The organism is Pseudoflavonifractor sp. MSJ-37, from assembly GCF_018917965.1.
GTDB lineage: Bacteria > Bacillota > Clostridia > Oscillospirales > Oscillospiraceae > Pseudoflavonifractor_A.
Map to the genome: position 1 here is coordinate 112,660 of NZ_JAHLPP010000001.1, position 57,671 is coordinate 170,330.

Sequence of the window (57,671 nt, forward strand, 5' to 3'; positions counted from 1 at the left end):
CGTTAAAAGATACGAGGGAAATAAAGGAGGATCCATATGAAAAAGTTTTTGGCTCTTGCTCTTGCAACTAGCATGTCTGTGAGCATGCTGGCCGGCTGCGGCAGCTCCGGCTCCAACGGCGGCACCCCTTCCGCCAGCGATGCCCCCGCCAACAGCGGCGCTCCTGCGGCCAGCAGCGGCATCCAGATCGCCAAAGAAGACTTGAAGGTCGGTCTGGTCCTGCCCGGCAGCATCAACGACCAGGGATGGTCTACCTCCGCTTATATGGGGCTGCAGGCCATCGAAGAGGACTATGGCTGTGAGACTAAGTACATGGAGAACGTGACTGTGGCCAGCTACGAGGAAGCGTTCCGCAGCTTGGCCTCCGCCGGTTATAATGTGATCTTCGGCCACGGCAGTGAGTTCTTCGATGCCGCCGAGATCGTGGGCGCCGAGTTCCCCGATGTGGCTTTCGTCGTCACCAGCACCGACCGCTATGCGGAGCCCAATGTGGCTTCTCTGAACACCCTGCCCACTGAGATGGGCTATGTGGGCGGCGTTGGTGCGGCGCTGGCGTCCAAGACCGGCACCGTGGGTGCGATCGGAGGCTCTTCTCTGGTCTCGATCGTGGGCGCCGTAAACGCTTTCTCTGCTGGCGCGATCGCCACGAATCCCGACATCAAGGTCCTGACGAACATGACCGGTGATGACTTTGACGCCGCCAAGTGTAAGGAAGTCGCGCAGGCTATGATCGACAAGGGCGCCGACGTCATCTTCTACGATGCGGATGCCGCCGGACTGGGTGCCCTGGAGGCTTGTAAGGAAAATGGCGTTCTGGCCATCCCCGCCATCGCCGATGCTTCTGAGCTGGCTCCCGACACCGTCCTGATGAGCGCCTGTAACGCCATCGGCAAGGCCATGGATGCCGTGGTCGGCTATGTGGTGGACGGATCCTTCAATGGTCAGTTCTACCCCATGGGCTGTGACACCGGATGCGTGTTCTACACCACCAATGAGAAGGTTTGGGATGCCAATATGACCGACGAGGCCAAGGCGCAGGTCGAGTCCGTGTACCAGCAGCTGGCCAACAAGGAGATCGACGTGGATGCCGCCATCGCTACGGTGCCTGACTCCATCAAGGTCAACTGACCGGAAGCGGCAGATCGGAAAATATGAATAAGTGAAAAGATCCCCGGCGGAGCAAAGGCTACGCCGGGGATCTTTTCATCCTTTTATCGTTGCAAGGATCAAATCTTTTTGGAGCAGCATATTGAGGTCATACTGCGTATTACCATCGGGATCGGTATAAGGCTGCAAATGATTCGTATATCTGATACCATCGATTTGCAGATAATAAGCATAGTTAGGTACTTCGGACTCATCAAAAGCGAGATATTCCTGAGTTTCACCGAAATAAAGTCCGAAATGCCCTTTCCCATCACGATACAGGATGCTCCAAACCTTGCCGTCATCTCCGACATAGGCGATGAACGATCCGCTCCCGTCTTGGAGACTTGGTACCTCGGACAGTTTGACGATCGTATCATATCGATCGGACAAAACATGATCAGAGCTGTTTTTTTGGGCAACAGCTTGCAAGCTCGATGCTCCGATAAGCTTCGGCCATGTATCGGTCCCGTACCATTCGACCATCTCCGTCTGTATCGCCTCATGCAGCATCCTCGTCTCAGCGATGACCTGCTTTTTCTTTGCCTTGTCGATGTACCCGGTCAGGGCGGGGATCAGCAGAGCGGCCAGGATCGCCAGGATCACCAGCACCACGATCAGCTCCACCAGCGTGAAGGCGCATCTTTCTTTCAGTTTTTTCAAATGGATAGCCCTCCTTGGCCTTTGGAATATAGGGGTCAAAAGGAGCGAGGCATCGTCCGCCCCGCTCCTCCTTCTGTTCCGACCGCCGGAGGGCTCAGCCCTCCGCCATCTGATAGATGGCCCGCATATCGTCGCGGTCGAGCTTCTTGAAGTTGCCGAGATCGGGATTCCGGGCCTGACACTTGTCGGCCAGTGTGTCCAGATCCTCGGCGGAGAGGCTCCGGCCGATCAGCTCACGGATAGAGGTGGGCATACCAATCTCCCGGTAGAAGCGCTCCATGGCCTCGATGCCCAGCAGAGCGGTCTTGGCGGGATCACGGAAGTCGTTGGGACAGCCCAGCACGTTCACGGCGAACTGGGCGAAGCGGGCGGGCTCTTCCTGATAGACGTACCGGGCCCAACTGCCCCACAGGGCGGTGAGGCCGGCGCCATGGGCTACGTCGAACAGGGCGCTCAGCTCGTGCTCCAGCCGATGGGTGGACCAGTCGCCCACCGTGCCGCACCCGGTGAGGCCGTTGTGGGACAGACTGCCCGCCCACATGATCTGGGCCCGGGCGTCGTAGTCATCGGGGACCTGGAGAGCCTTCCGACCGCTGGCGATCACCGTGCGCATGAGGCCCTCGGCCAACTCATCGGTGAGGGCCGTGCCGGGCTCCCGGGTGAAGTAGCGCTCCATGGTGTGCATCAGGATGTCCGCCACGCCGCAGGCGGTCTGGAAGGGGGGCAGGGTATAGGTGAGCTCCGGGTCCATCACCGCGAAGCGGCACCGGCAGATGTCGTTGTTCAGGCCCCACTTGAGACCGTGCTCCTCGTCGGAGATGACGGAGGAGTTGCTCATCTCACTGCCGGCGGCGGCCAGAGTCAGGACCGCGCCCACAGGGCAGACCACCTGAGGCTTGGCCTTGCCGGCATAGAAGTCCCACACGTCGCCGTCATAGGGGATACCGTAGCCGATGGCCTTGGAGGAGTCGATGACACTGCCGCCGCCCACGGCCAGGATGAAGTCTACGCCTTCCTTCCGGGCGAGATCGATGCCCTCCCGGACCTTGGACAGGCGGGGGTTGGGGACCACGCCGCCCAGAGAGACGAACGCGAGGCCGGCCTGCTCCACCGAGGCCTCCACCCGGTCCAGCAGACCGGAGCGGCGGGCGCTCTGTCCGCCGTAGTGGATGAGGACCTTGTGGGCGCCCTGCTCCCGGAGCAGCGCGCCGATCTGATCCACCGCGCCCTTGCCGAAGTGGACTCGGGTGGGGGTGTAATACTCGAAATCCTTCATGTCACGATTCCTCCTTATGTCTCAACGATCGGTCTAAAAAACAGATATGGACGCCGTATGGAGACACGGCGCCCATGGGATGGATCAGTTCATCTGCTTCCGGCGGGAGAGGTTGATGGTACCGTCCTGCATATCGCCGATGGTCTCCAGACTCTTGCCGGTGCCGTAGGCCACACAGGAGATGGCGTCATCTGCCACATGGGTCTCGATGCCAGTGTGGGATTCGATCAGCTTGTCGAAGCCCCACAGCAGGCTGCCGCCGCCGGTCATGACGATGCCGTTGGTGGCGATGTCAGCCACCAGCTCCGGCGGGGTGCGCTCCAGGACGCCGTGGATCGCCTCCAGGATGCGGGTGGCGGGCTCTTCGAACGCCTCGATCATCTCGCTGGAGGTGACGGAGAACACCCGGGGCAGGCCGGTCATCAGACAGCGGCCCTTGATCTCCACAGACTGCTCTTCGGGGCGGGGGAACACACAGCCGATCTGCATCTTCAGCTCCTCAGCGGTGCGCTCGCCGATCAGCACGTTATGCTTGCGGCGGATGTATTTCACGATAGCCTCGTCGAACTGGTCGCCGGCGATCTTGATGGAGGTGGACTCCACGATGCCGCTCAGGGAGATGACAGCGATGTCGGCGGTGCCGCCGCCGATGTCCACGATCATGTGACCGTCGGGACGGGTGATGTCGATCCCGGCGCCGATGGCGGCGGCCACGGGCTCTTCGATCAGATACACCTTCCGGGCGCCGGCCTGGATGCCGGCGTCGATCACGGCGCGCTCTTCCACCTCCGTGATGCCGGAGGGGACACAGATCACGATGCGGGGCTTGAAGAGCCGGAAGGAAGTCACCTTGCGGATGAACTCCTTGAGCATCCGCTCGGTCATGTCATAGTCGGAGATGACGCCCTCCCGCAGGGGACGGAGCGCCACGATATTGCCGGGGGTCTTGCCCAGCATCTGCTGAGCCTCAGTGCCCACCTTCAGGAGCTTGCCGGTGTCCTTGTGGAGGGCCACCACAGAGGGCTCCCGCAGGACGACGCCTTTCCCGGCCACATACACCAAGATGGACGCGGTGCCCAAGTCGATGCCGATATCTTTGCTGAACATACCTACACCTCGAAGTCTTTTCAACTTTTCTTTCAATTTTGCCCAAAAACTCATCGTCTGACTCACCTATCCACAGTGTTTCCAGTCCTATCGTGGGTGGACAAAACCGTCACAGGCGCACCGGGGACCGGTGCGCTCGAAATCTCTCCCCACATTATAAAGAGATCGGTCCTATATTTCAACAGGATATTTCATAACTTTTCATGAATTTACTGCCATCTGCCGCACCATTTCACCGGGCGCGGGCCAATGTGGCGCAGACCACGTCAGCGGCCCCGGCCTCCCGGAGGACCCGGGCGCACTCGGACAGGGTGGAGCCGGTGGTGATCACATCGTCCATGAGCAGGATCCGGCGGTCCCGGACCAGCTCCGGGGCGGCACAGCGGTAGACGCCGCTGACGTTCTTCCGCCGGTCCGCCGCTTCGGTGAGTCCGGACTGGGCGGGGTTGTGCTTCGCCTTGCACAGGACCTCCACGGGCGTCTGCTCCAGATGACGCCCGGCGGCAGAGGCCAGGAGCCACGCCTGATCATAGCCCCGCTGGCGCTTTCGTTTGGGGGAGAGGGGCACCCAGGTCAGCAGGTCCCAGCGGCCCTCCAGATGGGCTCGGATCCACTCCGCCGTCAGGAGCCCATAGGTCTCGGCGTACCACCTCCGGCCGTGGAATTTGTATCGGCGGATGGACTCCCGGACCTCGCCCTCATATCGCAGGGGGGAGACCGCCAGCGAGATGCCCTCACAGCTCTGCCGGGCGGCCTCGCCCCGGAGATAGGGCAGGGCACGGCGGCAGTGGGCACAGATGCCCTGTTCCCCATCCTCCAGCAGGGAGGAGCAGAACACACACCGGGGCGGGAAGAGCAGGTCCAGCAGGACCTCCAGCCCCCGGCTCACTCCAGGTCCTCGGGAGAGATGGGGCCGTGCTCCTTCTCGAAGTCCCGCACACAGCGGGCGATCAGGTAGAGGATCTGGCCGCTCATGGAGCGGCCCTCGTAAGAGGCCACTGACTGGAATTTGTCGTGCAGTTCCCGGTCCATGCGGATGCTCAGGTGGGTCTTGTCTTCCATGGCATGATACGCTCCGTTTCCATCGTCTTGATGGATAGAGCATATCTCGCTAGACTGGATATGAGTCCTAAGTTAGTGCAATGTTACGGCAACTTATTTGAGGAGAGAGCAGAGGGACCGCGGCCCACTCATCCCCCGGCGTTCTGTGCCAGACGCCAGCGGAGGCCGGAGTAGCGGCGCTGCTGGCGGTCGTTGGCGGTCATCTGGGCCACGGCCTCCTCGTCGCCCACCAGGATCAGCAGTTCCCGGGCCCGGGTGATCGCGGTGTAGAGCACCCCGCGGGTCAGGAGCATGGGGGCCCCTTTGCTCACCGCCAGGATCACGGCCCGGTACTCGCTGCCCTGGGCCTTGTGGACGGTGATGGCATAGGCGGGCTCCAGTTCGCTGAGCATATCGGAACTGTACTGGACGATGCGGCCCTCGAAGTCCACGGTGACGATCTCATTACGCTCGTCCACCGACTGGATGTGGCCGATGTCCCCGTTGAACACCCCCATGCCGGAGGTGAGGGACTCCCGGTCCTTCCACATCAGATCGTAGTTGTTGCGGATCTGCATGACCCGGTCGCCTTCCCGGAAGATGTATTCCCCGAAACGGCGCTCGCCCTTTCCGGCGGCGGGCGGGTTCAGAGCCTCCTGGACCGCACGATTCAGAGAGGCAGTGCCCGCCACGGTCTTGCGGGTGGGGGAGAGGACCTGGATCTGCTCCGGCGGGATGCCCATATTGTTGGGCAGACGTTTGGCGATCAGCTCCACGATGGTGTCGGCCAGCCGGGCCGGATCCTTCCGCCGGAGGAAGAAGAAGTCGGAGCTCTTGTTCCGCAGGTCGGGGAGACGGCCCTCGTCCACACTGTGGGCGTTCATGACGATGGCGCTCTGGGCAGCCTGCCGAAAGATCTCGGTGAGACGGACCATGGGGATGGCCCCACTCCGAATCAGGTCGGAGAACAGGTTGCCTGGCCCCACCGAGGGGAGCTGGTCCGGGTCGCCCACCAGGATCAGGCGGCAGTCGCTCCGCAGGGCGGAGAGGAGGGCCCGCATGAGGCTGATGTCCACCATGGAGGTCTCGTCCACGATCACGGCGTCGGCCTTGAGGGGGTCGCTCTCGTCGTGGGCAAAGACCAGGCGGCCGGTGCCCGGGTCGAACTGGGTCTCCAACAGACGGTGGATCGTGGCGGCCTCCATGCCGCACAGGTCCCCCAGCCGCTTGGCGGCCCGGCCGGTGGGGGCGGCTAGGGCGGTCTCCAGTCCCAGCGCGTCGAAGAGGGCCAGCACACCCCGGAGGGAGGTGGTCTTGCCCGTGCCCGGTCCGCCGGTGAGGAGCATGACCTGCCGCTCCGCCGCCAGGGCCACGGCCTCCCGCTGTTGGGGCGCGTAGGTGATGCCCTGCTCCCGCTGGATCCGGTCGATGATCTGGTCCAGGTCCTCCGGCGGGCGGAGCTCCTGCCAGGACATCTCGGTCATCCGGGCGGAGACGTACTCCTCCGCCTCCTGGAGGTCGGAGAGATAGCAGGCGGTCTCGCCGGCCACGGCCTCCTGGACCACGTCGCCCCGCTCCAGCAGGGCCTCCAGCCCGTCCTCCAGCGTCTCCGGGGCCAGATCGATGAGCTGGGCGGTGGCCTGGAGGAGCTTCCGCCGGGGGAGGAAGGTGTGGCCGTTCATCAGGTTGTGGGACAGCTCGAAGAGGAGGGCCGCCTCGATCCGCTGGGGGTCCTCTGTGTCCACGCCGATGTCCAGGGCCAGCTGATCGGCCACGCCGAAGTCCACGCCCAGTTCCTCATCCACCAGCAGATAGGGGTCGTTCTGGACCACCTCCAGCGCCCGGTCCCCGTACCGGCGGTAGAGGGGCATGGCCAGCTGGAGGGCCACCCCGTGGGCCCCCAGGAAATCCAGCATCCGCCGCATCCCCATCTGGAGACGGAAGGCCTCACCCATGGAGAGGGCCCGCTTCCGGGTGATGCCCTTGATCTCGGTGAGGCGCTCCGGCGTCTCCTCCAGTACGTTGAGGGCGTCCTCGCCGAAGAGGTCCACCATCCGGCGGGCCGTGGCGGCGCCGATGCCCCGGACCGCGCCGGAGGCCAGGTATTCATAGATGGCCTTGGTCCCGGCGGGCATCCGGCGCTGGATGATCTCGGCTTTGAACTGCTCGCCATAGGAGGCGTGGCGCATCCATTTCCCCTGGACCGAGATGCTCTCGCCGGGAGCGATGGCGGGCATACAGCCCACCACGGTGATGCCACCCTGCTCCCCGGCGTCCACCCGCAGGACGGTGTAGCCGTTTTCCTCATTTTGATAGACGACGGTCTCCACCGTGCCGTCGATCTGGTTCAATGCTTCTGTCTGTTCCAATGGGCTCACCTTTCGTCCGTCAGTCGAAACAGGGGGAAACTGACGATATATCGTATTATCGTGCATGAAATATACTATTCGTTGTCGATCTTGGCGGCTCCGGCCAGGTATGATCCCAGCCTGGACACCGGGCAGAGGACGATCCCGCCCCAGCGGCCCATGAGGGCCAGAGCCCGTCTGCGTCCGGCAGGGCTGAGTCCAGTGTCGGCGATGACGATGCCTGTGCGGAGGACGCCGCTGTCCCTCAGCCAGCACAGGGCCCGGAGATCCTGCTCCAGCCGTGCTCCCTCGCCGTGGGCGGGGAGCACCGTCCAGATGCCGCCGTCCGCCCCTGTCCGCGTGGGCAGAAGGAGCCGCCCGAAGCAGAGCCATGCCGCCGCCAGCAGGCCCGCCGCGGCCAGAAGCGCCAAGACTGCCTGAGATACCGTTCCCATCACGTTCACCTCCGGACCATCCTATGCGCCGGGGGAGGGGAGGGGAACGGCTCAGATGAGGGCGCTCTTCACCACATAGGTGAGGAAGGTCACCAGAAAACCGGCGGTGACCACGCCGCCGGTGAGGGCGGGGAGGGCCTTCCGCAGGGGCATCTCCAAAAAGGCGGCGGCCAGAGCGCCGGTCCATCCTCCAGTGCCGGGGAGAGGGAGGGCCACGAAGATCAGCAGGCCGAGATACTGATACCGGCTCATCTTCCGGCCCTTGAGGTGGGCCTTCCGCTCCAACTTGTCCACTGTGACGTTGAGGCGGGGCATATGGCGGCGCATCCACTGGAAGATCCGCCGGATGTAGACCACGATGAAGGGAAGGGGGAGCAGGTTCCCCAGCACACTGGCGAAGAAGGCGGACCAGTGTCCCAGCCCAAGGGCCACGCCGAAGGGGATGCCCCCCCGGAGCTCGATCACCGGCAGCATGGACACCAGCATGGTGAACACGAATTCGCCGCCCCGGGCTCCGGTGAGCCATTGTAAGATATCCAGATCCAAGATAGGGCCTCCTGTCCCGCGGATGCTCCGCGGATCGTATGATCGCCTCTATTGTACCATACTTTCACCGCCGCCGTGATAAAGTTTTCCGAAAGACAGGCTTTAAGGGCGGGACGAAACAAAAGTTTTCATTAAGAATGTCTAAATCGCTTTACGGAACTGGGAGCACAGGTGTATGATAAAAACAACATCGGAACGGCTGACGGCCTTGTATCCTGAGCCTGAGGCCACAGCCGGTCACGATCACATCAAGGAGGAACTGATGATGAAATTCAACAGATCTGCTATCCCTGCTCTCGGGACCGCGCTGGCCCTGACCGCCTCTTTGTCCGCCCCTGCTCTCGCCGCCGGTCCCAGCGCCGGCATCGCGGTCCAGCTGGACGGCAAGAACGTCCCCTTCACCGACGCCGCCCCTGAGGTCAGCGCCAACCGCACCTTCCTCCCCATGCGGGCCGTGCTGGAGGCCATGGGCGCCACCGTGGACTATGATGCCGCGCAGAAGCTGATCACCGCCACCCGGGGCGGCACCAAGCTGGAGATGGTCCTGGGCGCCAAGGAGGCCGCCATCACCGAGAACGGCAAGACCCGCACCATGAAGATGGATGTGGCCGCCTACGCCAAGAACAACCGTACCTATGTGCCCGTCCGCTTCACGGCGGAGGCCTTCGGCTGCAACGTGGGCTGGGATCAGGACGACAAGACCGTCATCATCGTGGACACCGACAAGCTGCTGGATGGCGCGGAGTTCACGCTGATGGACAACTATGCCGCCTATTCCGTCAAGAAGGTGGGCGACAAGAACCAGACGGTGAAAGGCACCCTGACCGGCGACATGACGGTGGATAAGGCCGCCTCCGGCGCTGACGCGGACGTGAAGGTGAGCTTCGGCGCCACCTTCGACGCTGTCTCCTCTCAGACCGCCGGCCAGATCAAGCTGAGCCTGGACCTCTCCGGCATCCTGGATGCCGCCGGGACGGATGCGGATTTGGATGCCGATACCGCCGCGCTCCTGAACGCCATGAAGGAGACCCTGAAGAACGTGGACATGGAGCTCCGCATGAACATGGAGACCGGCAAGTTCTACCTGTCCTGCCCCGCTCTGGCCAGCCTGATGGGCGAGGAGGACGACATCTGGTTCGAGGTGGACCTGGAGTCCGTGATGGCCTCCTCCGGCGTGGATATGAGCGGACTCATGGAGGTCGTCTCCAGCAGTACCGGCACCGATATGAAGGAGTCCCTCACCGGCGTGCTGTCCGCCATCACCCTGAGCGACAAGGACAGCGCCTATGAGGAGCTGTCCGACATGGCCGCCCTGTACACCGGTATGCTCAGCGACTCCGCCTTCACCAAGAAGGGCAGCGACTATGTCTCTACCGTCAGCGGCACGCAGGACGGTCTGGCGGTCAGCTACACCACCACGCTCAAGACCACCGGCAGCGACGTGACCGGCATGGCGCTGGACATGACCATGAAGGGCGAGACCGACGGCGAGAAGGTGGACACTGCGCTGAAGATGTCCGTGGACAGCAGCAAGATGACCATGACCATGAAGTTCGCCATGGCGGGCATGACCATGGACATCGACCTGAAGGCCGATCTGGGCACCACCACGACCGCCCCTGTCACCACTCTGCCCGCTGGCGCCAAGACCGTGGATCTGGGCAGCGCATTTGTGGAGGAGCTGGAGTGATCTCGCCCCGCGCCTGACCGCGGGACATGACAGATCGATAGACGAGGCCCCCGGATGCAACCGCATCCGGGGGCCTTCCTTATGTTCACAGCATCCGCTTGAGATAGGTCCCGGTATAGGAGGCCGGACAGGCGGCCACTTCCTCGGGGGTGCCGGCCACGACGATGCTCCCGCCGCCGTCGCCGCCCTCGGGGCCCAGATCGATGATGTGGTCGGCGGTCTTGATCACGTCCAGGTTATGCTCGATGACCACCACGGTGTTGCCCACCTCCACCAGCTTCTGGAGGACCTCCACCAGCTTGTGGACGTCGGCGGTGTGGAGGCCGGTGGTGGGCTCGTCTAGGATATAGATCGTGGAGCCGGTGGAGCGCTTGGCCAGCTCCGTGGCCAGCTTCACCCGCTGGGCCTCGCCGCCGGAGAGAGTGGTGGAGGGCTGGCCCAGCTTCACATAGCCGAGGCCCACCTCGTAGAGCGTCTGGACCTTGTTATAGAGCTTGGGCAGGTTCTCGAAAAAGCCGAGAGACTCCTCCACCGTCATCTCCAGCACCTCGTGGATGTTTTTGCCCTTGTAGCGGACCTCGAGAGTCTCCCGGTTGTAGCGCTTGCCCTTGCAGACCTCACAGGGGACATAGATGTCCGGCAGGAAGTGCATCTCGATCTTGAGCAGACCGTCGCCGGAGCAGGCCTCACACCGGCCGCCACGGACGTTGAAGGAGAACCGGCCGGGGCCATAGCCCCGGGCCTTGGCGTCCTGCGTGGAGGCAAAGAGCTCCCGGATGTCGTTGAAGAGCCCGGTGTAGGTGGCGGGATTGGAGCGGGGCGTCCGGCCGATGGGGGACTGGTCGATGGCGATCACCTTGTCCAGGAACTCCTCGCCCTCGATGCCCCGGTGCTTCCCGGCCCGGGTCTTGGCCCGGTTCAGGTCGGCGGCCAGCCGCTTGTAGAGGATCTCGTTGACCAGACTGGACTTGCCGGAGCCGGACACGCCGGTGACGCAGGTGAACGTGCCCAGCGGGATGGACACGTCCACGTCCCGCAGGTTGTTCTCCGCCGCCCCCCGGATGGTAAGGACGTGGCCGTTCCCCGGACGCCGACGCTCCGGGACGGGGATCTTCTTCCGGCCGGACAGGTAGTCGCCGGTGATGGAGCCGGGGGTGGCCATGATCTCCTCCGCCGTGCCGGCGGCCACTACCTGACCGCCGTGGATGCCCGCGCCGGGGCCGATGTCCACGATGTAGTCGGCGGCCCGCATGGTGTCCTCGTCATGCTCCACCACCAGGAGGGTGTTGCCCAGGTCCCGGAGGCGCTTCATGGTGTCCAGGAGCATATCGTTGTCCCGCTGATGGAGGCCGATGGAGGGCTCGTCCAGGATGTAGAGCACCCCCATGAGGGACGAACCGATCTGCGTGGCCAGACGGATCCGCTGGCTCTCGCCGCCGGAGAGGGTGGCGGCGGAGCGGGACAGGGTGAGATACTGGAGGCCCACGCTCTTCAGGAAGCCCAGCCGGGACCGGATCTCCTTCAAGATCCGGTCGGCGATCCGCATCTGCTGTTCCGTCAGGGTGAGCTGGTCCAGGAAGGCCAGAGCATCGGTGACGGACTTCCGGCAGAAGGCGTCGATGTCGATGCCGCCCACGGTGACGGCCAGAGCCTCCTTTCGGAGCCGGCGGCCGCCGCAGTCGGGACAGGGACGGTCGCTCATGCACTCCTCCAGCTCCCGGCGGGAGGAGTCGGACTGGGTCTCCCGATAGCGGCGCTCCAGGTTATTGCACACGCCCTCGAAGGCCTGCATGAGGGTGCCCCTGCCGTTTTCCCGCTCGTAGGTCAGCTTGAGCTTCTCGCCCCTGGTGCCGTAGAGGATCACGTCCAGCACCTCGGGAGGCAGGTCCTTCACCGGGGTGGTGAGCTTGAACTTGTACTGCTTGGCCAGCGCATCGAAGTACATCCGGGAGATGCCGTCCCCCTTGATGTTGTTCCAGCCGGTGGCGGTGATGGCCCCGTCCAGGATGGAGAGGTCTTGATCGGGGATGATCAGGTCCGGGTCGGCCTTGAGCTGAGAGCCCAGACCGGTGCAGGTGGGGCAGGCGCCGTAGGGATTGTTGAAGGAGAACATCCGGGGAGAAAGCTCCTCGATGGAGATGCCGCAGTCCTCGCAGGCGTAGTTCTGGGAGAAGAGGATGTCACGGTCCTCCTTCACCAGATCGATCACCACCAGGCCGCCGGCCAGACTGGAGGCGGCCTCTACGGAGTCGGTGAGGCGGCGGCTGATGTCCGCCTTGATGACCAGACGGTCCACCACGATCTCGATGGAGTGCTTCTTGTTCTTGTCCAGCTCGATCTCCTCGGTCAGGTCGTAGAGAGAGCCGTCCACCCGGCAGCGGACATAGCCGGACCTCCGGGCGTCCTCCAGCAGCTTCTGATGGGTGCCCTTCTTGCCGCGGACCACCGGGGCCATGACCTGGATCCGGGTGCCCTCGGGCAGGGCCATGACCTGGTCGATGATCTGGTCGATGGTCTGCTGGCGGATCTCTTTGCCGCACTTGGGGCAGTGGGGGGTGCCCACCCGGGCCCAGAGGAGGCGGAGATAGTCGTAGATCTCCGTGACGGTGCCCACGGTGGAGCGGGGGTTCTTGGAGGTGGTCTTTTGGTCGATGGAGATGGCGGGGGAGAGGCCGTCGATGTAGTCCACATCGGGCTTTTCCATCTGGCCCAGGAACATCCGGGCATAGGAGCTCAGGGACTCCACATACCGGCGCTGGCCCTCGGCATAGATGGTGTCGAAGGCCAGAGAGGACTTGCCGGAGCCGGACAGGCCCGTGAGGACCACCAGCTTGTCCCGGGGGATGTCCACATCGATGTTCTTCAGATTGTTCTCCCGGGCGCCTTTGACGAAGATATGGTCGAGCATAGGTCTTGCTTACTCCTTTTCTGATACAGCGGCCAGCTCCCGCTGGACGTATTTGGGCAGTTTTTCCACCACCAGCCGGTAGGACAGGGCGCACAGGTCTGCCAAGACCTCCTCCGGGACATCGCCGTCCAGCAGGACGGCGATCCAGTGCCGCTTATCGCAGTAGAAGCCGGGGAGGATATGGGGATACTGCTCCCGGAAGCCCTCAGCCAGCCGGGGATCGCATTTCAAGTTCACCAGCGTATGTCCGCCCACGGCCCTGTGTTCCGGACCGGGAGAGCAGACGGCGGCGAAGAGTCTGCCCCGGACCTGATACCGGACCCAGCCCCATTCTGCCTTATAGTCGTGCTCCGCGCCGGGGAAGGACCGGAGGAGCCGGTCCAGTGTCTCCGGAGCGGTCATGCGTCCCGGCCTCTGGTCCGGCGGGCGCGGCGGCGGTTCCGGCGGGCGTTGGCCCAGAGCCGGAGCGCGATGCCGACGGCCAACAGGGCGGCCCCGGCCGCCGCGTCCACCTCGCCGGCCCAGAGCCAGCCCTGCGCGGCGGCCGAGCCGTCCTCGCCGGCCAGCACCGCCGCGCACAGGATGCCGAGCGCCAGCAGGAGGGCGCCGGAGCAGATCGCGGTGGAATAGATGAGACGGATCCGTCGTTTGATCGTAGTCATAAGGATGCCCCTTTCTCAGCTCGATATGGGAACGATGGGATAGGCGGGCCGGGGATCATTTCTCCCCGCGGAGCTCGATGATGCGGTCGCGGAGGACGGCGGCGTATTCGAATTCCAGACGCTTGGAGGCGTCCTTCATCTCCTTCTCCAGCTTTTGGATGGCGGCCTCCCGCTCGGCGCGGGTCATCTTGCCGGCGTGCTTGGCCTCCCGGTCGGACTTCTCCTCCTCGGAGAGGCGGACCAGCTCCCGCACTGACTTGACGACGGTCTTGGGGACGATGCCGTGGGCCTGATTGAAGGCGTCCTGTTTGGCCCGGCGGCGCTCGGTCTCCTCGATGGCCTTCGCCATGGAGGGGGTGATCTTGTCCGCGTACATGAGGACGATGCCGTCCGCGTTCCGGGCGGCCCGGCCGATGGTCTGGATGAGGGAGGTCTCGGACCGGAGGAAGCCCTCCTTGTCCGCGTCCAGGATCGCGACCAGGCTCACCTCCGGCAGGTCCAGGCCCTCCCGGAGGAGGTTGATGCCCACCAGCACGTCGAAGGTGCCCAGGCGCAGGTCCCGGATGATCTCCATTCGCTCGATGGTGTCGATGTCGTGGTGCATATAGCGGACCTTGATCCCCACGTTGGTCAGATAGGCGGTCAGGTCCTCCGCCATCTTCTTGGTGAGGGTGGTGATCAGCACCCGCTCCTTCTTCTCGGTGCGCTGGCTGATCTCGCCGATCAGGTCGTCGATCTGGCCCTCCACCGGGCGGACCTCGATCCGGGGATCCAGCAGGCCGGTGGGCCGGATGACCTGTTCCACGATCTGGCCCGAGCGGGTGCGCTCATACTCGCCGGGCGTGGCGGAGACGTAGATCACCTGATTTACTCTCTGTTCAAATTCCTCGAATCTCAACGGACGGTTATCATAGGCGCAGGGGAGACGGAAGCCGTAGTCCACCAGCGTGGTCTTGCGGGCGTGGTCGCCGTTGTACATGGCCCGGACCTGGGGGAGGGTCACATGGCTCTCGTCGATGAAGAGGACGAAGTCCTTGGGGAAGTAATCCAGCAGGGTATGGGGGGGAGAGCCCATCGGCCGGCCCTCGATGACCCGGGAGTAGTTTTCGATGCCGGAGCAGTAGCCCAGCTCCTGCATCATCTCGATGTCATAGAGCACCCGCTGCTTCAGACGCTGGGCCTCCACCAGCTGATCGTTGTCGTTGAAGAACTGGAGCCGTTCCTCCAGTTCCTTCTGGATCTCGCCGATGGCGGCGTCCATCTTGTCTTTGGGGGTCACATAGTGGGTGGCGGGCCAGATGGGGATCTGCTTGAGGGTGCGGATCGGGGCGCCGGTCACCACGTTGATCTCACTGATCCGGTCGATCTCGTCTCCGAAGAACTCCACCCGGATGGCGGTATCCTTCCAATAGGCGGGCCAGATCTCCACCGTGTCCCCCCGGACCCGGAACATATTGCGCTCGAAGGCGATGTCGTTGCGCTCGTAGCGGATCTCCACCAGACGCTTGAGAAGCTCGTCCCGCTCCAGTGTGTTCCCCACCCGGAGGGAGACCATCATCTTGGCGAAATCCTCCGGTTCGCCCAGACCGTAGATACAGGACACGGAGGCCACCACGATCACGTCCCGCCGCTCCAGCAGGGCGCAGGTGGCGGAGAGCCGGAGCCGGTCGATCTCGTCATTGGTGGCGGAGTCCTTCTCGATATAGGTGTCGGTGTGGGGGATGTAGGCCTCGGGCTGGTAGTAGTCGTAGTAGCTGACGAAGTACTCCACCGCGTTGTTGGGGAAGAACTCCCGGAACTCGGCGCAGAGCTGGGCGGCCAGCGTCTTGTTGTGGGCCAACACCAGCGTGGGCCGCTGGATACGCTCGATGGTCTTGGCCATGGTGAAGGTCTTGCCGGAGCCGGTGACGCCCAGCAGGGTCTGTTCCTGGAGGCCCATCTCCACGCCGCGGGCCAGGGCCTCGATGGCCTCGGGCTGGTCTCCGGCGGGCTGATATTCCGATACGACCTTGAATTCCGGCATGGGACAGACCTCCTCATGGGGCATATTGAGAAAAAGAGACGCGGGACAGCGCGGCCACGCTGTCCCGCGTCTGCCGCGGTTCCATTGTATCAGAACGGACGTTCTAATACAAGCTCAAATGGTGGAAAAGAAGCCGCTGTCCCGCAGGGAGACGGCGTCGTCATCGGTGAAGATGATGTGGTCGGTCAGCTCCACGCCCAGCCGGAGCATGAGCTCCCGGAGCTGGCGGGTGGTGACCTTGTCCTCCGCAGAGGGGAAGGCCAGCCCGCTGACGTGGTTGTGGGCCAGGATCAGCCCGGTGGCGTTCAGGGACAGGGCAGCCTCGGCGATGAGGCGGCTGGCGACTTCCACCGCGTTCACGTTCCCCTCGCACACTTGACGCACGCCCAGGAGCTTCTGCTTGCCGTCCATGCAGAGGACGCAGACCCGCTCGTTCCGGGCCCCGAAAAAATAGGGACGCAGGATGGCGCAGGCGGCCCGCGTGTCCCGGACGATGTCATCCATGCTGGCCCGGGCGGTGAGGTAACGGCCGCCAGCCTCCTTCACGCATTTCAAGAGGACGACGGCGTGTTCTCCCATGCCCTTGACCTTCATGAGTTCCTCGGGAGAGGCGTCCAGCACCCCGGCCAGGGAGCCGAAGCGGTCCATGAGGGCGTGGGCGATGGGGTTGGTATCGCCTCGGGGATTGGCGTAGAAGAGCAGGATCTCCAGGATCCGGTGGTCGGGGAACGCCTCCGGCCGGGAGAGGAACTCCGCCTTCAGCCGCTGACGGTGGCCGTCATGGATGCCCATCTCAGGCGCGGGGGCCGTACTCCGCCAGATAGGCCTCCATCCGGGCCTTCATGGCGTCGTCGATATAGACCTTGCCGTCGATCTCGCGGCCGTGGAGGAAGGAGATGATCTCCCGTACGGTGACGATGGGGCAGACCTGGATGCCGTAGTCCTGCCGCAGTTCGTCCAGAGTAGAGCAGTCCTTGGTGCCCCGCTCCATCCGGTCTACGGAGACCACCAGGGCCTTCATATGCACATCGGCCACATGCTTGAAGAGCTCGATGCTCTCCCGCACGGCGGTGCCGGCGGTGACCACGTCCTCCACGATGACCACATGGTCGCCGTCCTGGGGCTTGTAGCCCACCATGGAGCCGCCCTCACCGTGGTCCTTGACCTCCTTGCGGTTGAAGCAGTAGGGCAGATCCCGGTCATAGTTCCGGTACAGGGAGGAGGCGGCGGCCACAGCCAGAGGGATGCCCTTGTAGGCGGGCCCGAACAGGCAGGTCACGCCGTCCGGCAGGTGCTCCTGGATGCAGGCGGCGTAGTAGTCGCCCAGCTTGGAGGCCTGAGCGCCGGTCTTGTAGTTGCCGGTGTTGATGAAGTAGGGGGTCTTGCGGCCGGACTTGGTGGTGAAGTCGCCAAAGGTCAGCACGCCGGAGCGCACCATGAAGGTGATGAATTCCTCTTTGTAAGTCATGAGATACCCTCTCCCTTTTCGTATTTTGTCCCTCTTATCATACCACAGGGGAGCGGAGGTGACAAGCGAGTCACCACACGAGTGTGGCGAAGTAGTCCTCAGGGGTCTCGGCCCGGCGGATCATCTCCACGGAGCCGTCCTCCCGCAGCAGGAGCTCCCCGGAGCGGAGCCGCCCATTATAATTATAGCCCATGGCTCGGCCGTGGGCGCCGGTATCGTGGATCACCAGCAGGTCCCCCATCTGGATCGGAGGGAGGGGGCGGTCCACGGCGAATTTGTCGTTGTTCTCGCACAGGGCGCCCACCACATCGTAGGTGTGGTCGCAGGGCTGGTCCTCCCGCCCCATGACGGTGATGTGGTGATAGGCCCCATACATGGCGGGGCGCATCAGATCGGCGGCGCAGGCGTCTACGCCGATATACTCTTTATAGGTGTGCTTCTCATGGATGGCTCTCGTCACGAGACAGCCGTAGGGGGCCAGCATGAAGCGGCCCAGCTCAGTGCAGAGGGACACGTCGCCCATGCCGGCGGGGACCAGGATCTGCTCATAGGCCCGGCGCACGCCTGCGCCGATCGCCATGATGTCGTTGGCGGGCTGGTCCGGACGGTAGGGGACGCCCACGCCGCCGGAGAGGTCGATGAAGGAGACGGCACAGCCGGTCTCGTCCCGAAGCTCCACGGCCAGCCGGAAGAGGATCCCGGCCAGAGTGGGATAGTACTCGTTGGACAGGGTATTGGAGGCCAGGAAGGCATGGAGGCCGAAGCGCTTGGCCCCCAGCTCCTTCAGACGCCGGAAGCCCGCGAAGAGCTGGTCCCGGGTGAAGCCGTACTTGGACTCGCCAGGGGTGTCCATGACCTGGAACCCCTCCTTGGAGGCCCCGATGGAGAACACGCCGCCGGGGTTGTAGCGGCAGCAGATCGTCTCCGGCACATGGCCCAGGGTGTCCAGCAGGCAGTCGATGTGGGTGATGTCGTCCAGGTTGATGATGGCACCCAGCCGCTCGGCCAGGGCGAACTCCTCCGGGGGCGTGTCATTGGAGGAGAAGAAGATGTCCTCTCCGTGGAAGCCGCACCGGTCGGCCATCATCAGCTCGGTGAGGGAGGAGCAGTCCACGCCGCAGCCCTCCTCCTTCAGCAGCTTGAGGATGCCGGGGGTGGGGGTGGCCTTCACGGCAAAGTATTCCCGGAAGCCGGGGTTCCAGGCGAAGGCGGCCCTGAGCCGGCGGGCGTTCTCCCGGATGCCGCGCTCATCATAGAGGTGGAAGGGCGTAGGCCAGCGGCGGACGATCTCCTGGAGCTGTCCCAGGGTGACGAAGGGCGTTTTCATAGCGGGATCACCGTTCTCTCTCATGGATGTAGTGTGATAGCGGAGGATAGATGTCACCATTCTACCCGTCCGGAGGGGAAACGTCAATATCTGTCTCGATGCTGTGATGAAGTGGATGGGAGCGGGAGGGAAAAGCCTGTCTTGCGCCGGTGGGGAGATGGGGGTATAATGGGACCACATTTTTTCGACGTCTGGAGGGACGATCATGTCTTCGACTGCTCACGCCCGTCTCACCACCCAGCGGGTGGTGCTGGTGGGCCTCATGTCCGCGCTGGTGCTGATCTTTTCCGGGTTCCGCATCATGGTGCCCATCCCGGTGGACAACGCCGCGATCCATCTGGGCAACATCATGTGTGTGCTCTCCGGTCTCCTGCTGGGACCGCTCGGCGGTCTGGCCGCCGGTATCGGTTCCGCGCTCTACGATCTGACGAACCCGGTCTACGCCCCGGAGGCGTGGATCACCTTCCTGACCAAGTCTGTCATCGGTCTGCTGACGGGACTGCTCTCCCACTGGCACGGCCGGAAGAGCCTGTCTCTGTGGTGGAACCTGGCGGGCGCGGCGCTGGGCTCCCTGGCCTATGTGGCGCTCTACTTCCTGAAGAGCTGGCTCATGGGCAAATTCGTGTTCAGCCTGGCCGCCGGGTCCCCGATGGTGATCTTCCTGACCACCAAATGTGTCACCTCGGCCATCAACGCGGTCATCGCCGTGGCTGTCTCCGTCCCCCTGTGGGAGCTGATCCGCAAGCCGCTCCAGAGAGCGGGCGTCATGCGGGAGTGACCGAGCTCCCAGACCGAACGAAACGCTGGCCCTGTCCCGAGACATCGGGACAGGGCCAGCGTTCGTCATCCGATCCTCACACGGAGCGCGCGGCTCCATGTCCACACTCCTTCAGGACCTTGGGGAAGGTATGGAGGAAGAGGATCGTGGTCATGATGGCGGCCAGCAGGTCGGCCAGGGGCTCGGAGAAGAAGGTGGCCTCCGGCCCGAAGAGCCAGGGCAGGAGCAGGAGGGCCGCCAGATAGATGCTCTTCCGGTAGAGGGAGCAGAACAGGGCCCGCTTCACGTGGCCCAGAGCCGTGGTCTCGTCCACCAGCGGGTACTGCACCGCCAGCGGGACGATCATGCAGGTGAACATCTTGATGTACCGCACCGAACGGGCGGCGATGTCGGGATCTGCGGTGAAGAGCCGCACGAAGAGCGGCGAGAGAGTGTGGGTCACCACCATCATCAGCACGCAGAAGAGGACACACAGGCCCACGATGGCCTTCATGGCCTCCCGGATGCGCTGGGGCTGGCCGGCGCCGTAGTTGAAGCTCACCACCGGCTGGGTGCCCAGAGTCATGCCGCCCATGGGCATGGTGATCAGGAGGAGATAGCTCTGGACGATGGTGGCGCAGGTGACCAGCGTGTCCCCCAGACCGGGGCCGCCGTAGCGCTGGAGCACGGTGTTCAGGATGATGAGGAGCACGCTGTCCGTGGCGATGATCAGGAAGGGGGAGAGGCCGAAGCCCAGCACCCGGACCATGATCCGACGGTCGAAGCCGCCCCAGCCCAGCCGGACCGGCACCCGCTTCCCCAGCAGCATACAGAGGACGAAGACACAGGAGGCCATCTGAGAGAGCACCGTGGCGATCGCCGCGCCGGCCACGCCCATGCCGCAGAGGAAGATGAACACCGGGTCCAGTACGATGTTGAGCACCGCGCCCAGCATGACCGTGGCCATGCCCAGCCCGGAGAAGCCCTGACAGATCAGAAAGTTGTTCATGCCATTGGCCATGAGGGCGAAGAAGGTCCCGGCGGTGTAGATCGTCATATAGGTGTCCGCGTAGGGGAAGGTCACATCGCTGGCGCCGAACCACATGAGCAGCTTGTCTTTGGCCAGCAGGAAGCCGAGCGTCAGGGCCAGAGAGAGCGCCAGGAGCATGAGGAAGCAGTTGTTGAGGACCTTTTGGGCCGTGTCCTTCCGGCCCTCGCCCATGCGCATGGCCATGATCGGACTGCCGCCCAGTCCCACCAGACTGGCGAAGGAGCTGAGGAGGGTCACGATCGGTCCGCAGACGCCCACGCCGGCCAGTGCGATGCCGCCCACCTCCGGGATGTTGCCGATGTAGATCCGGTCCACGATGCTGTAGAGCACGCTGACCAGCTGGGCCAGCATGGTGGGGATCGCCAGCCGGAGCACCAGGCTCAGGACCGGGTCCCGGCCCAGATCATTGGTACGCTTCATGTCATCCTTCCTTTCCAAAGGCCGTCGGGGGAGGCCGGATACGCCCCCGTATTATAGTCTGTTTCCGCGGGGAGGTAAAGGGGGAAGATGAGCAGATCAGATATTAGCACTTCGGAAAGCTAAGTGCTAATGTTTACAATTCGGACATAATTTAAGGTAGGAACGTTCACGATCTGCCCCTATACTAAGAGGCAGTGAACGAGGCCGACAGGGCATTCCGGAGAGGGATCGACCTGCCGGAGACGGAGCGGAGCGGCGTCTAGGACCGCGTTTGGCAATACGGGTGCTGGAGTGCTGATCGCCGGGACCGCTCCGGATGATAGAAAAGGAGACTTGCTCTATGTTTGGTATGCTTCCCTTTGAATGGACCAATGACCGCTTTTTCGATACCCCTGACAACAGCCAGCGGAGAGACCGCCGGGAGCCGGAGAACGGCCCAGCCGCCTTCCGCACCGACATCCGGGACGCGGGAGACCACTTCCTGTTAGAATGTGAGCTGCCCGGCTTCCGGAAGGAGGATATCCATCTGGAGTTGAAGGACGGCATCCTCACCATCGCTGCTCAGCATGACGAGTCGGAGGAGGAACGGAGCCGCAAGGGCCGCTACATCCGCCGGGAGCGCCAGTACGGCGTGTTCTCCCGGAGCTTCGACGTGAGCGGCATCGACGAGAACGGGATCTCTGCCGCCTACAAGGACGGCATCCTGGAGCTCACTCTGCCGAAGGCCCGTCCGGTGGTGCCCGAGGCCAAACACATCGCCATCGACTGATCCTTCCGGACCAGTCTTTGACAGGCACCTCTTTCTTTGAAAGGATGTGAAGCGCACTTATGAACGCTCAGAAATATACACAGAAGTCTCTGGAGGCCATCCAGAGCGCACAGTCCATCGCCACGGAATACGGCAACCAGCAGATCGAACAGCCCCATATCCTGCTGGCCCTCCTGCTGGCCGAGAACGGACTGATCCCCCAGCTGCTGGGGAACATGGGGCTGACCGTCCCCTCCTTCACCGCCGCCGTCAAGGCGGAGGTGGAGAAGCTCCCCCGGGTCTCCGGAGCCGGCCGGGAGCAGGGCAAGGTCTATGTGGCTCAGGACGTGGATCAGGCCCTGAACGCCGCCGAGTCCATCGCCGCCTCCATGAAGGACGAGTATGTCTCCGTGGAGCATCTGCTCCTGGCGCTGGTGGAGCATCCCAACTCTGCCCTGAAGGACCTGTTCCGGGTCTACAACGTGAACAAGGAGGGGGTGCTGAAGGCCCTCACCGCGGTCCGCGGAAACCAGAGAGTCACCTCGGACAACCCGGAGGAGACCTATGACGCGCTGAAGAAGTACGGCACCGACCTGGTGGAGCGGGCCCGCCAGAACAAGCTGGATCCGGTGATCGGCCGGGACGACGAGATCCGGAACGTGATCCGGATCCTGAGCCGGAAGTCCAAGAACAACCCCGTCCTGATCGGTGAGCCCGGCGTGGGCAAGACCGCCATCGCCGAGGGACTGGCCCAGCGGATCGTGAAGGGCGATGTGCCCAATCCCCTGAAGGACAAGACTATCTTCGCTCTGGACATGGGCTCTCTGATCGCCGGCGCCAAGTACCGCGGCGAGTTCGAGGAGCGGCTGAAAGCCGTCCTCAACGAGGTGAAGAAGAGCGAGGGCAAGATCATCCTCTTCATCGATGAGCTCCACACCATCGTGGGCGCGGGCAAGACCGAGGGCGCCATGGACGCCGGCAATCTGCTCAAGCCCATGCTGGCCCGGGGCGAGCTCCACTGCATCGGCGCCACCACCCTGAACGAGTACCGCCAGTATATCGAGAAGGACGCCGCCCTGGAGCGCCGGTTCCAGACCGTCATGGTGAACGAGCCCTCTGTGGAGGACACCATCGCCATCCTGCGCGGCCTGAAGGAACGCTATGAGGTGTTCCACGGCGTGAAGATTACCGACAGCGCCATCATCGCCGCCGCCACGCTGTCCGACCGGTACATCACGGACCGGTTCCTGCCGGACAAGGCCATCGATCTGGTGGATGAGGCCTGCGCCATGATCCGCACCGAGATCGACTCCATGCCCACGGAGCTGGACGTGATCCAGCGGAAGATCATCCAGCACGAGATCGAGGAGGCCGCCCTCAAAAAGGAAGACGACGCCATCTCCAAAGAGCATCTGGCTGAGATCCAGAAGGAACTGGCCGAGATGCGGGACGAGTTCAACGCCAAGAAGGCCCAGTGGGAGAACGAGAAGAACGCGATCGGCAAGGTCCAGCAGCTCCGTGCCGATCTGGAGGCCGCCAATGCCGAGCTGGAGAAGGCCCAGCGTCAGTATGACCTGAACAAGGCCGCCGAGCTCCAGTACGGCCGCATCCCCGAGCTGCGCCGCCAGCTGGAGGCGGAGGAGTCCATCGCCCAGCAGGGCAGAGAGTCCTCCCTCCTGCGGGACAAGGTGACGGACGAGGAGATCGCCCGGATCATCGAGCGATGGACCGGCATCCCCGTGGCCAAGCTGATGGAGGGCGAGCGGGAGAAGCTCCTCCACCTGGAGGATATCCTGCACCGCCGTGTGGTGGGTCAGGACGAGGCCGTCCGGCTGGTGTCTGAGTCCATCCTGCGCAGCCGCGCCGGCATCGCCGATCCGGACCGGCCCATCGGCTCCTTCCTGTTCTTGGGCCCCACGGGCGTGGGCAAGACCGAGCTGGCCAAGACGCTGGCCGAGGCCCTGTTCGACAGTGAGAAGAACCTGATCCGCATCGACATGAGTGAGTACATGGAGAAGTTCTCCGTGTCCCGCCTGATCGGCGCGCCTCCGGGATATGTGGGCTATGAGGAGGGCGGTCAGCTCACCGAGGCCGTCCGCCGCAAGCCCTACTCTGTGATCCTCTTCGATGAGGTGGAGAAGGCCCATCCCGATGTGTTCAACATTCTGCTCCAGGTCCTGGACGACGGCCGGATCACCGACAGTCAGGGCCGGACGGTGGACTTCAAGAACACCATCATCATCCTGACGTCCAATCTGGGCTCTCAGTTCCTGCTGGACGGCATCGGCGCCGACGGCGAGATCCAGCAGAGCGCCAGGGATCAGGTCAACGATCTGCTGAAGCACTCCTTCCGTCCGGAGTTCCTGAACCGTCTGGATGAGATCGTGTTCTACAAGCCGCTGACCAAGGACAACGTGACCCACATCATCGACCTGATGGTGGCGGAGCTCAACGAGCGTCTGTCGGAGAAGCAGCTCAAGTGTGTGCTCACGGATGCGGCCAAGGACTTCGTGGTCGATCAGGCCTATGATCCCATCTATGGCGCGCGTCCTCTGCGCCGCTATCTCCAGCACACGGTGGAGACCCTCATCAGCCGGAAGATCATCGGCGACCAGGTGGTCCCCGGCGACACTCTCACGGTGGACGTCAAGAACGGCGAGCTGGTCGTGGACAGCAAGACGGTCCTCACCGGCGAAGTGGTGGATCAGTGATCGGACGGACGTCCGTAGACAGCATATCCCCCGGCCCATGCGGGCCGGGGGATACTTTTTGCGCACAGGGGCCGGAGATCCCACATTTCCACGGAGTTTTCCACAGGATGTGGTGGGACGATGACCGATGCAGACGTATATCATGTGGATACATGGGGGAAGAGGGAGATGGCAGATGAAAAGGCGCGAGGCGTCTCCTTTATCAGGTCTTACTGGGATCGTCCGTATCGCCATCCACAGTCGAAGCAAGGAGCCGGAGCGCGATCGGCGCGATCGGCATACGGATGCTGCCGGGGAGAAAATGGTCCGGCGGCATATGGTGATAGGCGCTCAAGATCTGGACGATGAGTCGGCGGCAGGTGCGTCCTTGACAGAAGCCCATCCCGGCACGGGTCCGCTTTTTGATGGCATCAAGAGAGTCATCGCCCAGTCGGATCGCCTCCATGATCTCCTCACGGGTGACTTCTTCACAGCGGCAAACGATATCATGTTCCTCGCTCATGCCCTCCATACCTCCTCCTTTGCCAGACGGCGCTTTTCTCCAAAAGGACCTTGGCGGAGCCGGTCCAATCGTTCCTGAGCTTGGGTACGGAGCTCCTCGTATTCTGCAGAGCTGATCAGACCGAGCCGGAACGCGGCCCGGATGCCAGCCAGACGGCCTTCATCCAAAGCAGTGCTGGCCTCTTCGATCCCAGCCAGGTCTCCAGCCACCAGGATCCTGTCCTGACCGCTCTCCATATGCCGGTCGTGGCGGGGGATCATGCCGCCGAGCGGCCCGGACCAGACCATAGCACATCCGGCGGCTCGTGCCAATTCGATCCGCGGTGTGAGACCGACCGCCAGACAGAGCGTATCACAGGGGATGACTGAGCCAGTGCCGGAGACCGGCTGGAAGTGATCGTCTACCTGTGCCACTTCCACAGCTTCCAGCGCATCATGGCCGAACGCGCGGACGACTGTGTGCTGAAGCATGATCGGTACGCCGGCCCGGCGTACTTTGCCGGCGTGGACGGCATATCCAGAGAGCTTGGGGGCAGCCTCCAGGATCGCCTTCACGTTGGCGCCGGCCTGGAGGAGCTGGTAGGTGACGATCAGCCCTACGTTGCCGGATCCGACCATGACGAAGTCGTGTCCGGGGAGGACATGGTGGACATTCGCGAAGGTCTGGGCGGCCCCTGCGGTCATGACGCCGGGAAGCGTACAGCCGGGGAAGGACAGTGCATTCTCAGAGGCGCCGGTGGCCAGAACGATGAGTGCGCCATGGAACCGCACGCTCTCGGTGTCGTTGGCGGCAGTGACGCTTCCGTCCGGGAAGATGCCCCAGACACGCCAGCCGAGCCGGATCTCTACCTTAGCCTCTTGGGCTTCACGCAGGAGAGCTTGGCCGATGATGAAGCCTCTGGTCCCGGCGTGGTGTTCCTGAGAACCGAAAAATTTATGGATCTGCTTGGATAGCTGCCCGCCAGGACGGTCGTTTTCGTCGATCAGGAGGACGGAGGCGCCGCGGCGGCCAGCTTCGATGGCGGCTCCTGATCCAGCGGGTCCGGCGCCGACTACGATCAGGTCATAGTGCTTCATGACGCAAGCCTCCATTCCCCTGCTGAGTACGGATGATCATCCCGTCACGGACGCGGGTGACGCAGGTACGGACATTGGGCCGTCCATCCACCTCCATGATACAGTCGGTACACTGGCCGATGCCGCAGAAGAGCCCGCGGGGCTCGTGGAGTTTTGCGGTGTGGCGGAAGGTGCGGATCCCATTGGCGAGCAGGGCGGCGGCGATGGTATCCCCCGCTCTGGCCTCCAGGACGCGGCCGTCCACCGTGATATGGATGGTCTCCGCGGTCTCGATAGACAGGATGGGATGTTGTTCGATACGCTCCATACAGAACACCTCCTACATATGGATCGGGCGGTCAGGAGAGAATGATCCACCCTCCAGATCTGCTCCATCGCGGATGGCCTGGACCAGTTTCCGGGCGGCGGCGGGCGCGATGGAGAAAGCACCCTTGAAGCCAGTGAAGTGGAACAGATCAGGCCAGTCCCGGGAAAAGCCGAAGATCGGGAGACCGTCTGTGGTGTATGGGGTGACAGACGCCCATGCCCGGACGATCTGCAGGTCAGCCAAGGTGGGGAAATGGTCCAGGAAGGTCCGGGCAGTGAGACAGAGACCGGGAAGAGTCACATCACGGCTTTCGATATCGGAGGTCTCGGTAGCCTGGGCGATGATGATACTGCCGTTGGCAGTCTGTACACCGCCCAGTCCGATGTGACGATGGAGGGACATATCCCGATGGGCCAGAAAGAGCTCCCCGCCGACGATCGGGCCGCGGATACAGGGGGGAACAGGCTGAGAGACGAAAGCGGTGGCGCGATGGAAGCCGATGGGGAGAGAGATGCCCAGCTGCTGTGCCAGAGGGCCGCTCCAGGCTCCGGCGGCATTGATGAAGATATCACCTGATATGGGACCGCTGGTGGTCTGCACGGCGGAGATGCGTCCTCCGGCAGTCTGAAAGCCAGTCACCTCGGTGTGGAGCCGGATATCGGCTCCACACTTCTGCGCCTGTCGAAAATAATAGAGCGTGGTGCGGAGCGGATCCAGCTTGCCTTCATTCGGACAGTAGAGGACACCGCGGATCACAGAGTCCTCCAAAAGCGGCTCCACCCGACGCGTTTCTTTCCCACTGAGCAGCTCTGCCGGCTCCCCCAGGGAACGCAGAGTTTGGCAGACCGGGACAGCACCTTGGTACTGCGCTTCGTCCTGGAGCACGACGACTCCGCCGGAGCGCTGATACCCGATGGCATCCCCCAGTTGGGCGTACTCCGAAAAGGTCTCGCAGGCCAGCGCGTGATGCCATGGCTCTGTCCGGTCGAAGAGGGAGAGCTGGCCCAAGTTTGCTCCGGAGGCGCCGGATGCCAGCTCGTTTCGCTCCAGGACGGTCACGGGATATCCGGCACGACGGAATTCCAGCGCGGCGGCGGCGCTCATGATGCCGCCGCCAAGGAGGACGATGCGTGGTCTCATAGGAGGCGCTCCTTTCTGAAAAGATCGGGGATGAGGAACAGGGAGGGCCGACGCCATTGCGCCGGCCCTCCCCGTCTATCCATTGAGGAGATGATGCGAAGATATCAAGGTCGATCAGTTGTAGGAAGCCAGCAGCTCCTTGGCCTGATCCTGCTCATACTCGTTGGGGACATCGATCTTGCCGGACTTGATGTCATCATAGGTCTGATCGACAGCGGCCTTCACATCATCGGGAAGAGTGATGTCGGGGTTCCACTCCACGGAGACACAGCCGTTGCCGATGGTCAGGTACATGACCTCAGCCTTGACGGTGCCGTCCATGATGGCCTTGGTGGCATTGTCATAGCCCACATTGTAGTCGCCGAGGATGTTGCCCAGGACCTTGCCGGGAGCCATGTCGAAGAAGTCGCCCAGGCAGCCGAAGGTGTAGACGTTGTCGCTCTCGGTGACGGCCTTCATAGCGCCAGCCTGGCCTTCGTTGGAGTTGGAGAGGATCATGTCCGCGCCGCTCTTGATCTGGCTCATGGTGGTCTCATAGCACTCGGTAGAGTCAGGAGAGGACAGGACCGCTTCCTGGATCTTCAGGCCGGGATTGACGCTCTTGGCGCCCAGAGCGAAGCCCATGGTCGTCTTGGTGTAGGCGGGATAATCGCCGCCCAGCGTGTAGGCGATGTTGTCGGTCTGGGTCATCATGCCGGCCGCCACGCCCAGGACGTAAGTACCTTCCTCAGCGCACATGCACACGGGGAAGAGGTTGTCACGGATCTCGGTGCCGCCGAAGGTGACGAACCAGGTGTCGGGATAGTCCTCGCAGATCTCAGCAAAGGGGCTGGAGCACTGACCGCCGTGGCCGAAGACGATCTTGTAGCCCTCTGCGGCCATGGTCTCGGCCTCGGACTTGATGACGTCAGCGGTAGCGGCCTCGACGGTAGAGACACTATAGCCATAGTTCTTTTCCAGGTTCTTGCCAGCCTCGGCGCCCTGCTGAGAGAAGCCGCCATCGGTGGGGGAGCCGGGGATCAGGATGCCGATCTTGACATCAGAAGAAGCAGGAGCCTCAACAGGAGCGTCACTGCCGGAAGGAGCGGAAGCACCGCCGTTCCCGCTGCTGCTTCCACTACAGCCAGCCGCACCGACGAGGAGAGCGCCAGACAGGAACAAGGGGACGAGTTTCTTCGTGTTCATCATGTTCTTTTCCTCCTAAAAATGTGATGTTTTGATCGGGCACAGTGCGCCTTTGGTAGATTTGGGCACTGAGATCAAATGGGGGCATTGGGGTCGAGCTCATACTCGTTGGGAACGTCGATCTTACCGGTGCGGATGTCCTCCAGGGCCTGTTCCGCGGCATCGACCACTCCATCAGGAAGGGAATCTTTCAAGGCGTCGTTCCAGACGAAGCCGACACACCCGGTGGCGATGGTCTGCATCATGATATCGTGAGGAGCGTTGCCGCTGAGGATCGCCTCGACCGCCTGGACATAGCCGACGGAGTAGTCACATACCATGTTGGCCACGACCTTGTCCGGCGCGGTGTTGCTGAAATCGCCCAGACAGCCGAGGATGTAGACACCGTCGCTCTCCTGTGCGGCCTTGATGGCGCCGAGCTGACCTTCGTTGCAGTTGCCGAACACGAAGTCGGCACCCTGCTCGATCTGGTTCAGCGTGGTCTCATAACACTCACTGGCGCTGGTAGAGCTGAGGACAGCCCCCAGGGCCTTGATATCAGGATCCACAGACTGGGCGCCAAGCTTCAACGCATTGGTGTACTTCACATAGGAGGGATAATCTCCGCCCAGAGTATAGCTGATGGTACCGGTCTTGCTCATCATGCCAGCGACTACGCCCAGGACATAACAGCTCTCCTCGGCACAGACGCACACGGGGAACTGATTGTCTGTGACGACCTCGCCGCCCAAGGTGACGAACCAGGTGTCCGGATAATCAGGGCTGACTTCCGCGATGGGGGTGACGCTCTGCGCGCCGTGACCAAAGACGATCTGATACCCCTCAGCGGCCATGTTCTCCGCCTCGGATCTGATCTCTTCTGCGGTAGCGGCTTCGACTACGGAGACTTGATAGCCCAATTCTTTCAGCTTTTCGCCGGCCTCAGCGCCCTGCTGACAAAAACCGCCATCGGTAGGAGAGCCGGGGATCAGGATACCGATCTGGACCTCAGAAGGATCTGCGGACAGATCCTGAGAGGCGGCCGGAGCTGCGGAACTGGGGGGAGTCCCCGTCTCGTTCGGAGCGGAAGAAGCGCTTCCGCCGCCGCAGGAAGTCAGGCTCAGCGCCATAGCGCCAGTCAGGAGCAGAGAGACCGTTCGTTTCATTGTACATACCTCCGAAAGTGCAGGGGATGGATCTATCGGTGCGGCCCCTTGCGGGGCCGCCGATATACGGTAGGGAGAGATCAGGCTTTCTCGTAAGGTACGCCCTTGGCGCTGGCGTCGATCGCCTTTTGCTTGCAGGCGGCCAGGACGGCCAGGACCGTGACGATGTAGGGGACCATCAGGATCAGGTTGTTGGGGATGTTGAGACCGGCGTTCTGGAGGGTCATCTGCAGGGCATTGGCGCCGCCGAAGATCAGAGCACCGGCCAGGACACCAAGGGCTCTCCACTTGCCGAGGACCACGACGGCCATGGCGATGTAGCCCTTGCCGCCGGTCATGTCCACCTGGAAAGTGTTGGACTGCGCGATCGCCAGATAGGCGCCGGCCATGCCCATCAGGAGGCCGCTGAAGAGGGCGGCGGCATAACGGGTGACGAACACGTTGATGCCGAGAGAGTCGGCCGCCTTGGGATGCTCGCCGACGGCGATGATGCGGGTGCCGATGGAAGTTCGGTTCATGAGGAACCAAATGGCAGGCACCATCAGAATGCCGATGTAAACGATGATGTTATGGCTGAAGAACGTCTCGCCCAGCAGTGGGACGCTGGAGAGACCGGGGATCTGCAGGGAGGGGAAGGACTTCACCTGTGTGCCGCCGGTCTGGGCATCGAAGAACATCTTGCGGAACAAGACGGCTGTGAAGCCGGAACCGAGCATATTGATGGCACAGCCGATGACGACCTGAGGGGCACGGAACTTGATGGCGGCCACGGCAAAGACGAGCGTCATGAAGCAGCCGGCCAGCATACCGGCCAGCATGCCCAGCCAGTAGTTGTTGGTATAGTAGGCCACGGAGAAGGCGGCGAACGCTCCGGAGAGCATCGTGCCTTCGACGCCGATGTTCATCAGACCGGACCGCTCAGAGACCAGCAGGCCCAGTGCGGCGATCAGAAGCGGGATGGCCATTCGGATGGTAGCGGCAAGGAAAGAAGAGAGCTGATCCATTACTGCTTCGCCTCCTTCAGAACAGGTTTTTTGTCGGCGGTGCGCTTCTTCTTGACACGGCTCACAGCGGCGACCGCGACGAAGATGATGATGATGCCCTGCACGATGTCAGCAAAGGAGGAGGAGACGCCGATATTGCGCTGCATCGCGGTAGAGCCGGAGGCCAGGAAGCCGAAGAGCAGAGAACTGAGGATGACGCCGATGGGATTGTTGTTCGCCAGGATAGCCACGGCGATGGCGGTGTAGCCGTAGCCGTTGGAGATCTTCTCGTACAGATAGTGGGCGGAGCCGGCGACCTCGAACGCGCCGCCGATACCGGCCAGAGCGCCGGAGATCAGCATCGTGGAGATCATGGTGCGGCTCACGTTGATGCCGCCGTATTTGGCGGCGGTGGAGTTGTAGCCGACCGCACGGACCTCATAGCCGAAATAGGTCTTGAAGAGCAGGATGTAGATCAGGACCGCGGCGATACAGCCGACCACAAAGCCGGGATGCAGCTTCGTCTTTTCGATGAGATAAGGCATGAAGCCCTGCTCGGCGATGGTATAGGACTGGGGCTCAGCCTGGTTCAGATCGCGCATAGGATTGCGGACCAGATAGCCCACCAGCTGGAGCGCGATGTAGTTGAACATGATCGTAGTGATGATCTCGGAGATGCTGAACTTGGTCTTCAGGAGGCCGGGGACGAAGCCCCACGCCGCACCGGCCAGAGCGCCGGCCAGGACCATGACGACCATCAGCAGGGGACCGGGCATACCGGTGAACGTGATGCCGACCCAGGTAGCGGCGGCGCAACCCATGATGAACTGACCTTCCGCACCGATGTTGAAGACGCTGCCACGGTTGCCGATGGCGACGGCGATGCCGGTGAACAGCAGGGGACAGGCCTTGTTCAACGTATTGCCGAACACGCGCAGATTTTTGAACGAGGCCTCCCAGAGAGAGACGAACGCATCATTGGCGGGATAACCGAAAACGGTGAGCAGCAGCCAGCTGCAAGCGATCGAGAAGAACACCGCCAGAAGGGGCTTCCAGATCGACTGGAGGTACCCTGTCATTTTTTCTTTCATCCTTCCGCGCCTCCTTCCACAGTTCCGGCGGCCTCAGCCTTCATGTCATCCAGACGCTTGCCGGCCATCATGAGGCCGAGATCGTCCACAGCGACATCGGGACCGACTTCGCCCATCACCTGCCCGCCGTGCATGACCAGGATACGGTCAGACAGGGAACGGATCTCATCCAGATCGGTAGAGATCAAAAGGACGGCCTTGCCTTTGCTCCGCTCCTCGACCAGTTTGGAACGGACGAACTCGATAGCGCCGATATCCAGACCGCGAGTGGGCTGGATCGCCAGCATGACCTTGGGATCGCGGGAGACCTCGCGGGCCAGGATGACCTTCTGCTGGTTGCCTCCGGAGAGACCGCCCGCCAGATATTCGGGGTCATGGGGCCGGATATCGAAATCGTGGACCAGCTTCTCGCCGTGCTTGGAGATGGCCTTGTTGTCGGACATCAGACCGTGGGCGAACGGTTCCTTGCGCTGACTGCCCATGATGAGGTTTTGCTTGATGGGGAACTGGAGGACCAGGCCCTTGGTCAGACGGTCATCGGGGATGTGGGCCAAGCCCATATCGAGATGACGGCGGATGCTGGACTTGGAGACGGATCCGCCCTCCAGGCGGACATCGCCGCTTTCGATCTTGCGGCCGCCGACGATGGCCTCACCGAGCTCCAGCTGACCATTGCCATCGACGCCGGCGATGCCGACGATCTCACCGGCGTGGACCGAGAAGGAGATGCCATCCACAGCGGGGAGCCCCTTGTCGTTGTTGACGTGGAGGTCGGAAAGCTCCAGAAGCGGCTTGCCGGGCTCCTGAGGCTGGAGCTGACGCTCCAGATGGACGTCGCGGCCGACCATCATATGAGCCAGCTCCTGCTCGGTGGTATCCTTCACGTCCACCGTACCGATGACCTCGCCGAGCCGCATGACGGTGACGCGATCCGTATAAGTCATGACCTCGCTCATCTTGTGGGTGATGAGGATGATAGAGTAGCCGCTGTCCGCCAGCATCCGGATGGAGGTGAAAAGCTCCTCGACCTCATGGGGGGTCAGGACGGCGGTGGGCTCATCCAGGATGAGGATCTTCGCGTTGCGCATCAGGACCTTGAGGATCTCGACCTTCTGCTGGACACCGACGGGGATCTGCCAGATCAGAGACTGAGGCTCCACATTGAAGCCAAAACGGTCGTTGAGTTCCTTGACCCGCTTCTCCAGCTCCTTGAGGTGGAGGACGATGCCAGTCTCCTTGTCCATACCAAGGAAGATGTTCTGCGTGACCGTGAGCTGGGGGATCAGCATGAAGTGCTGATGTACCATGCCGATGCCGTGCTGGATGGCAACGCTGGGACTGGACATATGGACCTCTTCGCCGTTGATGAGGATATGGCCCTCATCGTGGCCGTACAGTCCATAGAGGATGTTCATGAGCGTAGATTTTCCGGCTCCGTTCTCTCCGAGCAGCGCATGGACCTCGCCTTGCTTCAGAGTGAATTCGATATTTTTGTTCGCACAAAAACTCCCGAAGTATTTGTAGATGCCATGCATTTCTACAACATTCATGATCTGGCTCCTTTCGGATGTTATTTGACGTCGGGGGTGGGGATGCGACCATTTCCTCAGCTTCTGTGATGATGGGAAGCTGCTTCGACAAAAGCGGAGGACGCAGAGCGAATGGCTCTACTCGACAGACATTTTGTACTACATACGACTTGCTGTAATTGTATAAAGAAAAGTGGAAAAAGTCAAGTCGGTTTTGGCGATTATAACGAATGAAGGCGTAGATATTCCCCTGCGCAAAAAAGAGAACTGTGAAGCATCTGATGAGATTCGGCGGAGATAAAGACTCAAATCTGGAAATTTGCTTCTAGAACGATGCACAAAAAGCAATATAGATACCGATGAAAATTGCGGTATCACTAGATCGAAGAATGCAAAAAAACACCCTGACAGAGCAAAGAGGACCACATAAGACCTCATTGTCTGTTAGGGTGTTAGAAAGCAGATCCAAATATATGGATGTATCGAAGATATGTGATATGTATTACCAATTCTTGCGAAGGAATTTCAAATCGAGCACACCGCTACGGAAGTAGATCATAGAATGCGCCACGATCTCATGGTCGAAGTTATAAACGTGGTCATCCATGAAAAGGACAGGGACGCCTTCCTCCAACTGCATCAGAGAGCGGACTTCCTCAGGAGGGATGATCGCGTCGATGTGAGACAGTGTGTAAGCCATCGAGGTATGGCAATACTGCTCCAAAAACTGATAGTGTCCCATTTTCTTCAGAGCCAGGATAGAATCAGTAGCGCCGCTGGCGAACCGGCTGTCGATGTGGTCGGCACAATAGACCACGACCTCCCCATCCAGCCAAGCCAACTTTTCTGTGTTCAGATAGGAGGTGGAGTCTGGACCGAATGCGGGATCGTTCCGAAACACAAAGCCAAGATTCAGCGATTCGATCTCCGGCTGATACCCGGCCTCCTGCATCGCTTCGAAAAGCTCCGGAGCAGTATCGAGACGGAACGTAGCGTTGGCGATCTGCGGGTTCGCGATCGTCCCTTTGCCGCGGCGCCGGGTAACGACACCCATCTCCTCCAGAGAGGCCAAGGCATCCCGCAGGACGTTTCGACTCACACCGAGACGGTGAGAGAGATCATCCTCGTTGGGGAGCTTGAAGGGCGTGCCATCGTGGGTAGAGGAGCAGATCAACTCCAGCAGCGCCCGCTTCGTTTTGTAGGAGAGCTGCTTGTTGTCTACGCGCAGAATATTCAAATCATCATCCACTTAGTATCACGTCCAACCAAGCATCTGTGCGGGATGATACGATTATAACTGACTTTTCGTCCTATTGCAAGAGGCGGATGGAACAAATGTGAAAAATGTAGGACAGAGCTCTGTGATACTGATGATGCGGAAGAAAAGTTGAGGGGGATGGGCCCGCGATAAAGCATGATAACGCCTACGATGACAAGCCCGATGATCTTGATGCAGCGGCAGACAAGAGTGTTATAGGGAAATTAGTATCACTAATGTGATGAAAGAAAGCGCAAGTGCGAAAAATGGCTAAGACATACCTGCGGAAAGGTCAATGAAAGGAAAAGGTTAGGAGTATCGAGAGATGATATGCACAAAAATAAGAGCTTGGATAAAATAAAATTGACAAATCGGATGATCCGGCTTATAATCTCGATAGTACTACTAAGCGCGAATCGGCGACGACCAGCCATGCGGCGTTTGCTAAAGAAGAAAGAATATGGAATGGAACGACCAACGGGCTTGCGGAAGCATTCCCGAATGGGCTGGAAGCCCAGGACAGAAACGTAAAGAGAAGAGAGGAAGCGAACGATGGAAAACATCAAGTATGGGATCAACGACAGACCGACCCTAGTGAAGACCATCCCCCTTGCGTTCCAGCATGTGCTCTCGGCCTTTGCCGGAACGCTCTCAGGCGGCCTGATGCTGGCGACCGGCATGGGAATGAACAGTCAGGAGACTGCGCTGGTCGTCCAGTGTGCGATGCTCATCTGCGCGTTCGCTACGATCGTACAGTCCTTGGGCATCGGACCTATCGGCGCCCGGCTTCCCATCGTCACCGGTGGCAGCTATACGCTGATCGCACCTATGGTGGCCCTTTCGAAGAACATGTCGATCGGTGAAGTGTTCGGTTCCTCCTTCGTAGCGGCCATCGCGCTGACGCTCCTCGGGCCTCTGGCAGTAAAATATCTCCATCGCTTCTTTTCCCCTGTCGTTACCGGCGGAGCGGTGCTGGCGGTCGGCATGTGCCTGATGGGCAGCGCGTTCAGCTACATGGTGAACCTTTCCGCTGATCCGGCCAATGAGCCTCAGATCTGGCTGTATGTCGGCATCGCACTCTTCACTCTGATGCTGACTCTGATCCTCGATTCCTTCACTAAGGGCTTCATCCAGTCCTGCTCGATCCTGATCGCGATCATAGTCGGCTATATCCTGTGCGTGTTCCTGGGCTTGGTGGACTTCACGGAAGTTGGGACGGCCTCTTGGCTGGCCCTCCCCCGTCCGGTCAATTTCGGTTTTGGCTTCAAATTTAGCGCTATCATCACTCTGTGTGTGGTCCATATCGCGACTGTCATGGAGAACATCGGCGATACGACCGGCGTGGTGAGCGGCGTGGAAGACCGTCTGCCCACGAAGCAGGAGCTCATGCGGGCGGTCCGTGGCGACGGCTTTGGCAGTATTTTCGCGGCCCTCTTCAATGGCCTGCCTGTGATCTCCGGCTCTCCCAATGTGGGCATCATTTGTATGACGGGTGTGGGCAGCCGGTTCGTCACTCTGGCGGGCGGCATCATCATCGGCATCCTGGCGTTCTTCCCGAAGTTTGCCCAGATCTTAGCGCTGACTCCCTATCCTGTCCTGGGCGGCGTGCTCTTCGTCTCCTTTGGCACCATCGCGGCCTCCGGCATCCGCGTCATCGGCATGAGCCGGATGAGCAAGCGGGACATCACCGTTCTGGCGATGGCCATCGTGGTGGGCATCGGCGGAAACTGGGCCTCCGGCAGCCTGAGTTTCCTTCCTTCTAATGTCATCACCCTCATCACTGGTATCCCTGGTACTGCTTTGACCGCTCTGATCCTGAATATGATCCTTCCCCGCACGCAGGCGGACAAGGAATACGAGGCGAAGCAGGCAGAAGAGAATGCCCGGCTGGAGGCGGAAGCGGAAGCAAAGGTCGCGGCCGAAAAGGCCAAGCGTTGAGCGAACGAAAAACGATCCTCGCCTTTATCTCCAAAAATGATACCGGAAGTTTGGCAGTTTTTTTGGATAGAAAATCGCAAAGAAATATAAGGACTGCGTGACATTCCAAGCAAGATCCGATATAATAAAGGACAGGAAAGCCCGGTACTCTATCAAATTGGATAAAAGGAGGATCAGAAGCCATGGAATCCATCGAGCTGAAGATCAACGGAGAAATTAGGACGGTACAATGTGAGAAGAATTGGACGTTGCTCTATGTCCTGCGTGAAGTGCTGGATCTGACCGGCGCTAAGTGCGGCTGCAACACGGGCGACTGTGGCGCCTGCAAGGTCATCATTGACGGTGAGGCCGTCAATTCCTGTCTGGTCCTGGCCCCCAAGGCGGTGGGCAAGGATATCTGGACCATCGAGGGCCTGTCCAAGGGGCCTGAGCTCCATCCCATCCAGCAGGCGTTCATCGACGCCGGCGCTGTCCAGTGCGGCTACTGTACGCCCGGCATGGTCATGTCTGCCAAGGCGCTTCTGGACAAAAACCCCGATCCGACGGAGGAAGATATCCGCAAGGCTATCTCCAACAACCTGTGCCGCTGTACGGGTTATGTGAAGATCGTGGAGGCCATCCAGCTGGCCGCTGAACGGATGCGTACCGTATAACAAGAAGCGGTGGGATCAGTGACGCAGGTCCCGAAGAAATGGTATATCACAGGAAAGGACATAAATAACATGAGCTGTGAGACTCCGACGAATGGAATGATCGGAAACCGTATCCCAGTGCGTGATGCCCGGATGAAGGTCACCGGTCAGCTCAAATATACCGCCGATATGAAGCTGCCGCGGATGCTGCATGCCAAGGTGCTGTTCAGCCCGGTGGCCCATGCGATGATCCGCTCCATCGATACCAGCGAGGCGGAGGCTCTGCCGGGCGTACGGGCAGTGGTCACTTATAAGAATTCCCCTGACACTCCCTTCAACTGCTGCGGCGAGAACATCGACGAGACGAAGAACGAGCGTATTTTCGACCAGCATATCCGCTACGTGGGCGACAAGGTGGCCGCTGTGGCCGCCGACACGATCCAGATCGCGGAAAAGGCCCTCAGACTGATCAAAGTGGAATATGAGGAGCTCCCCTTCTACACGGACCCGGAGGAGGCCATGAAGGAGGATGCCTATCCGATCCACGAGGGCGGAAACATCGCTGAGGTCGTCAATTTGGGTCAGGGCGATGTGGACGCTGGCATGAAAGAAGCGGATCTGGTCTATGAGGACCGGTATTCCCTTCCGGCCGTCCACCACGGCGCGATCGAGACCCATGCGTCTCTGGCCTATTACGATGCCAACGGCAAGCTGACGGTCTGGTCTCCCTCTCAGGATGCGTTCGCGGTCCGGGTGAACCTGTCCCGCCTCTTCGGTTTGAAGATGAGCCGGGTGCGGGTAGTGGCTTCCGCTATCGGCGGCGGCTTCGGCGGCAAGATCGATATGATTGTAGACCATGTGGCGGCCCTGCTGTCCATCAAGACCGGTCAGCCGGTGCGTCTGGTCTATACCCGGCGGGAAGATATCCCTTCTTCCCACAGCCGGCACCAGATGATCGTCTATCTCAAGACCGGCCTGAAGAAGGACGGCACCGTGGTGGCTCAGGATTTCAACGTGGTCATCAATGCCGGCGCATTCGCCGGAGGAAGCTCCAGCGTGGCATGGGCGATGGGCGGCAAGGTATTCCGCATCATGGATACCCCGAATATCCGCTTCAAGGCGACGGAGGTCTATACCAACTGCACTTGCGGCGCGGCCATGCGCGGCTTTGGCTCCCCGCAGGTGTTCTTCGCCCAGCAGCGGCAGTTCAATAAGATCGCCAGGGATCTGGATATGGACATCACGGAGTTGCTCCTGAAGAACCTGAAGGGAGAGCGGGGCGTGGACCTTCGTGACGGGACCCCGCTGGGCGATGTCTATGTCAAGGCCTGTGTGGAGAAGGGCATGGAGCTCTTCGACTGGAAAAAGGGACTGGAAGAGCAGGCCGCATCCAAGGCGGAGGGCGGCCGGTACCGCGTCGGTGTGGGCATGGCGGTCGCCGCCCATGGCAACGGTGTCTTCGGCGTCCATCCCGATACCACGGGCATCATCCTCCGTATGAACGAGGACGGCACAGTGGTCCTGTCCAGCGGCTGCTGTGACATGGGCAACGGTTCTGTCTCCCTCCAGGGACAGTTCGTCTCGGAGATCCTGGGAGTGTCTCTGGAGGACATCGAGTATGTCCAGGCCGATACAGATACGACCCTGTGGGATCTGGGCAACTATTCCAGCCGTGGTACTTATGTGAGCGGCGCGGCGGCGGTGAAGGCCGCCAACGCGCTGAAGGATATGCTCATCGAGGAGGCGGCAGATCTCCTGCCGGAGGACCCGGACCGGATCGTGTTCCACGACGGGAAGGCTTGGAGCCTGAACTATCCGGACCGGTCCGCCACTATGGCGGAGCTGGCCCATCACGCCCACCACAAGAGCCAGCGGGACCTGATCGTGGCGGAGACTTTCGCAAGCCGTGCGATGGCGGTCTCCTACGGCGCTCACTTCGTCAAGACGCAGGTGGACACCGAGACTGGTGAGGTCAAGGTCCTGGATTATGTGGCGGTCCACGATGTTGGCACTCCTCTGAACCCGATGAGTGTGGAAGGACAGATCGAGGGCGCCATCCAGATGGGACTTGGTTACGCGCTCAGCGAGGGGATCGTCCGGGACGACAAGGGCCGGGTCAAGAACAGCACCCTGCGGACCTGCCATATGTTCACCGCCGACGAGATGCCGCCGATCGAGGTGGCGCTGGTGGGCAAGCCGGAAGAGACCGGCCCCTATGGAGGCAAGAGCATCGGCGAGTGCTCCGTAGTCCCTGCCCCGGCGGCCATCGTGAACTCGGTATCCAATGCGGTGGAGGGAGATTACCATGATCTGCCTCTGCGGAAGGACGTGGTCCTTGCGGGGCTCCAGAAGTAAACAGCGGCGACAAGAGTCGAGATGCCTCATGATCGAAGATGATGAGGCGTCTCGGAAGGGGGACGGGAGTCCCGCCCTCCTTCCGAGACGCTTATATATCATGACAAGGAACGGAGATGACAGCATGGGATTCGAAGGAAAGGTCGCAGTCATCACTGGCGCTGGCCAGGGACTGGGCGCTGGATTTGCAAAAGACTTGGCTGGCCGTGGTGCCAAGGTGATCCTGCTGGGACGTACGGCCGCCAAGGTCGAAAAGGTCGCCGCTGAGATCCAGACCGCTGGTGGCTGGGCCCTTGCGATGGGGTGCGATGTGGGCGACCGGGAGCAGGTCAAGACCTGTTTCGACCGTATCCAGGCAGAGGTCGGCGGGGTGGACATCCTGATCAATAATGCCGCCTATCATCGTTCTCTCTCTGTATTGGACACGTCGATGGAGGAGTGGGACAAGCATATCGACTCGAATCTGAACGGGACCTTCTATTGCATCAAAGCAGTCCTGCCCGGGATGATCGAGCGGCGGTATGGAAAGATCTTGAATATGAGCTCCTCCGGTGCGAAGCTCTTCTTCCCAGGGTTCGGAGCCTATGCGGCGTCGAAGGGCGGCATCGTGTCCCTGACTCAGATCCTCTCGGAGGAGGTCAAGGACTACGGCATCAATGTCAACGCGATCTATCTCGGCATGACGAACACCGAGCACACCCGTGAACGTATCGACAGCGACCCGGCGGTCACCATCAAGCTGGACGAGATGCTCCAGGTGGACGAGGTCGCCAAGGTCGTCAGCTTCCTGGTATCGGACGAGGCGTCTCCCATCATGGGCGCCGCCATCGATGTATTCGGTAAAAAAGCCTGATCGTATAGGAGGATGAATGTATGGTAAGCACCAACAAGCGAGCCATGAAGGTCGTGGACGAGATCCTGGAGAATGCGGATGCTCTGGGCTGCAAGGTCATCAAGATGGACTGCGGCACTACGGTCGTCGATATGGGCTTGGACTGCAAGGGGAGCTGGTCTGCCGGACTCCTTTTCACCAGAGCCTGCATCGGTGACCTTGGCGAGGTCACTTTGGGGACCTTCAAGCTCAACGATCAGTACAGCTTCGCCAGCATCAATATGTTCATCGATCAGCCCCTCGTGGCCTGTCTGGGATCTCAGATCGCCGGCTGGAAGCTTGGAGAGGGCGAGTTCGCCACCATCGGTACCGGCCCGGCCCGCGGTATCGCGAAGGTCCCATCGGACTGGTATTTTGAGATGACAGACTATGCCGACCACTATGACAAAGCGGTCCTCTGCCTCCAGGACGTGAAGCTCCCTTCGGAGGAGGTCGCGCTGGAAGTGGCCAGGGCCTGTAAGCTGGAACCGAAGGATGTGTATATCCTGATCTCGCCCAGTACGTGTGTGGTGGCCAGTATCCAGGTCTCTGCCCGTATGCTGGAGCAGACGTGCCACAAGATGTTCGAGAAGCATTTCGACCCCGCGCAGATCGTCATGATCCGGGGCAGCGCTCCGATCGCTCCGATCGTGAAAGATGAGCTCAAGGCGATGGGCCGGATCAATGACGCCCTGATTTATGGCAGTGAGATCGAGGTCTGGGTGGATGCAGAGGATAAGGAGATCGCCAAGACCATCCATCAGTTGGCGGGCAAGACCTCTTCGCCCAACTATGGTGAGTTGTTCGAGGATGTATTCAAGGATGCCGGCTGTGACTTCTTCTATGTGGATCACGATGTCCACTCGGTGGGCAAGATCCAGATCCACAATGTGAACAGCGGCCGCGCCTTCTGCGCCGGTGAGATCAACTATGACGCGCTGGAGCGCAGCTTCCTTCGGTAAAACGGCGGAGCTAAAATTTTTTAGCCGTTTTTAATAGTGGTACATATTACAAACTACAATATATAGGAGGAAATGAGATGGCACTTTCCAATGAAAGACTGCTGAAGCTGTATCGTGACATGGTCATGATCCGACGCTTCGAGGAGGTCATCGAAGTCTACGCCGCGAATGGTACGGTCCCCGGCTTCGTCCATCTGTCCATCGGCCAGGAGGCCTGTCAGGCGGGCGTGATCGACTGCCTGAAGAAGACGGACTACAAGTTCCCTGACCATCGTGGTCACGGCGCGATCTGTCTGTGCGGCACCGATCCCAAGCTGGTCATGGCTGAGATCTTCGGCAAGGCCACTGGCATCAATCACGGCCGCGGCGGTTCCATGCATGTCAACGATCTGGACTGTGGCAACATGGGCTTCAACGGGATCCAGGGCTCCACTGTCGTCACCTGTCTGGGCACCGCGTTCAATGCGGTCTATAAGCATACGGATGCCGTCACTGCCGTGTTCATGGGCGACGGTACTCTGGGCGAGGGCACCTGCCATGAGAGCATGAACATGGCGGCCACCTGGAAACTGCCCATCATCTATTGCCTGGTGAACAACCAGTACGCGATCTCCACCAAGTATACGGAGTCTCATCCGCAGAAGCGGCTGAAGACCTGGGGCGAGGGCTATGAGGTCCCCAGCTTCTATGTGGACGGCAACGATATCGAGGCGGTCGTCGAGGCAGTCGAGGCGGCCGTGGAGCGTGCCCGCAAGGGCGAGGGCCCCACTCTGCTGGAGTTCGATACTTACCGCTGGCAGGGCCACTTCGCCGGCGACCCCGCCGCCTATCGTCCTGAGGAAGAGGTCCAGGCGTGGAAGGACCGCGATCCCGTGAAGCTCTGCCGCAACACGATGCTGGAGCGCGGCATCTCTGAGGATGAACTCAAGAAGATCGAGGACGAAGAGGAAGCCCATGTCCAGGATATGCTGAAGTTCTCTCTGGAGAGCCCCTATCCCGGCATCGAGACGGCTACGACCTACACTTATGCGGACAGAGAGGTGGAGACGAGATGAGCAGAGGCAAGAAGCTTTCCTATGGCATGGCCATCAATGAGGCCCTGCATCAGATCATGGAGCAGGATGAGCGTGTCTTCATCCTGGGCGAAGACGTGGCCAAGATGGGCGGCGATTTCGGCATCACGAAGGGCATCTGGGCCAAGTGGCCTGAGCGCATCAAGGATACGGCTCTGTCCGAGTCCGCGATCCTGGGCCTCTCCTGCGGCGCCGCTGTCTGCGGCCTGAAGCCTGTGCCCGAGATCATGTTCGCCGACTTCCTGGGCGTCGGCTTCGATCAGATCACCAACAACGCGGCCAAGTTGAACTATATGTATCAGGGCAAGGCCCACTGCGGCATCACCGTCCGTGCCCCTCAGGGCGGCGGCATCCGGTGCGCTTACCATCACTCTGCTTGTGTGGAGTCCTGGTTCATGAACACCCCTGGCCTGGTCATCGTCTGCCCCACCACTCCCTATGAGGCGAAGGGTCTGCTGATCTCCGCTATCAAGAGCGATAACCCGGTCCTCTTCCTGGAGCATAAGGCCCTCTACAACGTGAAGGGAGAGGTGCCTGAGGAGATGTATGAGCTCCCCCTCTATGAGGCCGAGATCGAGCGTGAGGGCTCTGATGTGACCGTCATCGCCACCCAGACCATGCTGGCCAAGGCCCACAAGGCGGCTGAGGAGCTGGACAAGGAAGGCGTGAGCTGTGAGATCATCGATCTGCGCACGGTGTTCCCCTATGATAAGGAGACCATCCAGAAGTCTGTCGCCAAAACTGGCCGTCTGGTCATCGCTCAGGAGGGCGTGAAGTGCGGCGGCTGGGCGGCTGAGATCTCCGCTATGATCAATGAGGACGTGTTCGAGTATCTGCGTAGCCCCATCAAGCGCGTCACTGGTCTGGACTCTCCCATGCCCTTCTCTCCTGGCCTGGAGGATCATGTCATGCCTCAGCAGGAGGACGTGGTCCGGGCCATCCGGCAGGTCATGGAATATTAAGGCGGGGAGGACAGTACGATGATCACGAATTATGGTATGCCCAAGTTCGGCCTCTCCATGGAGACCGGCATCATCAGCGAGTGGCTGGTCAAGGAGGGCGACGCCGTCAAGAAGGGCGACGCCCTCGTCGAGATCAGCACGGATAAGATCACCAATACCGGTGAGGCCCCCTGTGACGGTGTGATCCGTCAGATCGTGGCCCAGGTGGACGATGAGATCCCCTGCGGCGAGACGATCTGCATCATCGCCGACAGCATGGATGAGCCGGTGGGTGGCGCGGCGCCTGTTGCCGCACCTGCGGCTGAGGCGGCTGAGTCCGCGCCTGCGGCCGTCCCTGCGGCTCCTGCCGCCGCGGCCCCCGCGGATGTGAAGATCACGCCCCGCGCCAAGAAGATCGCAGAGGAGAAGGGACTGGCCTATGCCCACATCAAGGGGACCGGCCTGCTGGGTATGATCACGATCGACGACCTGAAGAAGTACGGCAAGCCCATCTCCGAGGTCGCTGCGCCTGCGGCTCCCGCTGCTGCCCCCGTGCCTGCCGCCCCTGCGGCGCCTGCGGCTCCCGCGCCCGCTGTTGCTGCGGCTCCCGCTTCCGCTCAGGTCTACAACACCGCGCCCTGCGCGGAGGGTGACGTCATCACCAAGATGACGCCCATGCAGATGGCGGTGTGTAAGGGCATGATGAACTCTCTCCAGGGTTCTGCCCAGATCACCATCGCCACCGAGGCCGATGTGACTGAGCTGGTGAAGGTCTACAAGTCCATCAAGGGCAAGTACAAGAACGCCGGCGTGAAGCTCAGCTACACCGCCATGCTCATCAAGTCCGTGGCTCAGGCGCTGGAGGATCATCCCGCCATGCGCATGACCGTGGCCGACGCCAATCACATCAAGACCACCGCCCGCATCAGCATCGGTTGCGCGGTGGACATCCCCGACGGCCTGATCGTCCCTGTGATCCGGGATGCCAATCTGAAGGACCTGCGTACGATCTGCCTGGAGCTGGCTGACCTGACTGAGCGCGCCAAGGCGGGCAAGCTCAACAGCGACGAGTTGGGCAATGCCTCTATCACGATCACCAATCTGGGTATGTTCGGCATCACCTACTTTACTCCCATCATCAACGCCCCCGAGGGTTCCATCCTGGGCGTGGGCGCCATCCTGGAGAAGATGATGGTGAAGGACGGCGGTTTCTATCCCGGCTCCGTCATGAACCTGAGCCTGACCCACGACCACCGTGTCATCAACGGAGCGCCCGCGGCCCGCTTCCTCCAGGAGGTCATCAACGGTCTCCAGGATTTCAAGTGGCTGTAAATAAAGACTAAGGCTAAGGGCGGCTGACCGATAGGCGGTCGGCCGCCCGTCCCTCTATCCGGCGCGAGATCCTATCCTCCGCGTAGAACGTACAAACTAGATACGATTCGGAAAGGACCGTGGCAATGAAGCAGATCGACCTCATCATCAAAAACGCGTATCTCATCACGATGGACCCCGCGCACAGCGTCCTCACGGATGCCTGTGTCGCGATCGATGGCGGCAAGATCCTGGAAGTGGGCGGCGCCGACCTTCTGGAGCGCTATCAGGCGGCTAAGACGATCGATGCTTATGGGAAATATGTGTTCCCGGGCTTCATCAGTACCCACTCGCACCTGTTCCAGACCATGCTCAAGGGCCTGGGACGCGATAAGTTCCTTATCGACTGGCTCAACAGCTCGGTGCGGGTGGCTCTGCATGAGTTCGACGAGGAGACTGTCTACTATGCGGCTCTGCTGGGCTGCATGGAGGGCATCAAAAGCGGCACTACCACTATTCTGGACTATATGTATGCCCACCCCATCCCTGGACTGGATGACTGTGTGACGAAGGCGTTCGAGGAGATCGGCATCCGGGGCGTCCTGGGCCGAGCCTTCACGGATGTGAGCTCGTTCCCGCCGGAGATCGCCTGCCCTCATGTGGAGACCGAGCGGGACTTCTTCGATGAGGTGCGCCGCCTGGAGAAGAAGTATCGTGCCCATGACCGTATCAGTGTCTGCATGGCGCCTGGCATCATTTGGGATCATACAGATGAAGGCTTCCGTGAGATGCGCCGCACGGCAGATGAACTCCATATGCCCATCACCATGCATCTGGTCGAGACTCCGGATGATGACGCGTTCAGCCGTGAAAAGTACGGTGAGGACACGATCCCACATCTGGAGAAGCTGGGCGTGCTGGGTCCCGACTTTATTGCGGTCCACTGCGTCTATATGCGGGATGAGGATCTGGAGACCTTCAAGAAGTACGATGTGAAGGTCTCTCACAACCCCAACTCCAATATGGTCCTGGCTTCCGGCGTGGCCCGTATCCCGGAGATGCTGGAGAAGGGCATCACCGTCAGCCTGGCCTGCGATGGCTCGGCCAGCAATGATACCCAAAATTATCTGGAGGTCATCAAGGCGGCCAGTCTGATGCAGAAGGTCTATCACCGGGATCCCTCTTTGATGCCTGCGTCCACGGTGCTGGAGCTGGCCACTATGGGCGGCGCCAAGACTCTGGGCCGTGAGAGCGAGCTCGGTTCGATCGAGGCTGGCAAAAAGGCCGACCTGGTCCTCTTCGACCCGCTGAGTCCCTGGTCCGCACCTGTCCATGACCCGGTGAGCGCCTTGACCTATTCCTGTAGCCCTGACAATATCAAAACGGTCATCATCGAGGGCAGAGTCGTTCTGGAGGACGGCCATATGACCACGGTGGATGAGGAGAAGGTGATCCGTGAGGCTCAGCGCCTCGGCACCCGCCTGGTCGAAAAGTCCGGTTTGGGCAATAGCCAGTGGGGCAAAAAGATGCCCTTCATACATATTTGAGTGGAGATGGAGGACAAGGATATGAACAAACTCAACTTTTTCCAGACCCCGAAGGATGACCTGAAGATCCACATGGTGTTCCGGGATGAAAAGCATATGGAGGAGCTGAAGGCGGCTTCTGCTGAGACCGATGTCATGCCGGATGTCCACGATTATTATACCGATATCTATTTCCCCAAGGCTCCGGCGGACCGCCCGTATACCTTCTCCTCCATCGTGCTGTCCTCTGATGGCAAGATGGCCTACCAGGATGATCCTGCGGGGCCTCTGGTGGCGAAAAACAACTATCTGGATCCCAATGGCTCCCTGGGCGACTTCTGGGTGCTGAACGTCCTGAGATCCTATGCCGACGGTATCATCGTGGGCGCGAATACTCTGGCGAAGGAGCCCGGCATCACCTGCCATGTTTATGATGAGGACCTGACCCGTCAGCGGCGGGAGCATCTGGGCAAAAAGTATCAGCCGGTCAGTGTGGTCGTCTCTTTCGATGCCACCGACATCCCCTTCGACCACTACACCTTTGCGGTGGATCCTGCCGAGGAGCTGAAGATGATCATCGCGACCGGACCGGATGGCCTGGAGTACATCAAGGACCATTCTCCGCTGAAGCATGTGTTTTATGGACCCTTCGATTCCAGGGAGGACGTGGATGCGGCAGAGCTGGCCCCCATCCATCAGGACTTCGACATCGTACCTGTGATCGTCACCGGCACCGGCAAGTCTCCGGATGGCCATCTGATGATGTATATCCTCAAGAAGCTGGGTCTGGAGAAGCTCTGTGTGGAGTCTCCCTCTTATTGTGCCTATATGCTCAAGGAGCAGATGCTGGATGAGTACTTTATCGATTACTCTATGGTGTTCGTGGGCGGCACGACTACCCCGGGTTCGTTCATTGCTTACGGGAGCAAGGACCATCCCCATGCGGACCTGATCTCCTTGGGCGTCCATAAGAGCAATTTCCTGTTCACACGGCAGAAGATCCGCTATGGCGTGAAAAATACCACGGATCTCTCCGGCTATAAATATTGACCGGAGGGCAGAAGGAGGAAGAAGATATGAGTTATGATCTGGTCGTGATCGGAGCTGGCCCTGGAGGCTATGTGGCCGCCATCCGTGCCGCGCAGCTCGGGATGAAGACGGCTATCGTGGAAAAGGACCACTGCGGCGGCACTTGCCTCAACTATGGCTGTATCCCGACGAAGGCCCTCTATAAGAATGCGGAAGTGGTGGACGAGCTCAAGCGGGCAGAGGAGTTTGGCATCGCGCTCAAGGGCTATGACATCGACATGGGGAAGGTCCAGGCCCGAAAAGGCAAGATCGTCAAGACGCTGTCCAGCGGTGTGGAGTTCCTGCTGAAGGCCAATAAGGTGGATCTGGTCAAGGGCGAGGCGAAGATCATGGCCCCTGGAAAGGTCCAGGCCGGAGGTAAGGTCCTGGAGACGAAGAAGATCCTGATCGCCTCCGGCTCCAAGGCATCCAAGCCTCCGATCAAGGGCATCGACCATCCCGGTGTGCTGACCAGCAAGGAAGCTCTGGAGATGGATCATGTCCCCGGCAAGATCGTCATCGTCGGCGGTGGTGTGATCGGCATCGAGTTCGCGGGCATTTATGCGGCCTTCGGCGCTGAGGTCACGATCGTGGAGTTCATGCCGAAGATCATTCCCAACATGGACAAGGAGATCACAGACCGCCTCCAGAAGCTGCTGGAGCAGAAGGGCATCCGCTTCATGGTGGGCACCAAGGTGGAGGAGATCGGCAAGTCCGGCTCTGGACTCACGGTCACTGTGGACAAGGATGGCGCCAAGACGGCTCTGCCTTGTGACGAGGTCCTGATCTCCACCGGACGTGAGCTGGATATCGCCGGACTGGGCTTGGATGCTCTGGGCATCCACTATGACCGGAAGGGCGTGAAGGTGGATGCTGATTATCAGACCAACGTCCCCGGCATCTACGCGATCGGCGATGTGATCGGCGGTGTCATGCTGGCCCATGTGGCTTCGGAAGAGGGAAAGGTCTGCGTGGAGCGTATGGCCGGTCATGATGTGAGCGTGGACTATGATCTGATCCCCAGCGCTGTGTTCACGTTCCCTGAGGTGGCCAGCATCGGTCTCTCTGAGGAGCAGGCCAAGGAGAAGGGCCTGGACTATGAGGTCGGAAAATTCCAGTTCTCCGGCAACGGAAAGGCCTTGACCATGGGCGACGCTGAGGGTATGATCAAGGTGGTCGTGTCTAAGGACAAGCAGCGGATCCTGGGCGTCCACATCGTGGGTCCCAACGCCAGCGACCTGCTCACCGAGGCGGCCATCGCCATGCGGGGCGAATTCACCGTGGAGGAGACGGCAGACACTATGCACGGCCATCCCACTCTGTCCGAGGCGTTCGAGGAGGCCCTGACCCTGACCTTGGGCCGCGGCATCCATAGTGCCCCTGCGAAAAAGAAGAAGTAAAGTCCCCCGATGCGGAGGACAAAACGTCCCTCTGCACAGACGGTGCGGAGGGACGTTTTAGCGATCGAACGTATGATCGGAAAAGATGCATCGAAAGGAGCGTAGTCATGGAACTGAAAAAGTATGACGGGAAGCCCCAATTCATCGAGGAGCTGGTATTTCGGATCGCACCGGGACAGGTAGCGCGCTATCTGGATCTGGAGGCCGAGCTGTTCTCGGAGCCCCTCGCCCACCGGACGGGCTTCCTGGGCGGAGAAACCTGGGTCAGTGCGGACCATGAGGGAGAGGTGACCTCTCTGTATTTCTGGGAGAGCGAAGAAGCCTACCACAGCTTGGACCAGGTGTGGCTGGGCGGCCAGAAGCAGAAGATGGGGGAACTCATGGGAGATGACGCGGTCTTCGTCCGGGCCGGACATACGACGGACCGCCGGTTCCGGGTGCGGGAGTTCCGCTGATGGACCATCCCATCCACTCCAAGCGGGACCTTCCTTTAGACGCGCCGGTCCCGCGGCCGGAGGCGCGGGGGTGGACCGTCTGGCCGGAGGATCCGGCGGAGCTCCGTCTGACAGCCAATGCCGGGGTCCTGCTGGGATGGCGGGGGGAGAAGCTCCTGCTGGATGGGCTCCACGACAGCCGGGCCCATGATTTCAGCCCGGTCTCCCGGCCGGTACTGGATGCCCTGGAGGATGGGACGCCCCCATGGGACGGCATCCGCTGGCTCTTCTACACACACCTCCATATCGACCACTTCTCCGGACGGGAGACGGTGCGCTTCCTGGAACATCAGCGGCCGGACCGGATCTTCCTGCCGGCGGGCAACGGCGGGCCGGGCATGGATGGGGAGGATATCGCCGCCCTCCGGCACGTTTTGACCGAGCGGGCGATCCCCACTCAGGAGCTGCGGCTGGAGGAGTTCCAGACGGTCTGCTTCCCGCTGGCGCCCGGACTGCGGGCCACAGCCTTCCGGTCGGTCCATGCGGGGACGGGCAATGAGGACGTGATGCACATCTGCTGGCTCTTCGAGCTGGAAGGGCGGACCGTCCTCTTCCTGGGAGATTCCGACTTCGATGGGGACTACTTCGCCACGGTGCTGGCGGGGCGGCACATCGACGTGCTGGTAGTGGACCCGCTCTTCGTCACGAACCCGGCGGGCCGGATCGTGGTAGGGGAGTCCATCCGCCCCGGCCGTCTGGTGGTGGACCACATCCCCTTCCAGCAGGACGACAAGCTCCATATGCGCCGCCTGGTGGTCCGGGTCTTGGACCGCTGGGGCGGGAAGCTCCCGCCCACAGCGCTGCTGTGGGACGAGGGGGACACGGTCCTCCTCTGAGGAGGGCAGCCGACGGATATCGAGAAAGGGAGAGGGACCAAAGGCGGCCCCGCGCGGAGGCGCGGGGCCGCCTTTGCGCGGAAATGCCGGGAGAAAAATTTTTCTGCTCTGGTCTGCGGAAAAAAGTGCAGAGATCGCGCGAGATCGAAAGAAATGATTGAAAAATTGCGCCAAATAGGTTATTATGACGGGGTACCCTGGCGAGATAGGCCTTTACTGCGGAAAAACTTGTGGTATAATACGGGTATAGTTTAGGACTGCATTTTGAACTTTAAAGTATGAAAGTGCAGCGAAATAGGTGATGAACTATGTGCGGAATCGTTGGATTCGTTGGCAGAGAAGAGGCTGCACCCATCCTGTTGGATGGCCTGCGGCGTTTGGAATATCGTGGCTATGACTCGGCGGGCATCGCGGTCTTCGACCCGAAGGACGGGCTCCAGATGGTCAAGACCAAGGGCCGGATCCAGGTCTTGGCGGACCATATCGCGGAGCGGGGCGGCCTGAAGGGCACGATCGGCCTGGGACACACCCGCTGGGCCACCCATGGCGTGCCCTCCGATGTGAACGCCCACCCCCATATGAGCGAGAACGGCCGGATCGCCGTGGTCCACAACGGCATCATCGAGAACTATGTGGAGATCAAGGAGTTCCTCCAGTCCCAGGGCGTCCATTTCACCTCTGAGACGGATACGGAGGTGGTGGCTCAGCTCCTGGAATACTATTATGACGGAAACATCCTGGACACCGTGACCAAAGTGCTCCATCAGATCCGGGGCTCCTATGGTCTGGGCGTCCTCTGTGCCGACTGCCCCGACCGGCTCATCGCCGCCCGGAAGGACAGCCCCCTGATCCTGGGCTTCGGCAAGGGCTTCCACATGATCGCCTCCGATGTGACGGCGGTGATCAAGTACACCCGGGACGTGTGCTATCTGGACGACGGCGAGATCGCGGAGATCACCGCCGACCAGTGCTGGATCTATGACTCCTATCTGCGCCCTGTGGAAAAGGAGCACCACCATGTGGACTGGGAGATCTCCGCCGCGGAGAAGGGCGGCTATGAGCACTTCATGCTCAAGGAGATCATGGAACAGCCCAAGGCCATCCATGCCACCATCTCTCCCCGCATCCGGGATGGCCAGGTAGTGCTGGACGGACTGGACTACTCCGAGGAGTATCTGTGGGCCATGGACAAGATCTACATCATCGCCTGCGGCTCCTCCTACCATGTGGGCATGGCGGCCAAGTATGTACTGGAGAAGTACCTGCGCAAGCCGGTGGAGGTGGCGCTGGCCTCTGAGTTCCGGTACAGTGAGCCCATCGTCACCGACCGGACCCTGGCCCTGGTCATCAGCCAGTCCGGCGAGACCATCGACACGCTGGCCGCCCTGCGGGAGGCCAAGCGCCTGGGGGCCCGGATCCTGTCCATCGTCAACGTGATGGGATCCACCATCGCCCGGGAGTCCGACGATGTGCTCTACACCTGGGCCGGACCGGAGATCGCCGTGGCCACCACCAAGGCCTACTCCACGCAGCTGGCTGTGGTGGACCTGATCTGCCTGAGCTTCGCCCGGAAGCTGGGCACCATCAGCGCCGAAGAGCACGACACGATCCTGGCCCAGCTCCAGAGCCTGCCCGAGAAGCTGGAGGAGGTCCTGGAGCAGCGGGAGCAGATCCAGTATCTGGCGTCCATCTACTTCAACCACTCCTCCGTGTTCTTCATCGGCCGGAACCTGGACTACGCCGTGGGTATGGAGGGCTCCCTGAAGCTGAAGGAGATCTCCTACCTCCACTCGGAGGCCTACGCCGCCGGTGAGCTCAAGCACGGCACGATCTCCCTGATCGAGCAGGGCACGCTGGTGATCGCACTGGCCTCCTACCGGCCCCTCTTCGAAAAGACCATGAGCAACGTGGTGGAGGTCAAGAGCCGCGGCGCCAAAGTCCTGGGCCTGACGACAGAGCCGCTCCGGGGGGAGATGGAGAAGGTGGCCGACCAGACCATCACGGTGCCGGAGGTCCATCCCATGCTCCTGCCTTCGCTGGACGTGGTGCCCATGCAGCTCTTCGCCTACTATGTGGCGCTGATGCATGGCTGTGACATCGACAAGCCCCGCAACCTGGCCAAATCGGTCACGGTGGAATAAACACAGGACCCGCTCCGGGGGAGCGGGTCGAGAGAGAAGAGAAAGAGAAGGGAACGACGGATATGAAGAAGCTGCTCACATCGACGCTGGCCCTGTTGCTGGCGGGAAGTCTCACCGCCTGCGGCGAGAGCTCGGCGACTCCGGTCCAGACCGGCTCGGCGGGGAAGGACGACGCGGATCCCGTGGTGATCAACTACGGCATCTCCAGCCCCTGGGACTCCCTGATGCCCTATAACAGCCCCTCCGGCAGCAACTACGCCCGCATGGTGTACGACAAGATCTACGACCGGCTGGGCTATGTCCATGCCGACGGCACGGTCACGCCCCGGGCCGCGGATTCCTGGGAGAGCGCCGATGACGGCATGGCCGCCGTGTTCCATCTGAACGAGAAGGCCGCGTTCCACGACGGCACTCCCGTCACCGCCCAGAACTGGGTGGATACCATCGCCCTGATGACGGACCCCGCCTGCCCCACGCTGGGCCGCTCCGCCTTCGCGGTGCTGGCGGGGACCGATGAGACCGGCGCCGCCGTGGAGGGCGAGGCTCTGGGCGCCGAGGTCCTGGATGACCACACGCTGAAGCTCACCTTCAAGGCCGTCACCACCCCGGAGGACTTCCTGCTGGACAAGAACCGGGAGTTCTATGTCCTGCCCACCCATCTGATGGAGGGCACCGACCCCGCCGACATCATGGACATGGACCTCTGGACCGCGCCGGTCGGCTCCGGTCCCTGCAAGTTCGTCTCTGAGGTGTCCGGGAGCACACTGACGCTGTCGGCCAACGACGACTATCAGCTGGGAGCCCCCGGCTTCGACCAGCTCGTCATGACCGTCATGGAAAAATCCAGCCTCCTGACCGCTGTGATCGCCGGAGACCTGGACTACTACGCCATCGGGGGCAGCGTGTCCGCCGATACCGCATCCGCCGCCGCAGACGCGGGCCTGACCGTGGAAGAGGGCACGGTGCCCAACACCTTCTATGAGCTGATGCTCAACAACGAGTCCATCCCCGACACCAAGATCCGCCGGGCCATCGAGCTGGCGCTGGACAAGGAGCTCCTCAGCCAGCAGACCAGCGGGGACCGCGGCGCTGTGACCGGCACCTCTGTCTTGCCCACCTGCGCCAGCTACGCCGGGGACTACAACGTGTCCTACGATCTTGAGGGGGCCAAGGCCCTGCTGACCGAGGCGGGCTATGACGGCCGGGAGTACAGCTTGGCCTGTTCCTCCAACCGGGCGGGCCTGGCGGCCCTGATCCAGCAGGAGCTGGCCGAGGCCGGCATCTCCATCCGGATCGAGACGGTGGACTCCGCCGCCATGTTCGCCGGCATGACGGACGGCACCTATGACATGGGCATCGCCAGTCATACGCCCTCCGCTCTGCCCCTGTGGTTCGTGGAGAGCCGGTTCACGGAGGACAACAACATCTTCCATGTCCAGGATCTGGCCCCCTATACGGAGCGGATGGAGGCCGTGAAGGCCGAGACCGATCCCGCGGCCCGGACCGAGGCCGTGGCGGCGCTGGAGGAGCTGATGGCTCAGGAGCGGCCCTTCATCCCCCTGTGGTTCGGCACCGGCCTCCACGTCCAGTCCCCCACAGTGAGCGGGATCGACTACACCTCCGCCAGCTTCTCCAATGAGAATGTCTGGGAGTGGTCCAAGCAGTGATGATCTGAGCGCCTCCGGCTGTTCCGCCCCGCAGAGGGCGGGACAGCCAGAGGATGGCCCCGTTGGGAAAACGAAGCGCGGAAGCGTGTGAAAACTCTGACGTTCGGTATTTGCACCGTTTAGAATGAATACCTCCGTAGGATCAGTCAGGATCCATGCTCTCTGGGAGAGGAGAGCCGGAAGTGCAGGAGGGACCTATCATGACACAGTATCTCCGCAAGCGGCTATTGACCGCGATCCCTGTTTTTTTCGGCATCACTCTGCTGGTGTTCCTGTTCCTGGATCTGGGACCGGGCACCATCGCCGACCTCATGGGCGACGGCGGCGCGTTCAGCAGTGCCGACCGGGCGGCCCTGGAGGCCCGGCTGGGCCTAGACCAGCCCTTTCTGGTCCGCTATATGCTCTGGCTCAAGGGGCTCTTCCGGGGGGACCTGGGGGACTCCTACCAGACCGGACTGCCGGTGGCGAGGACCATCGCCCAGCGGGTGGTCCCCTCCCTGATCCTCACCGGGACCGGGGTGGTGACGGCCATCCTGCTGGCCATCCCCCTGGGAGCGGCGGCAGCCTGGAAGCCCCGGTCTGTCTGGGACAAGCTGGCCTCCGGGTGCGCCATGGTGAGCTTCGGCATCCCCGGATTCCTGCTGTGCCTGACCGGAGTGTACATCTTTTCCCTGAAGCTGGGGCTCCTGCCCTCGGCCCGGATGTATACGGCGGGCACCAGCGGAAGCCTGGGGGACCTGCTCCGGCATCTGGTCCTGCCCGCTTCGGTGGTGTGCATCAGCAGCATGGGCGAGCTGGTCAAGCAGACCCGGTCCGCCTGTCTGGAGACGCTTGGGGAGGACTATATCCGCACGGCCTGGGCCAAGGGGCTCCGGGCGCGGGTGGTCATGACCCGACATATGCTCCGGGGCGCCATGATCCCCATCGTGACCACCGTGCTCAGCCACATCCCCCATATCATCGGCGGATCGGTGGTGGTGGAACGGGTGTTCGGCTGGCCTGGCATGGGCAGCCTCATGTTCGCGGCGATCAACAGCCGGGACTTCAGCGTGGTCATGGGCGTCACCACGGTGATCGCCCTGACGGTGCTCTGCACCAACGTCCTGCTGGATCTGGTGTACGGACTGGTGGACCCCCGGGTCCGCCATGGGAGGTACGGCGTATGAGGCGGGGCGGTATGCGCGGCGTGTGGAGCCGCTTCCGCCGGGACAGGCGGGCCATGGCGGGCCTGATCGTCCTGACAGTCGAAGCGGTCTGTGTCCTGCTCCTGCCTATCCTGTTGGGGCTGGAGCCCGATGTGACGGACCGGGCGGCGGGCTTCTGGGCGGTCCCGTCAGCGGCCCACTGGCTGGGCACCGACGACGTGGGCCGGGATCTGCTGGCCCGGCTGATCTGCGGCGGACGGATCTCCCTGCTGGTGGGGTTCGCCGCGGCAGGGATCAGCGTGGCCGTGGGCATCCCGCTGGGCCTGCTGGCAGGCTACTGCCGGGGACCGTGGGAGTTCATCATCATGCGCTGTGCCGATGTGGTCCAGAGCTTCCCCAGCATCGTGCTGGTGCTCTGCCTCGTGTCGGTGGTAGGGGCCTCCGTGTGGAACATCATCCTGGTGATCGGATTCATGGGCTGGACCTCCATCGCCCGGCTGGTCTACGGCAACACCCTCTCCATCCGGGAGAAGGAGTATATCACGGCGGTCCAGGCTCTGGGCGGGAGCACAGCCACTATCCTGCGGCGGAACGTGCTGCCCAACGCGGTGGCCCCGGTGTGGGCCTCTCTGGCCCTGCGGGTGGGCCGGGCGATCCTGTCCGAGTCCAGCCTGAGCTTTTTGGGCGTGGGCATCCGGACGCCGCAGGCCTCCTGGGGCAACATGATCCAGTATGCCACCGACCCGGTGGTGTTCTCCACCCGGCCATGGGTGTGGGTGCCGCCCAGCCTGTGCATCGTGGTGACAGTGTTCTGCCTCCAGTTCATCGGGGACGGCCTCCGGGACGCCATGGATCCCAAGTGGACCAGTCCGGCCGGGATGCCGGAGGCCCCGACAGCCTGTCGTGAGACGCCGGTGGAGCTGGCCCGGGAGATGGAACGGCTCTCGGAGCCGGAGCAGGTCTACGCGGTGCGTGCGGACTGCGCACGGACCCGGCCCCTCTGCTGATCCGAAAATCGGACGAGACGCGAAAACGGCGCGGACATCCAAAAGCGATGTCCGCGCCGTTTCGTCATTCCTCGCCCCGACGGGCGGGGGAGGCACGCAGGGTCCAGAGCGCCAGGATCAGAGCGGTCAGCATACAAAGGGCCTCCAGCCCCATGGTCCAGTACCGGCCGAAAAGCTGGACGGGGAGGGTATATCTCAGGCGGAGATAGACGCAGTAGGAACTGAGGGAGGCGGCCTGACAGAGGACGGCGATGGGGATCTGACGCCGGTCCAGGACGGCCCAGACCAGCGTCACCACGTCGGCCAGGAAGAAGTAGCGCTCATGCATATAGGGGAGCAGGAAGGGGATCCCGAGGGCCAGCACCGCCGCCGGGGCCAGGAGATCTCCACAGGAGAGGCCATCCCGGTGGAAAAACGTCCAGCCCATCATGCCCAGACACAGGAGGAAGGCCAGGGCGATGCCGACGGCAGACAGTCCGCTCCAGGGCTGGGCGCCGTAGGGGAGGAGGGAGAACACGCTGGGGGCGTTGAACGTGAGCGCGGTCTGATACTCTCCGGCCTGGGTCAGATAGACGCCCAGGATGTCCCGGAGCGGCTTGCCCAACAGGAGCGCCGGAAGGATCGTGGCCAGATAGGTCAGGGGGAACACGGTCACGAGCTGAGAGAGTTTCACCCGCCGGGCCAGCCACAGTACGCCCCAGAAGGGGATCAGGAACACGGTCTGGAGCTTGAAGGAGAAGGCGATGGCCAGCAGGGCGATGGAGCCCTTGGGCCGCCCGGACAGGGCGGAGGCCATGGCGTGGAGGACGAGCGCTCCATAAAGGGCGTCGCACTGCCCCCAGTAGGAGCCGTTCAGCACCACTGTGGGCAGGAGGAGCAGGAGCAGGAAGACGGCCAGCGGTCCGGTCCCGGCGCCCGGTCCCTGGATGGCCCGGACCAGACGGAGCCCGCCCCAGGCCAGCACGAGGTCGAAGAGGATGGAGAAGAGCTTGATGGCATAGAGGTCCGGGAAGGGGAGATAGGAGACCGCGGCCATGAAGTAGAGATAGGGGACGTTATAGTCTCCCACCGGCTGGGCGATGGCGCGGAACCCGCCGTTGGCCCGGAAGAAGGCCGCCCACTGGGACAGGAAGTCCTGATAGTCATAGGTCACATGGTCCAGGCACAGGGCACGGAGGAACAGGGCCAGGCCCACCGGCAGGAGGGCGTACAGGAGCGCCCTGGGCGAATGGACGGTCCGGCGGAGGATCCGGAGGGCGGCGGCCGCCAGCAGGAGCAGGCAGAGCCCCACGGCGACCCCGGCGGCGGGACCGCCCAGCGCCAGGCGGCCGCACCGGACCAGCGCCAGGAGCAGGAGCGCCGCGCCGCCTCCGCCGGCGAGCAGGGCAGAGGAGGGGCGGGCAGGAGAGGGATGGCGGAACATGGCGGATGCCTCGCTTTCGATGGACGGATAACAAAAAAAGCCCGGGAACTCCAGGCTTTTCCTACGAAACTGACATTTGACTAAATGGGAACGATCATGGTATAATAGGACGCTATTACGATTGGGTACCTGATCTCGATACGATCCCACGCTATCCATATCATAGCAGGTCCTGTCCGCTTCCGCAAGAGCGGAACGAAACGATTTGCCAACAGCGCCGGGCGTGTCATTCACGGAACGGGGCGGGGCTCTTGTGGAAGATGACAGGATCGAGACCGGATATGTGGACATCCGCGCCGCAAAAGAGGACCGGACCGC

At 61.7% G+C, this 57,671-nt stretch carries 49 protein-coding genes; 22 read left to right on the forward strand and 27 right to left on the reverse strand.

Translation table 11 applies throughout. The annotated features are described in order from the left end of the window. The first annotated feature begins 36 nt into the window (after window positions 1-36). A complete protein-coding gene (locus tag KQI12_RS00555; RefSeq protein ID WP_216569863.1) occupies window positions 37-1,128 on the forward strand; it encodes a BMP family protein in 1,092 nt (363 codons plus the stop codon). Between the two features lie 75 nt (window positions 1,129-1,203). Here KQI12_RS00555 and KQI12_RS00560 read toward each other — a convergent pair whose 3' ends face one another. From KQI12_RS00560 to KQI12_RS00595, 8 genes are all read right to left on the reverse strand, one after another. Next, a complete protein-coding gene (locus tag KQI12_RS00560) occupies window positions 1,204-1,809 on the reverse strand; it encodes a prepilin-type N-terminal cleavage/methylation domain-containing protein (protein ID WP_216569864.1) in 606 nt (201 codons plus the stop codon). Between the two features lie 94 nt (window positions 1,810-1,903). Then, the gene (locus tag KQI12_RS00565; protein WP_216569866.1) at window positions 1,904-3,085 is read right to left on the reverse strand and encodes an iron-containing alcohol dehydrogenase; all 1,182 of its coding nucleotides are present in this window, start codon (window positions 3,083-3,085) and stop codon (window positions 1,904-1,906) included. 84 nt (window positions 3,086-3,169) lie between these two features. Continuing rightward, window positions 3,170-4,192 carry a rod shape-determining protein gene (locus KQI12_RS00570; RefSeq protein ID WP_216569868.1) on the reverse strand — a complete coding sequence of 341 codons (1,023 nt, stop codon included), beginning with the start codon at window positions 4,190-4,192 and terminating at the stop codon, window positions 3,170-3,172. A 232-nt stretch (window positions 4,193-4,424) separates the two neighbouring features. Continuing rightward, on the reverse strand, window positions 4,425-5,081 hold the full coding sequence (locus tag KQI12_RS00575) for a ComF family protein (protein WP_216569870.1): 657 nt from the start codon (window positions 5,079-5,081) through the stop codon (window positions 4,425-4,427). Beyond that, a complete protein-coding gene (locus tag KQI12_RS00580) occupies window positions 5,078-5,254 on the reverse strand; it encodes an Arc family DNA-binding protein (protein WP_216569872.1) in 177 nt (58 codons plus the stop codon). Before KQI12_RS00580 ends, KQI12_RS00575 begins: the two co-directional genes overlap by 4 nt. Window positions 5,255-5,382: 128 nt before the next feature. After that, window positions 5,383-7,584: an ATP-dependent RecD-like DNA helicase gene (locus KQI12_RS00585; RefSeq protein ID WP_253290749.1), complete on the reverse strand. Its 2,202-nt coding sequence runs from the start codon at window positions 7,582-7,584 to the stop codon at window positions 5,383-5,385. Between the two features lie 92 nt (window positions 7,585-7,676). After that, window positions 7,677-8,036, reverse strand: a complete 360-nt coding sequence (locus KQI12_RS00590) for a hypothetical protein (protein WP_216569875.1) — start codon at window positions 8,034-8,036, stop codon at window positions 7,677-7,679. Between the two features lie 51 nt (window positions 8,037-8,087). Next, window positions 8,088-8,582 carry a COG2426 family protein gene (locus tag KQI12_RS00595; RefSeq protein WP_371817913.1) on the reverse strand — a complete coding sequence of 165 codons (495 nt, stop codon included), beginning with the start codon at window positions 8,580-8,582 and terminating at the stop codon, window positions 8,088-8,090. Between the two features lie 265 nt (window positions 8,583-8,847). On the opposite strand from KQI12_RS00595, the gene KQI12_RS00600 reads away from it, so the two are divergent. Then, window positions 8,848-10,272 (forward strand): copper amine oxidase N-terminal domain-containing protein, encoded by a 1,425-nt coding sequence (locus tag KQI12_RS00600; protein ID WP_216569878.1) that lies wholly within the window; start codon window positions 8,848-8,850, stop codon window positions 10,270-10,272. A gap of 85 nt (window positions 10,273-10,357) precedes the next feature. On the opposite strand, the gene uvrA is transcribed toward KQI12_RS00600, so the two are convergent. The 7 genes from uvrA to KQI12_RS00635 form a co-directional block, all read right to left on the reverse strand. After that, window positions 10,358-13,180, reverse strand: coding sequence for an excinuclease ABC subunit UvrA (uvrA, locus tag KQI12_RS00605; RefSeq protein ID WP_216569879.1), 2,823 nt, complete (start codon window positions 13,178-13,180; stop codon window positions 10,358-10,360). 9 nt (window positions 13,181-13,189) lie between these two features. Further along, window positions 13,190-13,582: an MmcQ/YjbR family DNA-binding protein gene (locus KQI12_RS00610; RefSeq protein WP_216569881.1), complete on the reverse strand. Its 393-nt coding sequence runs from the start codon at window positions 13,580-13,582 to the stop codon at window positions 13,190-13,192. Beyond that, window positions 13,579-13,842, reverse strand: coding sequence for a hypothetical protein (locus KQI12_RS00615; protein WP_216569883.1), 264 nt, complete (start codon window positions 13,840-13,842; stop codon window positions 13,579-13,581). Before KQI12_RS00615 ends, KQI12_RS00610 begins: the two co-directional genes overlap by 4 nt. 55 nt (window positions 13,843-13,897) lie before the next feature. Continuing rightward, the gene (gene uvrB / locus KQI12_RS00620) at window positions 13,898-15,865 is read right to left on the reverse strand and encodes an excinuclease ABC subunit UvrB (RefSeq protein ID WP_216569884.1); all 1,968 of its coding nucleotides are present in this window, start codon (window positions 15,863-15,865) and stop codon (window positions 13,898-13,900) included. Between the two features lie 114 nt (window positions 15,866-15,979). Beyond that, complete coding sequence (locus tag KQI12_RS00625) at window positions 15,980-16,657, reverse strand: RadC family protein (RefSeq protein WP_216569885.1); 678 nt, start codon at window positions 16,655-16,657, stop codon at window positions 15,980-15,982. 1 nt (window position 16,658) lies between these two features. Beyond that, window positions 16,659-17,333, reverse strand: coding sequence for an orotate phosphoribosyltransferase (gene pyrE / locus KQI12_RS00630; RefSeq protein WP_216569886.1), 675 nt, complete (start codon window positions 17,331-17,333; stop codon window positions 16,659-16,661). Window positions 17,334-17,403: 70 nt separating this feature from the next. Beyond that, on the reverse strand, window positions 17,404-18,660 hold the full coding sequence (locus tag KQI12_RS00635) for a diaminopimelate decarboxylase (protein ID WP_216571318.1): 1,257 nt from the start codon (window positions 18,658-18,660) through the stop codon (window positions 17,404-17,406). A 205-nt stretch (window positions 18,661-18,865) separates the two neighbouring features. Between KQI12_RS00635 and KQI12_RS00640 the strand changes: the two genes are divergently transcribed. After that, window positions 18,866-19,438: an ECF transporter S component gene (locus tag KQI12_RS00640; RefSeq protein WP_216569887.1), complete on the forward strand. Its 573-nt coding sequence runs from the start codon at window positions 18,866-18,868 to the stop codon at window positions 19,436-19,438. 76 nt (window positions 19,439-19,514) lie between these two features. Here KQI12_RS00640 and KQI12_RS00645 read toward each other — a convergent pair whose 3' ends face one another. Beyond that, complete coding sequence (locus tag KQI12_RS00645; protein WP_216569888.1) at window positions 19,515-20,888, reverse strand: MATE family efflux transporter; 1,374 nt, start codon at window positions 20,886-20,888, stop codon at window positions 19,515-19,517. 340 nt (window positions 20,889-21,228) lie between these two features. Here KQI12_RS00645 and KQI12_RS00650 point away from each other — a divergent pair, with 340 nt between their 5' ends. Both KQI12_RS00650 and clpB read left to right on the forward strand, forming a co-directional pair. Continuing rightward, on the forward strand, window positions 21,229-21,657 hold the full coding sequence (locus KQI12_RS00650; protein WP_216569889.1) for an Hsp20/alpha crystallin family protein: 429 nt from the start codon (window positions 21,229-21,231) through the stop codon (window positions 21,655-21,657). Between the two features lie 59 nt (window positions 21,658-21,716). Continuing rightward, complete coding sequence (gene clpB, locus KQI12_RS00655) at window positions 21,717-24,347, forward strand: ATP-dependent chaperone ClpB (protein ID WP_216569891.1); 2,631 nt, start codon at window positions 21,717-21,719, stop codon at window positions 24,345-24,347. A 202-nt stretch (window positions 24,348-24,549) separates the two neighbouring features. Here the strand turns inward: clpB and KQI12_RS00660 are convergent, their stop codons facing one another. The 10 genes from KQI12_RS00660 to KQI12_RS00705 form a co-directional block, all read right to left on the reverse strand. Continuing rightward, window positions 24,550-24,849: a (2Fe-2S)-binding protein gene (locus KQI12_RS00660; RefSeq protein WP_253290750.1), complete on the reverse strand. Its 300-nt coding sequence runs from the start codon at window positions 24,847-24,849 to the stop codon at window positions 24,550-24,552. Next, complete coding sequence (locus KQI12_RS00665; RefSeq protein WP_216569895.1) at window positions 24,846-25,925, reverse strand: NAD(P)/FAD-dependent oxidoreductase; 1,080 nt, start codon at window positions 25,923-25,925, stop codon at window positions 24,846-24,848. The genes KQI12_RS00660 and KQI12_RS00665 overlap by 4 nt, the downstream gene beginning before the upstream one ends. Continuing rightward, the gene (locus KQI12_RS00670; protein WP_216569897.1) at window positions 25,912-26,232 is read right to left on the reverse strand and encodes a (2Fe-2S)-binding protein; all 321 of its coding nucleotides are present in this window, start codon (window positions 26,230-26,232) and stop codon (window positions 25,912-25,914) included. Before KQI12_RS00670 ends, KQI12_RS00665 begins: the two co-directional genes overlap by 14 nt. A 12-nt stretch (window positions 26,233-26,244) precedes the next feature. After that, on the reverse strand, window positions 26,245-27,372 hold the full coding sequence (locus tag KQI12_RS00675; protein WP_216569899.1) for an FAD-binding oxidoreductase: 1,128 nt from the start codon (window positions 27,370-27,372) through the stop codon (window positions 26,245-26,247). 114 nt (window positions 27,373-27,486) lie between these two features. Further along, window positions 27,487-28,560 carry a BMP family protein gene (locus KQI12_RS00680; protein ID WP_216569900.1) on the reverse strand — a complete coding sequence of 358 codons (1,074 nt, stop codon included), beginning with the start codon at window positions 28,558-28,560 and terminating at the stop codon, window positions 27,487-27,489. A gap of 71 nt (window positions 28,561-28,631) precedes the next feature. Beyond that, window positions 28,632-29,702 carry a BMP family protein gene (locus tag KQI12_RS00685; RefSeq protein ID WP_216569901.1) on the reverse strand — a complete coding sequence of 357 codons (1,071 nt, stop codon included), beginning with the start codon at window positions 29,700-29,702 and terminating at the stop codon, window positions 28,632-28,634. A gap of 80 nt (window positions 29,703-29,782) precedes the next feature. Then, window positions 29,783-30,706, reverse strand: a complete 924-nt coding sequence (locus tag KQI12_RS00690; RefSeq protein ID WP_216569902.1) for an ABC transporter permease — start codon at window positions 30,704-30,706, stop codon at window positions 29,783-29,785. Then, the gene (locus KQI12_RS00695; RefSeq protein ID WP_216569903.1) at window positions 30,706-31,776 is read right to left on the reverse strand and encodes an ABC transporter permease; all 1,071 of its coding nucleotides are present in this window, start codon (window positions 31,774-31,776) and stop codon (window positions 30,706-30,708) included. Before KQI12_RS00695 ends, KQI12_RS00690 begins: the two co-directional genes overlap by 1 nt. Further along, window positions 31,773-33,326: an ABC transporter ATP-binding protein gene (locus KQI12_RS00700; protein ID WP_253290751.1), complete on the reverse strand. Its 1,554-nt coding sequence runs from the start codon at window positions 33,324-33,326 to the stop codon at window positions 31,773-31,775. The genes KQI12_RS00695 and KQI12_RS00700 overlap by 4 nt, the downstream gene beginning before the upstream one ends. Before the next feature lie 481 nt (window positions 33,327-33,807). Beyond that, the gene (locus tag KQI12_RS00705; protein ID WP_216569904.1) at window positions 33,808-34,554 is read right to left on the reverse strand and encodes a GntR family transcriptional regulator; all 747 of its coding nucleotides are present in this window, start codon (window positions 34,552-34,554) and stop codon (window positions 33,808-33,810) included. Window positions 34,555-35,115: 561 nt separating this feature from the next. Between KQI12_RS00705 and KQI12_RS00710 the strand changes: the two genes are divergently transcribed. The 17 genes from KQI12_RS00710 (at window position 35,116) to KQI12_RS00790 (ending at window position 55,930) form a co-directional block, all read left to right on the forward strand. Then, window positions 35,116-36,501, forward strand: a complete 1,386-nt coding sequence (locus KQI12_RS00710; protein ID WP_216569905.1) for a uracil-xanthine permease family protein — start codon at window positions 35,116-35,118, stop codon at window positions 36,499-36,501. A 182-nt stretch (window positions 36,502-36,683) separates the two neighbouring features. Further along, entirely contained in the window at window positions 36,684-37,154 is a 471-nt protein-coding gene (locus KQI12_RS00715; protein WP_216569906.1) for a (2Fe-2S)-binding protein, read from the forward strand. 117 nt (window positions 37,155-37,271) lie between these two features. Continuing rightward, complete coding sequence (locus KQI12_RS00720; RefSeq protein WP_371817914.1) at window positions 37,272-39,488, forward strand: xanthine dehydrogenase family protein molybdopterin-binding subunit; 2,217 nt, start codon at window positions 37,272-37,274, stop codon at window positions 39,486-39,488. A gap of 124 nt (window positions 39,489-39,612) precedes the next feature. Further along, window positions 39,613-40,341, forward strand: a complete 729-nt coding sequence (locus tag KQI12_RS00725; RefSeq protein ID WP_216569910.1) for an SDR family NAD(P)-dependent oxidoreductase — start codon at window positions 39,613-39,615, stop codon at window positions 40,339-40,341. A 20-nt stretch (window positions 40,342-40,361) separates the two neighbouring features. Continuing rightward, window positions 40,362-41,321 carry a methenyltetrahydromethanopterin cyclohydrolase gene (mch, locus tag KQI12_RS00730; RefSeq protein ID WP_216569911.1) on the forward strand — a complete coding sequence of 320 codons (960 nt, stop codon included), beginning with the start codon at window positions 40,362-40,364 and terminating at the stop codon, window positions 41,319-41,321. A 77-nt stretch (window positions 41,322-41,398) separates the two neighbouring features. After that, complete coding sequence (locus tag KQI12_RS00735; protein ID WP_216569913.1) at window positions 41,399-42,376, forward strand: thiamine pyrophosphate-dependent dehydrogenase E1 component subunit alpha; 978 nt, start codon at window positions 41,399-41,401, stop codon at window positions 42,374-42,376. Further along, window positions 42,373-43,356, forward strand: a complete 984-nt coding sequence (locus tag KQI12_RS00740) for an alpha-ketoacid dehydrogenase subunit beta (protein ID WP_216569915.1) — start codon at window positions 42,373-42,375, stop codon at window positions 43,354-43,356. The genes KQI12_RS00735 and KQI12_RS00740 overlap by 4 nt, the downstream gene beginning before the upstream one ends. A gap of 18 nt (window positions 43,357-43,374) precedes the next feature. Next, complete coding sequence (locus tag KQI12_RS00745) at window positions 43,375-44,667, forward strand: dihydrolipoamide acetyltransferase family protein (RefSeq protein WP_216569918.1); 1,293 nt, start codon at window positions 43,375-43,377, stop codon at window positions 44,665-44,667. 125 nt (window positions 44,668-44,792) lie between these two features. Continuing rightward, window positions 44,793-46,193, forward strand: coding sequence for an amidohydrolase family protein (locus tag KQI12_RS00750; protein WP_216569920.1), 1,401 nt, complete (start codon window positions 44,793-44,795; stop codon window positions 46,191-46,193). 21 nt (window positions 46,194-46,214) lie between these two features. After that, window positions 46,215-47,222, forward strand: coding sequence for a dihydrofolate reductase family protein (locus KQI12_RS00755; RefSeq protein WP_216569922.1), 1,008 nt, complete (start codon window positions 46,215-46,217; stop codon window positions 47,220-47,222). A 26-nt stretch (window positions 47,223-47,248) separates the two neighbouring features. Continuing rightward, complete coding sequence (gene lpdA, locus KQI12_RS00760; protein ID WP_216569924.1) at window positions 47,249-48,640, forward strand: dihydrolipoyl dehydrogenase; 1,392 nt, start codon at window positions 47,249-47,251, stop codon at window positions 48,638-48,640. A gap of 107 nt (window positions 48,641-48,747) precedes the next feature. Continuing rightward, the gene (locus tag KQI12_RS00765; RefSeq protein WP_216569926.1) at window positions 48,748-49,095 is read left to right on the forward strand and encodes an antibiotic biosynthesis monooxygenase; all 348 of its coding nucleotides are present in this window, start codon (window positions 48,748-48,750) and stop codon (window positions 49,093-49,095) included. Continuing rightward, window positions 49,095-49,970, forward strand: coding sequence for an MBL fold metallo-hydrolase (locus KQI12_RS00770; protein WP_216569927.1), 876 nt, complete (start codon window positions 49,095-49,097; stop codon window positions 49,968-49,970). Before KQI12_RS00765 ends, KQI12_RS00770 begins: the two co-directional genes overlap by 1 nt. Window positions 49,971-50,278: 308 nt before the next feature. Further along, complete coding sequence (gene glmS, locus KQI12_RS00775; RefSeq protein ID WP_216569928.1) at window positions 50,279-52,111, forward strand: glutamine--fructose-6-phosphate transaminase (isomerizing); 1,833 nt, start codon at window positions 50,279-50,281, stop codon at window positions 52,109-52,111. A 62-nt stretch (window positions 52,112-52,173) separates the two neighbouring features. Beyond that, the gene (locus KQI12_RS00780; RefSeq protein ID WP_216569929.1) at window positions 52,174-53,778 is read left to right on the forward strand and encodes an ABC transporter substrate-binding protein; all 1,605 of its coding nucleotides are present in this window, start codon (window positions 52,174-52,176) and stop codon (window positions 53,776-53,778) included. Between the two features lie 200 nt (window positions 53,779-53,978). Further along, window positions 53,979-54,944, forward strand: a complete 966-nt coding sequence (locus KQI12_RS00785; protein ID WP_216569930.1) for an ABC transporter permease — start codon at window positions 53,979-53,981, stop codon at window positions 54,942-54,944. Continuing rightward, window positions 54,941-55,930, forward strand: a complete 990-nt coding sequence (locus KQI12_RS00790) for an ABC transporter permease (RefSeq protein ID WP_216569931.1) — start codon at window positions 54,941-54,943, stop codon at window positions 55,928-55,930. Before KQI12_RS00785 ends, KQI12_RS00790 begins: the two co-directional genes overlap by 4 nt. A gap of 64 nt (window positions 55,931-55,994) precedes the next feature. On the opposite strand, the gene KQI12_RS00795 is transcribed toward KQI12_RS00790, so the two are convergent. Next, a complete protein-coding gene (locus KQI12_RS00795) occupies window positions 55,995-57,353 on the reverse strand; it encodes a conjugal transfer protein TraL (RefSeq protein ID WP_216569932.1) in 1,359 nt (452 codons plus the stop codon). Window positions 57,354-57,671 lie beyond the last annotated feature (318 nt).

Bases quoted from the DNA above. Each gene is read 5' to 3' on its own strand.
- KQI12_RS00555 (WP_216569863.1), top strand. From the start codon at position 37: ATGAAAAAGTTTTTGGCTCTTGCTCTTGCAACTAGCATGTCTGTGAGC.
- KQI12_RS00565 (WP_216569866.1), bottom strand. From the start codon at position 3,085: ATGAAGGATTTCGAGTATTACACCCCCACCCGAGTCCACTTCGGCAAG.
- KQI12_RS00570 (WP_216569868.1), bottom strand. From the start codon at position 4,192: ATGTTCAGCAAAGATATCGGCATCGACTTGGGCACCGCGTCCATCTTG.
- KQI12_RS00580 (WP_216569872.1), bottom strand. From the start codon at position 5,254: ATGGAAGACAAGACCCACCTGAGCATCCGCATGGACCGGGAACTGCAC.
- KQI12_RS00590 (WP_216569875.1), bottom strand. From the start codon at position 8,036: ATGGGAACGGTATCTCAGGCAGTCTTGGCGCTTCTGGCCGCGGCGGGC.
- KQI12_RS00600 (WP_216569878.1), top strand. From the start codon at position 8,848: ATGAAATTCAACAGATCTGCTATCCCTGCTCTCGGGACCGCGCTGGCC.
- uvrA (WP_216569879.1), bottom strand. From the start codon at position 13,180: ATGCTCGACCATATCTTCGTCAAAGGCGCCCGGGAGAACAATCTGAAG.
- KQI12_RS00610 (WP_216569881.1), bottom strand. From the start codon at position 13,582: ATGACCGCTCCGGAGACACTGGACCGGCTCCTCCGGTCCTTCCCCGGC.
- KQI12_RS00615 (WP_216569883.1), bottom strand. From the start codon at position 13,842: ATGACTACGATCAAACGACGGATCCGTCTCATCTATTCCACCGCGATC.
- uvrB (WP_216569884.1), bottom strand. From the start codon at position 15,865: ATGCCGGAATTCAAGGTCGTATCGGAATATCAGCCCGCCGGAGACCAG.
- KQI12_RS00625 (WP_216569885.1), bottom strand. From the start codon at position 16,657: ATGGGCATCCATGACGGCCACCGTCAGCGGCTGAAGGCGGAGTTCCTC.
- pyrE (WP_216569886.1), bottom strand. From the start codon at position 17,333: ATGACTTACAAAGAGGAATTCATCACCTTCATGGTGCGCTCCGGCGTG.
- KQI12_RS00635 (WP_216571318.1), bottom strand. From the start codon at position 18,660: ATGAAAACGCCCTTCGTCACCCTGGGACAGCTCCAGGAGATCGTCCGC.
- KQI12_RS00640 (WP_216569887.1), top strand. From the start codon at position 18,866: ATGTCTTCGACTGCTCACGCCCGTCTCACCACCCAGCGGGTGGTGCTG.
- KQI12_RS00645 (WP_216569888.1), bottom strand. From the start codon at position 20,888: ATGAAGCGTACCAATGATCTGGGCCGGGACCCGGTCCTGAGCCTGGTG.
- KQI12_RS00650 (WP_216569889.1), top strand. From the start codon at position 21,229: ATGTTTGGTATGCTTCCCTTTGAATGGACCAATGACCGCTTTTTCGAT.
- clpB (WP_216569891.1), top strand. From the start codon at position 21,717: ATGAACGCTCAGAAATATACACAGAAGTCTCTGGAGGCCATCCAGAGC.
- KQI12_RS00660 (WP_253290750.1), bottom strand. From the start codon at position 24,849: ATGAGCGAGGAACATGATATCGTTTGCCGCTGTGAAGAAGTCACCCGT.
- KQI12_RS00665 (WP_216569895.1), bottom strand. From the start codon at position 25,925: ATGAAGCACTATGACCTGATCGTAGTCGGCGCCGGACCCGCTGGATCA.
- KQI12_RS00670 (WP_216569897.1), bottom strand. From the start codon at position 26,232: ATGGAGCGTATCGAACAACATCCCATCCTGTCTATCGAGACCGCGGAG.
- KQI12_RS00675 (WP_216569899.1), bottom strand. From the start codon at position 27,372: ATGAGACCACGCATCGTCCTCCTTGGCGGCGGCATCATGAGCGCCGCC.
- KQI12_RS00680 (WP_216569900.1), bottom strand. From the start codon at position 28,560: ATGATGAACACGAAGAAACTCGTCCCCTTGTTCCTGTCTGGCGCTCTC.
- KQI12_RS00685 (WP_216569901.1), bottom strand. From the start codon at position 29,702: ATGAAACGAACGGTCTCTCTGCTCCTGACTGGCGCTATGGCGCTGAGC.
- KQI12_RS00690 (WP_216569902.1), bottom strand. From the start codon at position 30,706: ATGGATCAGCTCTCTTCTTTCCTTGCCGCTACCATCCGAATGGCCATC.
- KQI12_RS00695 (WP_216569903.1), bottom strand. From the start codon at position 31,776: ATGAAAGAAAAAATGACAGGGTACCTCCAGTCGATCTGGAAGCCCCTT.
- KQI12_RS00700 (WP_253290751.1), bottom strand. From the start codon at position 33,326: ATGAATGTTGTAGAAATGCATGGCATCTACAAATACTTCGGGAGTTTT.
- KQI12_RS00710 (WP_216569905.1), top strand. From the start codon at position 35,116: ATGGAAAACATCAAGTATGGGATCAACGACAGACCGACCCTAGTGAAG.
- KQI12_RS00715 (WP_216569906.1), top strand. From the start codon at position 36,684: ATGGAATCCATCGAGCTGAAGATCAACGGAGAAATTAGGACGGTACAA.
- KQI12_RS00725 (WP_216569910.1), top strand. From the start codon at position 39,613: ATGGGATTCGAAGGAAAGGTCGCAGTCATCACTGGCGCTGGCCAGGGA.
- mch (WP_216569911.1), top strand. From the start codon at position 40,362: ATGGTAAGCACCAACAAGCGAGCCATGAAGGTCGTGGACGAGATCCTG.
- KQI12_RS00735 (WP_216569913.1), top strand. From the start codon at position 41,399: ATGGCACTTTCCAATGAAAGACTGCTGAAGCTGTATCGTGACATGGTC.
- KQI12_RS00740 (WP_216569915.1), top strand. From the start codon at position 42,373: ATGAGCAGAGGCAAGAAGCTTTCCTATGGCATGGCCATCAATGAGGCC.
- KQI12_RS00745 (WP_216569918.1), top strand. From the start codon at position 43,375: ATGATCACGAATTATGGTATGCCCAAGTTCGGCCTCTCCATGGAGACC.
- KQI12_RS00750 (WP_216569920.1), top strand. From the start codon at position 44,793: ATGAAGCAGATCGACCTCATCATCAAAAACGCGTATCTCATCACGATG.
- KQI12_RS00755 (WP_216569922.1), top strand. From the start codon at position 46,215: ATGAACAAACTCAACTTTTTCCAGACCCCGAAGGATGACCTGAAGATC.
- lpdA (WP_216569924.1), top strand. From the start codon at position 47,249: ATGAGTTATGATCTGGTCGTGATCGGAGCTGGCCCTGGAGGCTATGTG.
- KQI12_RS00765 (WP_216569926.1), top strand. From the start codon at position 48,748: ATGGAACTGAAAAAGTATGACGGGAAGCCCCAATTCATCGAGGAGCTG.
- KQI12_RS00770 (WP_216569927.1), top strand. From the start codon at position 49,095: ATGGACCATCCCATCCACTCCAAGCGGGACCTTCCTTTAGACGCGCCG.
- glmS (WP_216569928.1), top strand. From the start codon at position 50,279: ATGTGCGGAATCGTTGGATTCGTTGGCAGAGAAGAGGCTGCACCCATC.
- KQI12_RS00780 (WP_216569929.1), top strand. From the start codon at position 52,174: ATGAAGAAGCTGCTCACATCGACGCTGGCCCTGTTGCTGGCGGGAAGT.
- KQI12_RS00785 (WP_216569930.1), top strand. From the start codon at position 53,979: ATGACACAGTATCTCCGCAAGCGGCTATTGACCGCGATCCCTGTTTTT.
- KQI12_RS00790 (WP_216569931.1), top strand. From the start codon at position 54,941: ATGAGGCGGGGCGGTATGCGCGGCGTGTGGAGCCGCTTCCGCCGGGAC.
- KQI12_RS00795 (WP_216569932.1), bottom strand. From the start codon at position 57,353: ATGTTCCGCCATCCCTCTCCTGCCCGCCCCTCCTCTGCCCTGCTCGCC.